This window comes from Dermatophilaceae bacterium Soc4.6 (genome assembly GCA_039889245.1).
Taxonomy (GTDB): domain Bacteria; phylum Actinomycetota; class Actinomycetes; order Actinomycetales; family Dermatophilaceae; genus Lapillicoccus.
Genome location: JAZGVH010000002.1, coordinates 2,459,062 through 2,515,854, shown reverse-complemented (window position 1 = coordinate 2,515,854; position 56,793 = coordinate 2,459,062). Strand labels below are relative to the sequence as shown.

The window sequence follows — 56,793 nt, the reverse complement described above, 5'->3', positions numbered from 1 at the left end:
GCCGAGGGTCGCGTCGATGTTCTCCCCGTCGACGAGGATGTAGGTGGAGCGCTCGGTGGTCGATCGCTCGCGGGTCTCGGCGTCCATGCCATGACTGTATGCCGCCGCAGGGGTGCTCCGGGCCCGCTGCGGCGGGGCTGTGGACGGCTCCGCCACCGGCCGGCTCGCGCGGCGGCTCACCCGCGAGCTTCGGGGCGGCGGCGCACAGCCGAGAGCTGGGGCATGGGTCGGAGCGTACCCCGGCCGTGACCGCCGCCCGCCCCCGCCAAGTGGACCGGGAGGCGGCGTCACGAGTGGTCTGGGCGCGCCGGACGGCCGGGGCCGAGTCTGGGGGGACCACCAGCCTTCCGTCAGGGCGGCGACCCTCCCTGACCCTCAACAGGAGTCCACCACCATGACATCCCACCCCAGCATGCCTGCCGCGGCACAGCGGCGTCGGCACGTGGTGATCGTCGGGTAGGCCCGGTAACCGATCGCAGCCGGCGGCTTCTTCGCGGCAGGCGGGACGGCCGTGAACACGGCCTCGACCAGACCGTGCGCGCGGGCGTGGCAGAGGACGACGCGGAGGACGACGAGGTGGTCGAGGGGGTGGCTGAGGAGACGTTCAGGTGCGTCGGGCCTGCCGACGCCTTCTCTCGCTCGCCATCGCAGCCCGGGCCCGGTCAGTGGTAGCGCCCAGGTGCTCGCCCACCCGGCGGGCCGCCACGCCGGTCGAGACCGGCACACCAGCAGTGCGCAGATCGATGCGCAGCTTGACCTCCAAGGCCTTCAGACAGCGTGCGTCGCACTCGATCGCGAGGACCACGAACTCGTCTGCCGCGAGCTGAGCCAGCACGTCGCCGGGCCGGCTGGTCGCGGCCAGCACCTCGGCGCACCGCTCACGCACGTCATCACCGGCCGGATCTGCGCCGACGTCGTCCACGTGTCGCGGCCGCTCGATCGTGGCGGCCAGGACACCGGCGTACGAGCCGTAGCGCTCCAGGCGCTGGTCCTCCCGCCGCACGGCGGCCTGCCACCCGCGAGGGTTCAGCAGTCCGGTGCGATGGTCGCGCTCGGCCAGCGCATAGGCCGTCGCCGCCTCTTCGGAACGCGTCAGAGCCACCTGCTCGTGAGCCAGGATCGTGCTGAGCATCTGAGCCACCAGCTCCGTCGCGCTCAACAGGTCGTCGGGGACCTCAGGTTGTGCGGTTCCGGCAATGGCGCACAACGTGCCGAAAAGGACACCGCAGTCTCCTTCCAAGGGGACCCCGACATAGGCCCGCACCCGAGCCAGCACCCCGGTCGCCGTCGCCGCATAGGCCGGGACCGCGAGGACATCCGGGGCCAGCATCGGGCCGCGTCGTTCGACCATGGACACGCAGAACGAGTCTGCCCAGCAGAACGCGGTGCCCGGTCTGGCCAGCTCCGCCCAGTGACCAGCCGAGGCCACCACGACCTGCTGATCGTCGACCACCTGGGTGACCATCCACAGATCCAGCCCGAAGCGGGCACTCAGATGCTGCACGGCCGCGTCCGCAGCCAGGGCGAAGCCCGGCCACGGCGCACGACGAGGACTGGGGTAGAACCCCGCACCACCATCATCTACCGACATGCACGCCCGCCCGTCACCCGTCGACCTGGTCGTCCTCATCGCCCCTGACGACTCTACGACGGCAGACGTCCTTTGGCGTCAGTCCATCCGCGATTGGTGACGGCCTCGGCCCCGAGGACATGGCGAGCCGGTCGTCGTGTCCCGCGTCGACCGTCCGGGGTGGGGTCGGGGTCAGGCCTCATACCGGGCAGGCATCGTCTGCAGGAACATGGGTCTATGACCAGCGTCGCATCGGACATACAAGGCGTCCTGGGCTCTGAGAGCAGCCGACGTGCCGACCCTGGTCGAACGACACCGGCAGTGCCGCCCCACGAGCGGGCCCGACGGCCAGCACGTAGCTGCGCCGGACCCCCTCGGGCAGTGCCAGCTGGGCCACGCTGGTCATACGCAAGCGGAACCTAGCGCTCGTTCGGTGGCGGAGCCAGGGTCGTGCGCGCCGGTGAGGGCCGGGTCACCGCGCCGAGACCGTACTCCGTGTCGCGAGTGTCGGGAAGGCCCCGGCGGCAGGCCGCCAGGAAGGAGCGGCCGAGGTGGTGACCGTGGACGAAGGGCAGGTGGGCAGACATGTGACTCAGTACTTTCTCGACGGTGTCCAGGAGGACACGTGGGTGGGAAGGGAAACGGACTCGGAGAGCTCCGGCGCCGGTTCGGGCGCGGCCGAGGTCATGGCGGTCGGCAGGACGCCGGCCCAGTAGGGGAGGTGGAGGTCAGCGTCGTCGTCGACCGGAGGCCCGGTCCTGACCTTGAGGGACACGTCCTGCAAGGGCAGTCGGAGGACCGTGGTCGCGACGAGCTCCTTGCGGGTCGGGCCGCGGACCTCGGCCGAGCGACCGGGGACGATGGCCTCCACGAGACGTGACAGCGCTGACTGCTTCTCGGCCTCGTCGGTCACCACCTCGGCTGCGCCCCGGATCACGACGGAGCGATAGTTGATCGAGTGGTTGAACGCCGAGCGGGCCAGGACGATTCCGTCCACGAGCGTCACGGTCACACACACCTCGAGTCCGCTGCCGCCGGCCTCACGCAGGGCCCGTGCGCCGCTGGATCCGTGCAGGTAGAGGATCTCGCCCACCCGGGCATGCAGCTGCGGGAGGACGACGGGCTGCCCGTCGACCACGTAGCCGACGTGGCAGGTCAGCCCCTCGTCGAGGACGGCGTGAACCGCCTCACGGTCATAGGTCACCCGGTCGGTGTGACGCGTGGCGGAGGTTCGCTGCGACCGGGTGTACTCCGACGGCATCGCTCTCCTATGTACTGGTACGATATTTTGATGACACCAATACAATACCCGATATCTGGCCAGTCGTCCAAAGGGATCTCCGAGAGCATCGAGTCCGCCATCCACACGGGCGCGACCCCACCTGGCGCGCGCCTTCCCAGCGTCCGGGGTCTGGCGACGGAGCTCGGCGTGGCTCCCGGGACCGTCGCCGCTGCGTACAGGACGCTGCGAGACCGAGGGATGATCGAGACCGGCGGGCGCAACGGCACCACCGTCAGGGCGCAGCCCCCGCGGCCGCTCCTGAGATCGCGCAGCTCGCCGCTGCCCCCGAACGTGATCGACCTCTCCGACGGGCAGCCCGATCCCGCGCTCCTGCCGAGCCTGCGGCTCGACGCGCTGGCCGCCCGCCCGGGGCCGGCTGCCGCACCGGGCGAGGCGGTGCTCCCCGAGCTGCTTGCCGTGGCCCGCCAGAGGCTGGGGGCCGACGGTGTCCCGTCGGACTTCGTCACGGTCGCCTCGGGTGGCCTCGATGCGATCGAGCGGGTCCTGTCGACCACCCTGCGCTCGGGCGAGCTGGTGGCCGTCGAGGATCCTGGCTGGCCCAACGTGCTCGACCTGCTCGCCGCGACGGGCCTGCGCACCCACCCCCTCGAGCTGGACTCGGAGGGACCGCTCCCCCAGTCCCTGTCGGAGGCACTCACCCGTGGCGCCCGCTCCGTGATCATCACCAGTCGAGCCCAGAACCCCACGGGCACCGACCTGACGCCCGACCGTGCGCGGCTGCTCCGACGTGTCCTGGCGGGGTTCCCACAGACCCTGGTGATCGAGGACGACCACGCGGCCGAGCTGGCCCGGGCGCCGCTCGCCTCCCTCGCCGAGAGCACCGCGTCCTGGGCTTTCGTCCGGTCCACCTCCAAGCCCTACGGTCCGGACCTCCGCCTGGCGGTCGTGGCCGGAGACGCCACGACGATCGCGCGGGTCGAGAGCCGCGTGCGCGTGGGGTCGGGGTGGATCAGCACGCTCCTGCAGAGGCTCGTCCTCGAGCTGTGGACCGACCCCGAGGCCGCCTCCACCGTCGCGGCCGCGGCAGACGAGTACACAGCCCGCCGGTGCTCCTTGCAGCAGGCTCTGGCCGAGCGTGGCGTCGCGACGGGCGGCACGAGCGGACTGAACGTCTGGGTTCCGGTCCACAACGAGACGACGAGCGTGCTGCGGCTGATGCAGGCCGGGTGGGCGGTGGCTCCCGGCTCGAGGTTCCGTCAGGAGTCAGCGCCAGGGATCAGGATCACTGTCAGCGCACTCGAGCCAGAGTCGATCCCGAAGCTGGCCGACGACGTCGCGGCCGCATTGGTCGACGACGTCGCCCAGCCTCTCTCTTCCTGATCCAGAGCACCCCGCCACGCCACATGGTCCGACCGTCTCGCCCAGCCAGCAGCGGAGGTCCGGTGCCCAGACTCGCGGTCGCGGACGCCACCCTGGACTTCGAGGTGTCCACCGTGCCCGGCCCACACGACGCTCCCGGTGGTCGGGGCCAGCACGACAGCGGGCCCATCGTGCAGCGTCGTGCAGGCGGACACACCAACAGGCAGAAGCCACAAGGCTGCCCGCTTCATACCGGTGGGGAGGCCCGTCCGCGCACCGCTGCCTGGTGGTGCGTCCGGGTGGCGCCGAGGGGGACAACACGACGGCCGGGCAGCCCGACTCTCGTCGGGCCAACCGGCCGGTGCTGTGTGGGGATGCCACACGAGGGTGCGCGAGGGGGGATTCGAACCCCCACGCCCTTTCGGACACTGGCACCTGAAGCCAGCGCGTCTACCATTCCGCCACTCGCGCGAGTGCGCCCCAAGTGTGCCCGGTCGGGGGCTCGATCACCAAACCAGACGGAGCGCGCGTCCGACCACGGCATGAGCCGCCGTCCGGGTCGATCCCGTTACGATGACGAGGACCGGGGGGACGACTGCGAGCCGCACCGGGCTCGACGTCGCGACGACGACCTGACAAGGAGGGCCACGTGGGACTGTTCGACCGGGTCGAGCGCGGCCTCGAGCGGGCCGTCAACGGCGCCTTCGCCAAGGCCTTCAAGTCGGAGGTGCAGCCCGTCGAGATCGCGTCGGCGATCCGCCGGGCGATGGACGACCGGGCGGCCGTGGTCAGCCACGGCCGCACGATGGTGCCCAACCTCTATTCCATCGAGCTCAGCGCGAGCGACTACGGCCGCCTCTCCGAGTACGAGGACGCGCTGGCCGACGAGCTCGTCGCCGCCGCGCAGGAGCACGCCGAGACCCAGCGCTACCAGCCGAGCGGTCCCTTCGCGGTCGACTTCTCGCAGGGCGACGACCTCGAGACCGGCGTCTTCCGCGTGCGTCCCGGCACGTCGCGGCGCACCGCCACGGATCCCGACGCACGCGCCGAGCCCCCCGCGCGGCCGCTCTCCCCGGCGCCGTCGTCAGCGCCCCCGCCGTCGCCCTCCGAGGCCTACGAGCGGCCGCAGGTGCCGCCGCCCGCGCGGGGTCCGGCGCAGCGACCGTGGCTGACCATCAACGGCGAGCGCTACCCCCTCATCGGTGCGCTGACCGTGCTCGGTCGCGACGAGGGCGCCGACATCATCCTCGACGACCCGGGCATCTCGCGGCGGCACTGCGAGGTGCGGGTCAGCACCGACGGGCCGCACCTCGTGACCTCGGTGCGCGACCTCCGGTCGACCAACGGCACCTACGTCAACGGTGAGCGCGTCACCAGCCGTCGCCTCGGCGACGGCGACCAGATCACCGTCGGTCGCACCCAGGCGGTCTTCCGTCCCGGGAAGCGGTGAGCCGGTGAGCGAACTGACCCTCACGCTCATCCGGCTGGGGCTGCTCGTGCTGCTGTGGGTCTTCATCTTCGGTGTGACGTCGGTGCTGCGCTCCGACCTCTACGGCACGCGCGTGTCCCGCCGGGTGCTGCCCGTACGCACCCCGAAGCCCGTCCCCGACGGTCGCGAGTCGGCCACGCCGCCGCGCAAGCAGAGCAGCGAGCAGGGCCGCCGCGCGCGCTCCAGCCCTCGACTGCCCACCACCGTGGTCGTCACCGAGGGCCAGCTCGCCGGCACCTCGCTGCCCCTGGGCCGTGGCGGCATCCTCATCGGCCGGGCGCCGGAGTGCACGCTCGTGCTCGACGACGAGTTCTCCTCCGGTCGTCACGCGCGCATCTTCGCCCGGCCTGAAGGCTGGTTCGTCGAGGACCTCGGCTCGCGCAACGGCACCTTCCTCGGGGGCTCGCGCCTGACCGGGCCGGTGCCCGTCACCATGGGCAGCGTTCTGCGCGTAGGCCGCACGACCCTCGAGCTGCGCGGCTGACCCATGGCGATCGCCCTGCGCTACGCGGCGCGCTCCGACCTCGGGCTCGGCCCGAAGTCTCGCAACGAGGACTCCGGCTATGCCGGGCCGCACCTGCTCGTGCTGGCCGACGGCATGGGGGGCCACGCCGCCGGCGACGTCGCCAGCTCGATGATCGTCGGGCACCTCGCGCCGCTCGACGACGAGGGCATCGGCGCCGACACGGCGCTGTCGCGGCTCGAGCGCTCGATCCGCGAGGCCAACGCGACCCTGCTCACGGCGATGCAGGCCGACCCCGAGCTGGCCGGCATGGGCTCGACGACGATCGCCATGCTGCGCTCGGGCAACAAGCTCGCCATGGCCCACATCGGCGACTCGCGCGCCTTCCTCCTGCGCGACGGCGTCTTCAGCCAGATCACCAAGGACCACTCCTTCGTGCAGCAGCTGGTCGACGACCAGCGGATCACCCCCGACGAGGCCCTCGACCACCCGCAGCGCTCGCTGGTCACCCGGGTGATGACGGGTCAGCCCGAGGACCAGCCCGACCTGTCGGTGCGCGAGCTCAAGGTCGGTGACCGCTACCTGCTGTGCTCCGACGGCCTCAGCGACTTCGTGCACGGCGACGTCATCGCCGAGATCCTCACCGAGGCCGCCACCGCAGCCGCCGCTGCCGACCGCTGCATCGACGTCGCGCTCAAGGCGAGCGCCCGCGACAACGTCACGGTCGTCGTCGCTGATGTCGTCGACCTCGACACCGGTATGGCGCCGCCCACCGTGCCGCAGGTGGTCGGCGCGGCCGCGAGCCGCGACCGCGAGGGGCTGCGCACGCGGGCGATGCCCGTCAGCCCGGCCGAGAAGGCCGCCGCCCTGACCCGCGACGTCACCGGCGCCGGCACGCGGGGCACCTCCGACGACGCGGACGACAGGGTCGAGCTCGCCGAGGCCGGCGGCAGCGGCGCCGCCCGCTGGCGCGCCACCGCGGTCGTGGCCGTCGTCGTGCTCGTGCTGGCCGGGGCTGGCTGGGCAGGATGGACCTGGAGCCAGCGGCAGCTGTTCATCGGGCCGAGCGACGGTCGGGTCGCGGTCTTCCGCGGGGTGACGCAGGACCTCGGGCCGCTCCACCTGTCGCACGTCGTCCAGGTCTCCGACATCCCGCTCACCGACCTGCCGGTGCACTACCGCGACCTCGTCAGCGGGCGCATCGTGCTGGCCGACGAGGCCCAGGTCAGCGAGCGGATGGCGGTCCTCGAGAGCGCGGCGACGAGCTGCCGGCTGCAGGCGGCGACCGGCACCCCGTGCGGAGAGCTGCCGGTCGCACCCCCGACGACCACCCCCTCGACGAGCACACCCTCGGCCAGCCCGACCAGCCCCACCAGCCCGGCGACGGCGGCCACACCGTGACCACCACCGTGCAGACGCTCGTGCCCCGCACCCGCCGCGGGGTCGAGCTGGCCCTGCTGCTGCTCGCCATCGGCATCGTGCTGCTGGCCTGGGTCGAGGTCGACCTCGGCGTGCGCGAGACCGTGCCCGCCCAGCTCGTCACCGTCGGTGGCGGCCTGCTGGCCCTGAGCATCGCCTTCCACCTGGTGCTGCGCTGGAAGGCGTCCTACGCCGACCCCGTGCTGCTGCCGATCGCGACGCTGCTCAACGGTTTCGGCCTCGTGATGATCCACCGCATCGACCTCGCGCAGGGCAACGACGGCATCTCGAGCAATGCCGGCCGGCAGCTGGTGTGGACCGGGCTGGCCGTCGTCATCGCCGCCGCGGTCATCATCGTGCTGCGCGACCACCGACTGCTGCAGCGCAAGACCTTCACCGCGATGGCCCTCGGTCTCGTGCTGGTGCTGCTGCCGCTCGTGCCCGGGCTCGGCACGACCGTCTTCGGCGCGCGGATCTGGATCCGGGTGGGGCCGCTGTCGTTCCAGCCGGGCGAGGTGGCGAAGCTCGCCCTCACCGTCTTCTTCGCCGGCTACCTCGTGCAGGCCCGCGACGTGCTCTCGCTGGCCGGGCGCAAGGTCGTCGGCTTCACCCTCCCCCGGGGGCGAGACCTCGGGCCCATCCTCGTGGCCTGGATGGTCTCCATCCTCGTGCTCGTCTTCGAGAAGGACCTCGGGTCGTCGCTGCTCTTCTTCGGCCTCTTCGTCGGCATGCTCTACGTCGCCACCGAGCGCACGAGCTGGATCGCGATCGGCCTGCTGCTCTTCGCGGGCGGGGCCTACGTGGCCTACCGGCTCTTCGGGCACGTGCAGGAGCGGGTGGGCCTGTGGCTCGACCCCTTCTCCGCCGCCTCGCTCGAGCAGTCCGACCAGCTGGCCAAGGGCCTGATGGGGATGGCCGCGGGGGGGCTCTTCGGCACCGGTCTGGGCCAGGGGCGGCCGTGGATGGTGGCCTTCGCCGACAGCGACTTCATCTTCTCGAGCTTCGGCGAGGAGATCGGGCTGGTCGGGGTCTTCGCCCTGCTCACCCTCTACGCCATCTTCGTCGAGCGGGGGCTGCGCACGGCCCTCGGCGTGCGTGACGGCTTCGGCAAGCTGCTCGCCTTCGGGCTGGCCTTCTCGGTCGCGCTGCAGGTCTTCGTCGTCATCGGTGGGGTCACCCGGGTCATCCCGCTGACCGGCCTCACCACGCCCTTCATGTCGCTCGGCGGCTCCTCGCTGCTGGCGAACTGGACCCTCATGGCCCTGCTCCTGCGCATCTCCGACCAGGCCCGCCGACCCGTGCCCGAGGCCCTGCCCGACGAGCCGCTCACCCCGCTGCGGGTGCCGGCCGGCTCCGGTCGCGAGGCCTCGTCGGCGACCGAGGTCGTGAGGCTGCCGTGAACACCCCTCTGCGGCGCATGAGCCGCATCGTCGCGCTGCTCTTCGCGGCGCTGCTCGTGTCGTCGACGCTCATCCAGTTCGTGCAGGCCCCGTCCCTCAACGCACGGGCCGACAACCGACGCACCCTGCTCGACAACTACTCGCGCGAGCGCGGCGCGATCATCGTCGGTGACACGCCCATCGCGCGGTCGGTGGCCACGCCCGACGAGGAGATCGGCTACCTGCGCACCTACCCGCAGGCGGCGCTCTACTCGCAGGTGACCGGCTACTTCTCCTACACGTACGGCGCCGGCGGCGGCCTCGAGGGCTCCGACGACGCCCTGCTGTCGGGGGCGGCCGACCAGCTCTTCTACCGCCGCGTCACCGACCTGCTCACCGGGAAGCAGGCGAGCGGCGCGAGCCTGCGCCTGACGATCGACGCCAAGGCGCAGGCTGCCGCCGACAAGGCCCTGGGTGACCAGCGCGGCGCCGTCGTCGCCCTCGACCCGACGACCGGTGCGATCCTCGCGATGGTGTCGCACCCGCAGTACGACCCCAACCAGCTGGCGCTGCACGACCAGCAGAAGGTCGTGAAGGCGTGGACGTCGCTCACCTCGACGACGTCGAACCAGCCGATCATCAACCGTGCGATCAGTGGCAACCTCTACCCGCCGGGGTCGGTCTTCAAGATCGTCACGGCGGCCGCCGCACTGGACGACAAGGTCGTCGACGCCACCACCGCGATCCCCGCCCCGGCCCGGCTCGACCTGCCGCAGACCAGCACGACGCTGCCCAACTACGACCTGGCCCCCTGCGGCCCCGGCAGCCGCACGACCCTCCAGCACGCGCTCGAGATCTCGTGCAACACCGCGATGGGCTACCTCGGGCTGCAGCTCGGCGCCGACCGGCTCGGCGAGGCGGCGGCGAGGTTCGGCTTCGGCGAGACGCTGCGGATCCCCACCCGGGTCGAGCCGAGCGTCTTCCCGACGGGGATCGACCAGGCGGCCACCGCGCGCTCGGCCATCGGCCAGGACAGCGTGCGGGTGACCCCGCTGCAGGTGGCGATGATCTCGGCGGCCGTGGCCAACAAGGGCGTCGTCATGCGGCCCTACCTCGTGCAGGACGTGCTGGGCTCCGACCTGCAGACCATCGACGAGGCCCAGCCCGAGCAGCTGTCGCAGGCGATGACCGCCGAGACGGCCGCGACCCTGACGACGATGCTCACGTCGGTCGTCGACAACGGCACGGGGCGGCCCGCCGCGATCTCCGGGGTCAAGGTCGCCGGCAAGACGGGGACGGCCGAGCAGGGCAACGGCAAGCCGCCGCACGCCTGGTTCACGTCGTTCGCCCCGGCGGACAACCCGAAGGTGGCCGTCGCCGTCGTGGTGGAGGACGGCGGCAACGCCGGCAACGAGGCGGCGGGTGGGCGCAACGCCGGCCCCGTCGCAAAAGCAGTCATGGAAGCGGTGCTGAGCAGATGATTCCCGTCGCAGGACTGACCCTCGGGTCGCGCTACACCCTCACCGAGCGGATCGCCGCCGGTGGCATGGGTGAGGTGTGGCGAGCCCGGGACTCCCGGCTCGAGCGGGTCGTCGCCGTCAAGGTCATGCGCCCGTCGGCCGCCGACGAGCAGGAGTTCGTCGACCGCTTCCGCGACGAGGCCCGGCACACCGCGGCCCTCAGCCACCCCAACATCGCCACGGTCTACGACTACGGCGAGGACGACGGCGCCGCATACCTCGTCATGGAGCTCGTCGAGGGCCTGCCCCTGAGCCAGCTGATCGCCCGCGGCCCGATGAGCCCCGACCGGGTGCGCTCGATCATGGGACAGGCCGCGCTGGCCCTCGCGGCCGCCCACGCGCAGGGCGTCGTCCACCGCGACGTCAAGCCGGCCAACATCCTGATCACCCCCGAGGGCCGGGTCAAGCTGACCGACTTCGGGATCGCCAGTGCGGGTGAGGGCTCGACCCACACCAAGACCGGCGAGGTGCTCGGCACGCCGCACTACCTCTCACCGGAGCAGGCGACCGGTCGCACGGCCACCGGGGCGAGCGACATCTACGCCCTCGGGGTCGTGGGCTACGAGATGCTCGTGGGTCGCAAGCCCTTCGACGGCACCTCGGCCGTCGTCACGGCACTCATGCAGGTCAACGACCCCCCACCGGCGCTGCCGCCGTCGGTGCCCGCCGACCTGCGGCTCGCCGTCGAGCGCTGCCTCGAGAAGGACCCCCAGCTGCGACCTGCGTCGGCGGCGGCCCTCGCCTCCGAGCTGGGGCTGGCGGTCGGCGCCCTCGCCGACGTCGACCCGGCCACGAGCGTCATCCCCACGGGCTGGACCGACCCGTCGGGCACGGCCGTCATCGTGGCGGCGCCCAGCCCGTCGGGCACGACGGCGCTGCCGCCCCCCGCTCGGGCCACGACACCGTACGACGCCCCGTACGACGAGCCCTACGACCCCGACGACGGCCTCGCCCCCGCCACCCGACGGCGCGACCCCCAGCAGGAGACCGCGCCCCGCTCGAAGGCCTGGCTGCTGTGGCTCATCCCCGTGGTGGTCGCCCTGGCCGCGATCGTCTTCTTCGTCGTCCAGCTGACGACCACCAGCAGCCCGACCCCTTCGCCGACCGTCACCGCGCCCCCGACCACGGTGACCAGCTCGAGCACCTCGAGCCCGCCGACGACCAGCACCACGACCACGACGACCACCACCAGCAGCACCTCGTCGACGACGACCCCGCTGCCGACGGCGGCAGTCATCGACGCGGCCGCCTACGTCGGGAAGCCCGTCGACTCGGTCATCGCGGCGCTCAACAAGCTGGGGTTCACCAACGTGTTCACCGAGCAGACACCCGACGGCACGGCCGCAGGCACCGTCATCGACGTGCAGCCCCGAGGCAACGTGCTCTTCGGCAACAAGGTGACGCTCACCGTCTCGAGCGGGCCGCCCCCGAGCTCCGATCCCACCACCGCCCCGACGGCGCCGCCGTCCGCCGCGGCCACCATCTCGACGAGCCCCACGAGCCCGACGAGCCAGACGAGCCCGACGAGCCCGACGAGCAACGCCACCAGGGCCAAGGCCGCCGACGTGACCCCCAACCCGGGGGGGCCGGCAGCAGGATGAGCGTGGTGTCTCGGGGGAGAGGACGGTGGGACCGGTGACGGCGCCCCGCCTGCTCGGCAACCGCTACGAGGTGGGTGAGCTCATCGGTCGCGGCGGGATGGCCGACGTCCACCGGGGGGTCGACACCCGGCTCGAGCGGCCCGTGGCGATCAAGATCCTGCGCACCGACCTGGCGCGCGACCCCACCTTCCTGGCCCGCTTCCGACGCGAGGCGCAGTCAGCCGCAGGGCTCAACCACCCCTCGATCGTGGCGATCTTCGACTCCGGCGAGGACGTCGGGTCGGCCGAGCAGGGCAACGACGGGGTGCCGCTGCCCTACATCGTCATGGAGGTCGTCGACGGCGAGACGCTGCGCGAGCGGCTCGAGCGAGACGGCCCGCTACCGGCCCGCGACGCCGGGAGCCTGGTCGAGGGGGTGCTGTCGGCGCTCGACTACAGCCACCGCATGGGCATCGTGCACCGCGACATCAAGCCGGCCAACGTGATGGTGACCAGGGCAGGCCAGGTCAAGGTCATGGACTACGGCATCGCCCGGGCGGTCGCCGACAGCCAGGCCACGATGACCCAGACGCAGGCGGTCATCGGCACCGCGCAGTATCTCTCTCCCGAGCAGGCGCAGGGCCAGCCGGTCGACGCCCGCACCGATCTCTACTCCACCGGCTGCCTGCTCTACGAGCTGGTCGCGGGGCGGCCCCCCTTCCTCGGTGACTCACCGGTGTCGGTGGCCTACCAGCACGTGCGCGAGCCGGCCCAGCCGCCGTCGATCCACGTGGCCGGCGTGCCCGCGGCCTACGACACGGTGACGCTGCACGCCCTGGTCAAGGACCGCGAGCGGCGCTACCAGAGCGCCACCGAGTTCCGCACCGACCTGATCGCCGTGCGGGCGGGCCGACCGGTCAGCGCCGCAGCGGCCGGGTCGGCCGCCGCCGCCCTCGCCTCGGGTGGGGAGACCTCGCTGATGGAGGTCCCCGTCATCGCCACCTCACAGACCAGCCCGGCGGGGGCGACCACCCGGGTGGTCGCCCGCACCGACCCGGGCGGTGCCGGCGGCCTCGGCGCAGACACGGCGCAGGGCCCGGCCGACCCCCGCTCGCTCGACACCTCAGGCCTGCCCACCGTCGGCCGCGAGCTGCCTCCTGGGCCACGCCGGCGTCGCGGTGGGGTCGCGCTGGTGCTCACCGTGGTCGGTGTCGTCGCGCTGCTGCTCTCGCTGCTCGCCGTCCGTGCCCTCATCCAGCAGAACGCGACCCCCGACCAGGTGGCCGTGCCCACCGTCACCGGGCAGAGCCTGGCTGCCGCCCAGTCGCTGCTGGTCGCGCGCAACCTGACCCCCGAGGTCAACAACGTCACCAACGAGACGGTGGCCTCGGGGCAGGTCATCGGGTCGAGCCCGGCAGCCGGCACGAAGGTCGAGGTGGGCTCACCGGTGCGGCTCGACGTCTCGACCGGGCCGGGTCAGGCGAGCGTGCCCGACGTCGCGGGCAAGACCCAGGAGGAGGCGACGGCAGCGCTGCAGACGGCGGGGCTGCGGGTGACCACGGTCCGGCCGGTCGACCTGCCCGACCAGGCGAAGGGCAAGGTCGTCGCGACCGAGCCCTCGGTCGGCACCGTCGTCAGCCGCACCCAGGGCATCACGCTCGACATCGCCACCGGCAAGGTCGTCGTGCCCGACCTCGCGGGCAAGCACTTCTCCGTCGCCCAGGCGACCCTGTCGGGATTCGGCCTCGTCATGACCATCACCGCGGCCGAGAGCGACCAGCTCGAGGGGACGGTGCTGTCGCAGACCCCCCCGAGCGGCTCGGTCGTCGACACCGGCACGAAGGTCGCCCTGACCGTCGCCAAGCGCCGGGCGCCGACGCCGTCGACGACGACCGTCACCGTCACGCCGACGACGCCACCCAGGACGGCGACGCCGACCACGACGCCGCCGACCACGACCCGCACCAAGAAGCCCAAGCCCTGAGCCGCGCCGTGCCCGTCAGCCAGTCCGCCCGCCTGCCCCTCAGCCGGCGACGAGCCGCGCGACCGCCTCGGCGTCGTGGACCAGCGGGCTGAGCCCCACAGAACGGCCGACGGCCTCGTCCGAGCCGCACATGGCCAGCCAGCCGGCGAGCAGGCGGTGACCGCCGACCGTGAGCACGCTCTCGGGGTGGAACTGCACCCCGTGCAGGGGCAGGGTCTCGTGGCGCACGGCCATGATGAGGCCGGAGTCGGTGTGGCCGTTGGCCAGCAGGGTGGCGGGCAGGGTCGGCGGGTCGATGGTCAGCGAGTGGTATCGGGTGGCGGTGAAGGGGCTGGCCAGGCCTTCGAGCACCCCGGTGCCGTCGTGGTGCACCTTCGAGGTCTTGCCGTGGAGCAGCTCCGGCGCCCGGCCGACGGTGGCGCCCATGACCACCCCGAGGGCCTGGTGGCCGAGACACACGCCGAGCATCGGCTGGGCCCGCCCGGCGCAGGCCTCGATCATGGCCATCGAGACGCCGGCCTCCTCGGGGGTGCCGGGGCCCGGCGAGACGAGCACGCCGTCGTAGTCGGCCCCGTCGGCGGGGGAGCAGGCGTCGTTGCGCACGACGTCGCACTCGGCGCCGAGCTGCTGCAGGTAGCCGACGATGGTGAAGACGAAGCTGTCGTAGTTGTCGACGACGAGGATGCGGGTCACCCGCCGAAGCCTACGACGCCGTCGGCCGTGGCCTCAGGGGGACGACGTCACCCTGGCCCGCTGCTGCTGCACCAGGCCCGAGTAGGCGGGGAAGGTCGCGTCCTGCTGGTCGGTGACGACGTAGCCGAGGCCGACCGCCGCCACCCACTCCCGCAGGATCTGCACCTGCGGGTCGTCGCCGAGGGCTGCGCGCATGCCGTCGAGCGGGCCGATCGCCGCCACGACGTAGGGAGGGGAGTAGACGCGGCCCTGCAGGATCAGGGTGTTGCCGACGCAGCGCACGGCCGAGGTCGCGACCACCCGCTGGCCCTGGATGGTCATCGCCTCGGCGCCCCCGCGCCACAGCGCGTTGACCACCCCCTGCACGTCCTGCTGGTGCACGACGATGTCGTCGGGCCCGTAGGGCTTCGGCAGGGTGTCGGCTCTGCGGTGCGCGTCATCGAGGCTGACCGTGAGGGCCGGGCCGTGCACCGGCTGCGTGCCGGCCCGCGACCCCGCGGCGTCGGCGGCCAGGGTGAGCTGGCGCACCTGCGCCGAGCCCGGCGACGCGGCCCGGGTCAGCTGGTCGACCTGCGCCTGCAGCTGGGCCGAGGTCGCCTCCTTCAGCTCGACCGCCCGGTTGCCGGAGCGCACGAGGTCGGGCAGGTTGCGACCGGCCGAGCGCAGGTCGGTGCCCTGGGCGGTCTGGAAGCTGGTGGCGAAGAGCAGGCCGGCCGCAAGGGCCACGAGGGGCACGACGAGGGCCCAGCCCGTGCGACGGGGCAACCGGATCGAGGGCGACGAACCCAATGACTCTCCTCGTGGCTGGTGTGATCCTTCGAGCAACTACGCTAACCCCAACAGCCCACCTGCCCCGCACCACCGATGAGACCGCGAGGAGCACGTCCCGTGCCCGAGTCCAAAGGCCGCGCCAAGCCGTCGTCCCCCGCCCCCACCCGGGCCACCAAGGCCCCGGCCCCCAACCCCGACTGGTGGGTGCCGGTCATGGTGACGCTCCTGCTCCTGGGGCTCGCGTGGATCGTGACGTTCTACATCTCGCAGGGCGCCTGGCCGGTTGCGAAGTTCGGCTACTACAACCTCGTCGCCGGCTTCGCCCTGCTCATCGGTGGCTTCAGCATGGCCATGCGATGGCGCTGAGCGTCATCCACAGGGGATTGTCCACAGGGATCTCCACAGCCTGGGGAGAATGACACGCGTGTAAGACGTTCGGCCGATGGCCCGTCGGGCGAACGGGTGATGGCCGATGGTGCCCGCATCAGCTCGGGATGGCCGGCACCGACGCGATCTTGACGACGCTGAGCACCACCAGCACAACGGCCACGACAGCGAAGGCCGGCCACTGGAGTCGGCGCCGGGCGGGCGACCGCAGCGCGGTGACCGCCGCGGCGAGGGCCGCCCCGGTGAGCAGGCCACCGAGGTGGGCCTGCCAGGCGATGCCCGGCACCACAAAGCCGAGGACACCGTTGGCGACGATGGTGAAGCCGATGCCCGCGGTCGAGCGGCCGAGGTGGCGGTTGAGCACCAGGAGCGCGGCGAAGAGGCCGAAGACGGCACCCGACGCGCCGACCGCGCCCCCCCACCACGAGGCCGCCCACCATGGCAGCCCGTCAGCGGTGGGCACGAACGCGAGCAGGAGGTAGCCGGCCGAGCCACCGACCGCGCTCAGTAGATAGAGCGCGATGAAGCGCGCCCGCCCCAGCAGGCCCTCGAGGTAGGGCCCGACCTGCCACAGCAACAGCATGTTGAAGGCGATGTGCAGGAAGCTCGTCGGGCTGTGCAGGAAGGCCGACGTGACGAAGCGCCACGGCTCGCTGGCCGCGCGGCGGGGCACGAAGGCGAAGTCGTTGGTCACTGACGGCACGGTCAGCTGGAACACGTAGACCGCCACGCAGATCCCGATGATCGCCTTGGTGACGACTCCGGGGTTGCTGCCCGCGCGGCCCCCGAAGACGGTCGCCACGGTCGGGGTGGCGCGCGCCGCCTCGCGCACGCAGTCGACGCACTGGATGCCGACCGCCGCGGGCCGCTGGCACTCGGGGCAGGCAGGGCGGCCGCACCGCTGGCACCGCACGTAAGCCTCGCGGTCGGGGTGACGCGGGCACACCGACGTCGGGATCGTCGTCTGCTCGGGCGACGGGGGCTGGCTCATCGGTACGGTGTCTCCGGTCCGGGGGTCGGGGCGTGCTTCAGGGAAACGTCCGGCGCGGCGCCGGTGTGCCCGCAGGTGCGCAGATGCCGTGGTGCCCCTGACCTGGCAGGGGCACCACGGCATCCGAAGAGGGTGGTGCGGGGGTTGAGGTCAGTCCTTCTCGACGGTGACGCGCTCGATGACGACGTCGTCGAGGGGCTTGTCGCTGCGGTCGGTCGGCACCTGGCCGATCGCGTCGACGACCGCGCGGCTCTCGGCGTCGGCCACCTCACCGAAGATGGTGTGCTTGCCCTGGAGGTGGGTCGGGGTCGAGGTGGTGATGAAGAACTGCGAGCCGTTGGTGCCCTTGCCGCCGCGCTTGCCGGCGTTGGCCATGGCGAGCAGGTAGGGGACGGTGAAGGTCTTGTCGGGGTGGGGCTCGTCGTCGAACGCGAAGCCCGGGCCGCCGGTCCCCCGGCCGAGCGGGTCGCCGCCCTGGATCATGAAGCCCTCGATGATGCGGTGGAAGATCAGACCGTCGAAGAACGGGGTCGGGTTGGTGCGACCGGCGTCGTCCTTGTAGTCCTTCTCGCCCGTGGCGAGACCGACGAAGGTGGCGACCGTGGTGGGCGCCTCGTTGGGGAAGAGGACGACGTTGATGTCGCCGTGGTTGGTGTGCAGTGTGGCCTTCATGGCGACCATCCTCCCACGCAGCACGATCGGGCGGGGAGTGCGGGCGTGGCCGACACCACGCACGGACGTGGTGGACCGAAGTGTGATCGTGGGGCGAAACCGTGCAGGATGGGTAGGAGAGACCCTGCACCGGTCTATTGCCTAGGAGGACATGTGTTCCGTATGAAGAGCGAGCCCACCGCCGCCGACCGTCTTGCCGCCCTGCGCGACAAGGTCGACTCGGCCACCCAGATCGGGTCTGACGCGGCCCTCGCCGCGAAGGCCTACGGTCCGGTCGCCCGCGAGCGGGCCACCGCGGCCGCAGAGTGGGCCCAGCCCCGCCTCGAGCACGCCCGCGACGCGGCCGAACCCTACGCCAAGAGGGCCCGCAAGGCGGCCCAGCCCTACGTCGACAACGCCGTGAACGCCGCAGCGCCCCGGGTGCAGGACGCCGTCGACGGCCTCACCCCCCGCGTCGAGGCCACGCGCGACCACCTGGTCGACGACCTCCTGCCCAAGCTCTCGGCCGCCGTCGCCGCCGTGGTCGCCGCCTCGGAGACCGCCCGCGACAAGGCCGAGTCGGCCCTCGAGAAGGGCCACGACGCCTACACCAGTGCTGCTGAGGTCGGTGGTCGGGCCCCCGCTGCCGTCGCCGTGCTCAAGGGCGACAAGGTCGCCACGACCGCCGGTCGCCGACGCAAGGTCACGCTCGTGATCGCCCTGATCGCCGGGGTCGGTGGCGCCGTCGCCTACTTCCTGAACCGCAAGCCCAAGGACGACCCCTGGGCGACGCCGATCTCGACGCCGTCTCGTGCGACCTCCAGCACCACGAGCAGCAACGGCTCGGTCTCCGACCTCAAGGCCAACGTCGCGGGTGTCGCCGACGCGGCGAAGGACAAGGCGTCAGACGTCGCCGACGACGCGAAGGACGCAGCGGGCGAGGCTGCCGACGACGCCAAGAAGACGGTCGACGACGCGACCTCCTGACGCGACGCACGACGTCAGTCGGCCCCGGTGCTCACCGCACCGGGGCCGCACGTGTGTCGAGGTACGTGTCTCTAGGCTGGAGCCCCACTGGCGAGCGACCCCGCCACGCGGGCCCAGTCGTCGGCCAGGCTCGGGTGCAGCCGGGGCACGTCGTCGATGTCGAACCACCGGTGCCCGTCGGCCTCCCACGACTCGTGCCGCGGCAGCACCTCGTGCGGCACCTGCGCGAGGACGTAGGTGTAGGACCAGCTCGGGTGCGTCAGACCGGGGCGGGTGCCGAGCAGGGTGAGGGTCGACCTGTCGATGCCGACCTCCTCCTCGGACTCGCGCACGGCGGCCTCCTGCACGCTCTCGCCCCGCTCGAGCGCACCACCGGGCAGGGCCCACACCCCGGGGCTGAGCACGTAGGCCGAGCGCAGCTGCAGGAGCACCCGCCGGTGGTCGGGGGTGGTGAGGAAGAGCCCGGCCGCGCCGTAGGGTCCCCAGTGCGTGTGGTCGCCGCAGCGGATGAACGTCATGGTGCCTCCAGCATCTCCCGGGTCGGGGTCGCACCGCACTGTCGGTGCCCTTTGCCATGATGGTCACGACGCGTCGAGCCGTCTCCCGTCGCCCCATCCGCCCTCCCGACAGGAGACCCTCCATGGACCTGCGCAGCGCCCAGCTGCTGGCCCGCCAGCTGCTCGACGAGCACGGACTGACCCGGTGGCGGGTCGAGCTCGACTCGGCCGTCACCCGCGCCGGCGTCTGCCGGTACGCCGATCGCACGATCGGCCTCAGCGGCCCCCTCACCCGCCTGCACGACGAGACCGAGGTGCGCGAGACGATCCTGCACGAGGTCGCGCACGCGCTGGCCGGGCCGCGCGCCCAGCACGGCCCGCGCTGGCGGGCGATCGCCCACTCCATCGGCAGCAGCGGCGAGCGCTGCCTGGGCGACGAGGCACCGCGCATCGAGGGCGCCTGGGTGGGCACCTGCCCGGCGGGCCACCGCACGACCCGTCACCGACGGCCCACCCGGGTCGTCGCCTGCGGCCGGTGCAGCCGACGCTTCGACCTACGGCACCTGCTCACCTGGACGCACCGGGGCCGGCCAGGGGTCATGCACGTCAGCTACCGCGCTGAGCTCGAGGCCCTGCGGTCCGGCACGACCCCGGCGGTCGCCCTGGCGGTCGGCACGCCGGTGCGCATCACCGTCCCCGGCCGGTATGCCGGTCGCTCCGGTCGCATCGTCCGGCGGGGCCGGACGCGCTTCCACGTGGCGTGCGGCGACCTCGTGCTCGAGGTGCCCTTCGCCGGGGTGGCTGCGGTGGGAACACCGGAGCCGCTACGGTGATTGAACAGGCAACTACTATGTCAGGAGAGCCCGTGGAGATCGGCATCGACAGCTTCGTGTCCGAGGTCACCGACCCCGTGAGCGGACGGGCCTTTCCGCAAGCGGAGCGGATGAGGCAGTTCCTGGCCGAGGTCGTCGCCGCCGACGTGGCCGGGGTCGATACCTTCGGGGTGGGTGAGCACCACCGGGAGAACTACCTCGACTCCGCACCCGTCGTCATCCTGGCCGCGGCGGCCGCCCTCACGAGCCGGATCCGACTGCGCAGCGCCGTCACGGTCCTCAGCGCCGACGACCCGGTGCGGGTCTTCGAGGCCTTCGCGACCCTCGACCTGATCTCGGGCGGGCGGGCCGAGATGGTGGTGGGCCGCGGCTCCTTCACCGAGGCCTTCCCCCTCTTCGGGCTCGACCTGGCCGACTACGACTCGCTCTTCGAGGAGAAGCTCGACCTGCTCCTGCAGCTGCAGCAGACGGCCCACCCGCACTGGTCGGGGCGGCACCGCGCCCCCCTGACGGGGCAGGGCGTCTTCCCGCGGCCCGTCCAGGCGCGGCTGCCGATGTGGCTCGGCGTGGGCGGCACCCCCGCCTCGTTCGTGCGGGCCGGGCTGCTGGGCATGCCACTGATGATCGCGATCATCGGTGGCGACCCGCGTCGTTTTCGCCCGCTGGTCGACCTCTACCGGCGAGCGGGGGCCGAGGCCGGGCACGCGCCCGAGGCGCTCACCGTGGGCGTGCACTGCTTCGGCTTCGTCGGCGACAGCGACCAGCAGGCGGCCGACGACTTCTGGCCCGGCTACGAGCAGGCGTTCACCACGATCGGTCGCGAGCGGGGGTTCGCACCACCCACCCGCGGTGGATACGACGCCTCCCTCGGCGCACACGGCCCCTTCTTCATCGGCAGCCCGCAGACGGTGGCCGACAAGATCGTCGCCCTGTCGCCCGCGCTGGGGGGTCTCGACCGCTTCACCGTGCAGATGACGAACGGCATCATGGCGCCCGAGACGATGTTGCGCAGCATCGACCTGCTGGGCCGCCAGGTGATTCCCCGGGTGCGCGCAGCTGGGAGCTGACGGGGCTGACAGGGCCCACGATCAGCGCGTCCGCCGGCCGACGCCGGCGGAGTACCGCTCCAGCACATCCAGCACGTCCTGGGCTCGGATCCTGCTGGCCTGGGTCGACGAGTACGTGGCGATGCGGGCGGTCGAGGCGGAGGCGGGTGGCCATGAGCCGAACGTCGAACGGTGAGGGGTCGATCTACCCCTCCCGCAAGGCATCGGCGGCGCAGCCCGTTGACCCAGGTCTGGATGTCACGGACGGTCAGCTTCTCCAGCTTGCGGTCCCCGAGGTCGGGGACGATGTAGAGCCGGACGAACAGCTCGTAGGTGCTCGCGGTGGCCGGCGAGACCGGCACCATGGGCCCGCGCCGCGCCTGCTCATGCGGCTGCAGCCACTTCGCGTGCACCTCCGGCCGGGTCTTCCCGTACACGGACTTGCGCTGGCGCCGGCCCGCCGGCGTCGTGATCCACACGTGGGCGGCGAAGCCGTATCTCCCGACTCATTCTTCGAACCGCTGGGTTGTGCGGCAACTGGACCGAAACGCTGGGGGTTGCATTCGCATAGCGGTAACCGGCGACCGGCAGGGGGCTCACCGCATCGACGACCTCGACGTGAGCGGTGAGGAGCAGGTCCGGCGGTGGACCTCCCTGCTGCTCAGGCCAAGGTGGAATCGGACATCGCCGGAGCCGGCATCTCCAGCACCCGAGAGTGCCTGATGCGCCAGACGAGGTAAGCCGTGCCCAGCCGCGGCTTCCCGAAGCCGTCAAAGGGGTTGAACCCCATCACCTGCACGATCGTGTCGACTCGGGTCTGCATCGTGCTGTGGTGCACGCCCGCGTGCCGGGCGGCCTGCCGGACCGACTGCGACCTGATCACCGCATCGACGGTGACCAGTCCCCACGGGTGACACGCGATCACGTCGAGGGTGGCCACGTCAGGCTGCTGGATGTCGTCGGGGGCGTCGGCGAGCAGCGCGACCAGTCCACCGAAGTCGTCTGCGTGGACCACCGGCGTGTGGGGAGGGTCGCACAGGCGCAGCGCGACCAGCGCTGTCCGGTAGGAGTGGTGGAGGTTCTCCGGCTCGGCCGCCACCCCGACACCGGCGGGGCAGGCGTCGACCGTGGCGCCGTGCTCCGGGACGACGAGCACGTGGATGGGACCATGGACGCTCGGGACCACGTCTTCCGGACCCAGGGGGTGCTGGGTCCAGACCGCGAAGAGCGGGGCGGCGAGGACGCGGTAGCGGTGCCCCACCAGCAGGCCCAGCGAGCCGCCGGCGGCGAGCCGCTCGGCACTGGGCACGTCGGCGTCGACGAGCAGCCCGAGATCACGCCGGTGATCCGAGCCCGACCGTCACCCGAGTGCGCGTAGACGACGCCGGGCCGAGGGCCCGAGCGGCCGGCGGGGCTGAGGACCGAGACGGTGATCGGCGCGCCCTCATAGCCGTCGATGACGAGGTCACGGCGCTCGATGCCCCGGGTCTGCAGAACCCCGTCGATCGGCGCCGACGCGTAGGAGGTGCGCATGAAGGGGACGAGATCGGGGGTGATCGTCGGGGGGAACATTCCCCCCACGACGGCCAGCCCGCCCTTGAGCTCGGGGTCGAAGCGGGGTCGCGCCACTGCACTCATGCACCGCTCCTTCGCACCCGGGTAGGCCGTCGGGGAGAGGCGCTGCGCCTGCGACGGTGAGGGCACGGTAACCCGTCGACGCGTGAGTTGGCGAGGGGCCTGGCGGGTGCGACGGTGCGGACCCGCCGGATGGCGGGTCCGGCGACGTGAACTGCGCTGGTCTGCCGGTGGTGCGCCGCCGACCCCTGGGGCACCGTGGGTGCCAGAGGCCACGCAACGGTGCGGGCCCGCGCTCGAGGAGGATCACATGACCCGGACCATCGACGGCAGCGCCATCGACGCGGTGCTGAGCAAGGCGGTCGAGCGGGGAGCGGTGCCGCACATCGCTGCCATCGCGGCCGACGCGGACGGCGTCTTCTACGAGGGCGGCGCCGGGGTGCGCATCGCGGGGGAGTCCGACGACCCGGTCGGCACCTCGACGCAGTTCCGGATCATGTCGATGACCAAGATGGTCTGCACGGCGGCCGCGCTCCAGCAGAAGGAGAGGGGCGAGCTCGACTTCGATGCCCCGGTCGAGCAGTACTGCCCGGAGTTCGCCGACGTCATGGTGCTCGACGGCTTCGACGGTGACACCCCGATCTTGCGGGCTCCCGCGAGCAAGGCCACGGTCCACCAGCTCGTCACCCACACCAGCGGCCTCGGCTACTGGTTCTGGAACGCCGAGCTCGTAAAGTACGAGGCCGCGACGGGAATCCCCAACGTCGTGCCCGGCTCGGCTGAGGCCTTCAAGGCGCCGATGCTCTGCGACCCCGGCACGCGGTTCAACTACGGCATCAACACCGACTGGCTGGGCAAGGTCGTCGAGGCGGTCGCCGGGACGACCCTCGACGAGGTCATCCGCACCGGCATCACGGATCCGCTCGGCATGCCCGACACCGCGTTCCGTCTCGACGACGCGCGCCGGGCCAACGCCGTCACGGTCCACGTCAAGGGCGAGGACGGGGCGTGGGTGTCGGCCGGCGGCATCCTCAACGAGAGCCCCGACTGGTGGCCCGGAGGCCACGGCCTCTACTCCACGCCGAGGGACTACATCCGCTTCGAGCGGGCGCTGCTGCGCGGCGGCGAGCTCGACGGCGTGCGCATCCTCGAGGCGGCCACGGTCGACGCCGCCTTCTCGAACCAGATCGGAGACCTCGACTTCCCCGCCGAGATCCCCACGGCCGACCCGCCCATCACCGACACGTTGTATGCCGGGCCCGGCCAGAAGTGGGGCTACGGCCTCCTGCTCAACACTGCTGACGCCCCCGGCGGTCGGCGGGCAGGCACCGGCGCCTGGGCTGGGCTCTTCAACACCCACTTCTTCATCGACCGCGCCACCGGGGTGTGCGCCTCCATCTACACGAACTCGCTGCCCTTCATCACCCACGACGACGCCTGGAAGACCTACGTCGAGTTCGAGGAGGCGCTGTACGCGGCGCTGTAGTGCCAGTCCCCCACGACGGCTTCGTCAGCGCTGTAGGAACACACCCGGCCAGGCGGCGTGTTCCTGTGGCACTGCCGTACCGTCGTGGGGACGGGGACGGCCCTCCCGCCGGAGCGGAGAGGGCCGGTGACCTGCGGTTCCTGATGGTGGAGCCAAGGGGACTCGAACCCCTGACCCCCTGCTTGCAAAGTCTGGGGATGGCCGGCGGTCAGGCTCGCGTAAGCGCAGGTCAGGGCGTTACAGGGCGCTCGACGACGGTGATCGCGTACCCCACTGCCGTACTTCTCTGGGGTACGGCGGTGAGGCCCAAGCGGGACAGGCCGGAAGAGGAGCACTGGTGGCACCACCGCGGTCAGCCGGGCGGCGCGCAGGGGCTTCCTTCGAATCGTCTCAGACCCACCGGTCCAGGACCCCCGAGGGTGTCCGGCAGTACAGGTCCTCCCGAGCAGGCCCGAGCCGAAGTCTCACACGGCATCTCATGAGCAATTTTGGCCGGTGGCTCTGTTGTCACGGACGACCCGTGGCCCGCAGTTTCGCCGCCGGCGCCCTGTTTGCGGCGCGCCAGATCGCCAAGTCGCCACGGTATACGGGAAGACCCGGCCGGAGGTGCACGCGAAGTGGCTGAAGCTGCACGAGCAGGCTCGGCGCGGCCCCATGGTGCCGGTCTCGCCCCGGCTGGGGGACTTCCTCGAGCGGTGGCTGGCCGAGACGGTCCGCCCGGGCCTCTCGCCGGCCACCGCCAGTAACTACGAGCTGTTCGTCCGGCTCTACATCGTCCCCGACCTCGGTGACCGCAAGCTCGAGAAGCTGGCCGTGCGTGACATCCAGCCTGGGTCGACGAGCTGCGCATGCGGTGCCAGTGCTGCTTCCAGGGCAAGGACGCGGCTCGCCCTACGCCTCAGTGCTGCGCCATCGGTCGCTGCTGCCACGAGGTCGCCTCGGAGTGGACGGTCCACCAGGCGTGGCGGGTGCTGCGGAGCGCCCTGACCCAGGCCATGCGCGAGGAGGTCGCCTTACGCAACGTCGCCGCGTTGGTGCGGGTCCCGGTGCCTCGGGCGAAGAAGTCGACCGTGTGGTCGGTCGACGCCTCAGACGCCCCGCTGCCGCTGCCGACGATCGCAGCGCAGGCCCTCGAGCGGCACCGCGTCGACGAGAGCCGTCGGCGCCTGGCCGCCGGCGACATGTAGGGGACTGCGGGCTCGTCCTCACGACGCGCCTCGGTGAGCCGATCGATCCTCGCCACTTCCACCGCGCGTTCAAGACCCGAGCCGAGAAGGCCGGCGTCCCGGTCGTCCCCGTGCACGCCACGAGGCGGACCTGCGCGAGCCTGCTCTTCGCCCTCGACGTCCACCCGCGGGTGGCCATGGCGGTGCTGCGCCACAGCCGCATCGCCATCACGATGGAGATCTACATCCAGGTCTCCTCGACCTCCACGCGGGAAGCGCTGAGGCTGCTCGGCGGCGAACTGACCGGGACCCCGTGAGCGTCAGTCGCCTCGGCGGGCCTGTCGAGATCAACCGATCACCATGCACCTGACGCTCGTGGTGTTGGCTATCGCGGTCGCCTTCTTCGACAACCCACGCTGCAGCCGACCGAGCGCAGGAACGATGCGGGTCGCGACCCGATGTGGCCCACGACGACGGACCGCAGAACGGGAGACGGACCTCGAGTGGGTCCGTCTCCCGTCCGTCCCCGGTGCGCCGCTAGGCGACCATCCCGTGCGGGTCGAGGATGTACTTCTTGGCCGCGCCGCTGTCGAAGTCGGCGTACCCCTGCGGTGCCTCATCCAGCGGGATGACGGTGGCGTTGACCGCCTTGGCGATCTGCACCTTGTCGTTGAGGATCGCCATCATCAACCCGTGGTTGTACTTCATGACCGGGCACTGGCCCGTGGTGAAGGACAGCGACTTCGCCCAGCCGGTGCCGAGGCTGAGGGATAGCGCGCCGACCTTTGCGGCCTCGTCGATACCGCCGGGGTCACCTGTGACGTACAGGCCGGGAATACCGAGCGCCCCGCCCGCGGCGGTGACCTGCATCAGCGAGTTGAGCACAGTGGCCGGGGCCTCCTTACCGGCCCCCTCACCGTGGCCGCGGGCCTCAAAGCCGACGGCGTCGATGCCGCAGTCGACCTCAGGAACGCCGAGCAGCTGCTCGATCTGGGCGCTCGGGTCTCCCTTGGACACGTCGACGGTCTCGCAACCAAAGCTGCGGGCCTGAGCAAGCCGATCGGCGTTGAGGTCGGCCACGATGACGACGGCCGCCCCCAGCAGCTGCGCTCCGACAGCGGCGGCCAGGCCGACCGGACCGGCGCCTGCGACGTACACGGTGGAACCGGCCTTGACGCCTGCCGTGACGGCGCCGTGGAAACCAGTGGGGAAGATGTCCGACAGCATGGTCAGGTCCTTGATCTTCTCCAGGGCCTGGTCGCGGTCCGGGAACTTCAGCAGGTTCCAGTCGGCGTAGGGGATCATCACGTACTCCGCCTGACCGCCGACCCAACCACCCATGTCGACGTAGCCGTATGCCGCGCCGGGGCGCGCCGGGTTGACGTTGAGGCAGATCCCGGTCTTTCCCTCCTTGCAGTTGCGGCACCGTCCGCAGGCGATGTTGAACGGGACTGAGCAGATGTCGCCCTTCTTGATGAACTCCACGTCCGGTCCGACCTCGATGACCTCGCCGGTGATCTCGTGCCCGAGGACGAGGTTCTCCGGCGCCGTGGTGCGGCCGCGGACCATGTGTTGGTCGCTGCCGCAGATGTTGGTCGAGACCACCTTCAAGATCACCCCGTGGTTGCACTTGCGGCCGATGTTGGCCGGGTTCACCCCAGGTCCGTCCTGCAGCTCAAGCTTGGGGTACGGGATCTCCTGGACCTCGACCTTGCCGGGTCCGATGTACGCGACCGCCTTGTTTCCTGACATGTGCTGGTTCCCTTCTAGGACAAACGTGTGTTCGGCCGCTCCTGCGACCGGGGAGATTCGCTTCGGGTTTTCGTCCCGGTCTACACCTCCTTCAATCCCGGGCTGCGCCGGGAGCCGCGGCCTCGTACAAAGCCTCAGACGCGAGTCCCGACGACCTCGCCGTGGGTCCCTTGTGCCTCCGGCCGTTCCGTCTCATCCGCCTCCGCAGCGAGACGCGGACGCGCGACCAGGTCGTGGGAGACGGCCGCAGCCAGTCCGCCGAGCAGCGAACCGATGACGTACGCCGGGTACTGGCTCCAGACGACGTGACCGCCGAACAGGGCCGCGGCCACGTTGGGCCCCAGGGCACGCGCAGGGTTGACGGCCGCACCGGTCAAAGGTCCGAAGACCAGCACCAGCGTGGTGACAGACAGCCCGAGCATCCAGCCTGCCCAGCCGGCGGGAGCCCGGCGATCGAGCGCCAGCGCGAAGATCGTCAGGACCAGGAGAAAGGTAGCCACCGCCTCGCAGGCAATTACCTGCGTGTAGCTGACGCTGGGTCCGAACGCGACGCCGCCGACGTTACCGCGGTCCACTGCGGCTCTACCGAACGTCGCCACGATCAGCAGCCCGACCAAAACGGATCCGACCAGCTGTGCGACGACGGATGGGGCGACGTCACGCCAAGGGAAGCGCTTGGTCACAGCAAGCACCACCGTCACGGAAGGATTGATGTGGGCCCCCGACGTCGACCCGAACGCGTAGATCACCCACGCCACGACGAGCCCGAACGACACCGAGATCATGCCCAGGCCGGCATAGTCCAGGGACCCCATGCCGACCGTCAGAGCGGCGACCACCGAGCCCGGACCGAAGACCATCAGCAAAGCGGTGCCGATCAGGTCAGCCGAGCAACGACGTGTCAACGAGCTGTCCATCAGCGCCTCCAGGGGATGGCGGTTGCGCAGGACATCGTCCGACGACCACCTTGTCGTTCACGTGATGCAGAAGGAGAAGAGACTCGAGCGGGGAGTGTCGCCTGCATGCGACTGCGCTTCGTCGAGAGTGTTGCCTGTGGGCCAAGACCTTGTCAAGGCCCTCCGGATCAGCGTCTCCAGCCGTCACTCACTTTCACGTCGGTAGGTGTACAACGCCGACGTCGGGGGATTCAGGAGAATCGGTGACCTCTCACCAACCAAGGTCAGTCGTGCAACGACCGGGGGCGGGTGCGGCATTTCATTCTCCGAGAACGTGTCCCGCAGAGAGCCCTTGGGGTGATGTATCGACCGGCAGGTGGAGGTCTCGCGGGAGTCGGTCGGGCGGTCGTCATGGGGTCGTCGGCCGGATGCACCGGGGAACCCATGGGTCTAGGCAGACCACCACCGTTGGTGGACGGCTGGCTGGCGCTGGTACGCGCCGGAACGGGGCGACCCCGAGGGGGTAGGTGATGATCTCCGCGTCGCCGCGGGCATGGTCAACGAGTGGCAGCGGCAGTACTTCAGTGGGGTACGGACACGGCGAAGGCCCTCCCGCCTGAGCGGAGAGGGCCTGTGACCTGCGGTTTCTCTGGTGGAGCCAAGGGGACTCGAACCCCTAACCCCCTGCTTGCAAAGCAGGTGCGCTACCAATTGCGCCATGGCCCCGTGCCCGCGAGCGGGCGGTGTGATCGACGGTCAGCCGGTGGACCGCACGTCATCGGTCGCCTCAGCCCAGAGGTCCTGCTCGGCCTTCTGGTCGCGCAGCTTCTTCTGGATCACCACAGCGCCGACCGCGGTGGCGGCCACGGCCAGGAGCTTCTTGAGCATGCGTGCCTCCTGGGTGCTGGCGTGGCGATGGTGGGCCTAGGAGGACTTGAACCTCCGGCCTCTTCCTTATCAGGGAAGCGCTCTAACCGTCTGAGCTATAGGCCCTCATCGAACGGGATCGGACCGCAAGCGCGGTGCCGATCCGGAGCGCCAGACTACCTCACCGTGCCGGGCCCAGCCAAAACGCTGGCGGCCACGGGGCGCGTGACTGCGACACGCAAGCGCGCTGCATACGGCTTCAGGTGACGTCGTATGCGCGCGTGTGGCGACGTGAGGGCCGCATACGGCTTCACGTGACGACGTATGCGCGCAGCCGGCCCGCGCCGCCCGCGCTGGTCAGTCGTCGGTCAGCGTGAGCTGCAGGCCACCGACGAGGGCCGACGAGATGTTGTAGAGGAACGCCGCGAGCGTGGAGATCGCCGTCAGGAGCACGATGTTGATGACCCCGAAGACCACCGACAGCGAGATGACCCGGCCGAAGCCGATGTAGTCCATGATCTCGAAGCTGGTCGTGCTGCTCGAGAGCAGCTCCTTGATGATTCGGTCGATGTCGGCGAAGACGCCCATGCCCGAGAGCACGAGCCAGAGCACCATGGTCACCACGACGCCCGCGATGCCGGCGGCGACGGCCAGCAGGAACGACAGCTTCATCACCGACCACGGGTCGACGCGGGCCACCGCGAGCCTGACCCGGCGGGCGGCCTGCGGCCTCCGGGGCCGGGCCCCCACCGGTCGGGTGCCCGGCTTGGCACCGGGACGAGAGGGCGGGGTGCCGTTGCGGGGAGTCTGACCTCCGGCGGGGCGGGCCGTCTGGCCCGACACCGGCCGGGCGCCGGGCACGGTCGACGTGGAGCCGGTGGCGCCCGACGTCGGGCGTGCGGTGCTACCCGCGGGGCGACGGGGGTTGTTGCCCTGGCCTGTCGTGCTCACTCGGTGCCTCCATCGCTGTCGTCCGGCTCACCGGACGCGTCGTCGGTCGCGGGCGGCGTCTCAGACGGTACGCCATCGACGTGTGGCTCCGCTGGGACTCCGTCGTCCTCGACCTCGACGACCCGCTCCGTGTTGCGGGCGACGGCGACGATCGAGTCGCCCGGGTCGGGGGCCGCGAACTTCACACCCATGGTGTTGCGACCGGTGCGGCGCACCTCGTCGACGCGCGAGCGCACGATCTTGCCCTTCTCCATCACGACCATGACCTCGTCGTCCTCCGAGACGATGAGCGCGCCGACGATGTCGCCGCCGCGGTCGGAGACCTGGGCGACCCGCACCCCCAGGCCGGCCCGGCCCCTGACGGGGTAGTCGCTCGAGGCAGTGCGCTTGGCGAGGCCGTTCTCGAAGACGACGAACAGGTCAGGGTCCTCACCCGACGTCACGACCGACATCGACAGCAGGCGGTCGTCCTCACGGAACTTCATGCCCGTGACGCCGCTCGTCGCCCGGCCCATCGGCCGCAGCGACTCGTCGGTGGCGTGGAAGCGCACCGACTGGCCCTTGCGCGAGACCAGGATGAGGTCGTCGTCGCCCGACGCGAGGCCGGCGCCGATCAGCTCGTCGCCGTCGCGCAGGTTGACCGCGATGAGCCCGCCCGTGCGGGGTGAGTCGTACTCCTCGAGCTTGGTCTTCTTGACCAGCCCCCGCTTGGTCGCGAGCACGAGGTAGGGAGCGTCGTCGTACCGCGTGATGTCGAGCACCTGCGCGATCTGCTCGCCCGGCTGGAAGGCCAGCAGGTTGGCCACGTGGGAGCCCTTCGCGTCGCGCCCGGCGTCGGGCAGCTCGTAGGACTTCGCCCGGTAGACCCGGCCGTGGTTGGTGAAGAACAGGAGCCACGAGTGGCTCGAGGTCGTGAAGAAGTGCTCGACGACGTCTTCCCCACGCAGCTGCGCGCCCTTGACGCCCTTGCCGCCGCGACGCTGCGAGCGGTAGAGGTCGACCTTGGTGCGCTTGGCATAGCCGCCCCGGGTGATCGTCACGACGACGTCCTCCTCGGGGATCAGGTCCTCCATCGACATGTCGCCGTCGCTGAACTCGATCTTCGTGCGCCGGTCGTCGCCGTACTTCTCCACGATCTCGGCCAGCTCGCTCGAGACGATGTCGCGCTGACGCAGCGGCTTGGACAGGATGTCGCGGTAGTCGTCGATGTCGGCCTGGAGCTTGTCGTGCTCCTCGATGATCTTCTGCCGCTCGAGGGCCGCGAGCCGGCGCAGCTGCATGTCGAGGATCGCGCGGGCCTGGATCTCGTCGATCTCGAGCAGCGCCATCAGTCCCTCGCGGGCGATCTCGACGGTGTCGGAGGCCCGGATGAGGGCGATGACCTCGTCGAGCGCGTCGAGCGCCTTGAGGTAGCCGCGCAGGATGTGGATCTGGTCCTCGGCCTTGCGCAGGCGGAACTCCGTACGGCGGCGGATGACCTCGATCTGGTGCTCGACCCACAGCCGGATGAAGGCATCCAGCGGCAGGGTGCGCGGCACCTCGTCGACCAGGGCGAGCATGTTCGCGCCGAAGTTGGTCTGCAGCTGGGTGTGCTTGTAGAGGTTGTTGAGCACGACCTTGGCGATGGCGTCGCGCTTGAGCACGATCACCAGGCGCTGACCGGTGCGGCCACTGGTCTCGTCGCGGATGTCGGCGATGCCGGCGAGCTTGCCGTCCTTGACCAGCTCCGCGATCTTCTGCGCGAGCGCGTCGGGGTTGACCTGGTAGGGCAGCTCGGTGACGACCAGGCACTGCCGGCCCTGGATCTCCTCGACCGAGACGACCGCCCGCATGCTGATCGAGCCGCGGCCCGTCCGGTAGGCGTCCTCGATGCCCTGGCGGCCCATGATGAGCGCGCCGGTGGGGAAGTCGGGGCCCTTGATGATGCCGAGGAGCGCCTCGAGCAACTCTTCGCGGGGCGCGTCGGGGTGGGCCAGCGACCACTGCGCCCCGGCGGCGACCTCGCGCAGGTTGTGCGGAGGGATCTGCGTGGCCATGCCGACGGCGATGCCGGAGCTGCCGTTGACCAGCAGGTTGGGGAAGCGGGCGGGCAGGACCGTCGGCTCCTGCGTCTTGCCGTCGTAGTTGTCGCGGAAGTCGACGGTGTCCTCGTGGATGTCGCGGACCATCTCCATGGCCAGCTGCGCCATCCGGCACTCGGTGTAGCGCGGGGCCGCGGCGCCGTCGTTGCCGCGCGAGCCGAAGTTGCCCTGGCCGTCGACGAGCGGGTAGCGCATCGTCCAGTCCTGCACCAGGCGCACGAGGGTGTCGTAGATCGCCGTGTCACCGTGCGGGTGGTACTGCCCCATCACGTCGCCGACGACGCGCGAGCACTTGTTGTAGCCGCGGTCGGGTCGGTAGCCCCCGTCGTACATCGCGTAGATCACGCGACGGTGCACCGGCTTGAGACCGTCGCGCACGTCGGGCAGGGCCCGGCTGACGATGACCGCCATCGCGTAGTCGATGTAGGAGCGCTGCATCTCGGTGTTGAGGTCGATCGGCTCGACCCGGTCACCGGTGGTCAGCTGCTGCGACGCCTCGAGGTCCTGCGGGCTGATGCCGTCCGGCGCGTCCATGGTGCCGTCGTCGGGCTCCTCAGGCGTGTCCGGCGCCTCGGGCGCCTCGAGCGTCTCGGGCGTCTCGTCGTCGATGGGGGGCTGCTCGTCGCTCACTGAAAAGTCCTTGGCCTAGGTCTAGATGTCGAGGAAGCGCACGTCGCGCGCGTTGCGCTGGATGAAGCCACGACGCGACTCGACGTCCTCACCCATGAGGATCGAGAAGATCTCGTCGGCCGAGGCGGCGTCGGCGAGGGTCACCTGCAGCAGCGTGCGGGTGTCGGGATCCATCGTCGTGTCCCACAGCTCGTGGTAGTTCATCTCGCCGAGACCCTTGTAGCGCTGGGTCGAGTTGTCCTTCGGCAGCCGCCAGCCGCGGGCGCGACCGTCGGCGATGAGGGCGTCGCGCTCGCGGTCGGAGTAGGCGAACTGGTGCTCGACGTTGCTCCACTTGATGCGGTAGAGCGGTGGCTGCGCGAGGTAGACGTAGCCGGCCTCGATCAGCGGGCGCATGAAGCGGAAGAGCAGGGTCAGCAGCAGGGTGCGGATGTGCATGCCGTCGACGTCGGCGTCGGCCATCAGCACGATCTTGTGGTACCTCGCCTTGGCGATGTTGAAGTCCTCGCCGATGCCGGTGCCGAAGGCGGTGATGAGCGCCTGCACCTCGTTGTTGGCGAGCACCTTGTCGATGCGCGCCTTCTCGACGTTGAGGATCTTGCCGCGGATGGGCAGGATCGCCTGCGTGTGCGGGTTGCGGCCCTGCACCGCCGAGCCGCCGGCCGAGTCGCCCTCGACGATGAAGACCTCCGACAGGGACGGGTCCTTGCTCTGGCAGTCCTTGAGCTTGCCCGGTAGGCCGCCCGACTCGAGCAGACCCTTGCGGCGGGTCGACTCGCGGGCCTTGCGGGCCGCGATGCGCGCGGCGGAGGCCTGGATCGCCTTGCTGACGATGTCCTTGCCCTCGCGCGGGTGCGCCTCGAGCCAGTGACCGAACGCGTCGGTCATCGCCCGCTGGACGAAGCCCTTGACCTCGGAGTTGCCGAGCTTGGTCTTGGTCTGGCCCTCGAACTGCGGCTCACCGAGCTTGACGCTAATGACGGCGACCAGGCCCTCGCGGATGTCGTCGCCCGTGAGGTTCTCGTCCTTGTCCTTGAGGTAGCGCCCGGCGCGGGCGAAGTCGTTGACCTGCTTGGTCATCGCCGCGCGGAAGCCCTCCTCGTGGGTGCCGCCCTCGTGGGTGTTGATGGTGTTGGCGTAGGTGTGGACCGACTCGGAGTAGGCCGTCGTCCACTGCATCGCCAGCTCGAGCGAGAGCGACCGGGCCACGTCCTCGACCTCGAACGCGATGATGTCGGGGTGGATCGGCTCGGAGCGCTTCGAGCCCACGAGGTGGGTCACGTAGTCGACCAGGCCGTTGTCGTAGCGGTAGGAGATCTTGCGCTTGCGGGTGCTCCGGGCGGGGGTCGTCGACCCGGCGGCCGTGCCCGTCTCCGGCTCCTCGACCGTCTCGACGCCATCGGCCTGGGGGGTGCCGAAGTCGTCGAGGCCGCCCAGGTCGTCGACCGGCGCCTCGTCGACCCGCTCGTCGACGAGGTTGATGCGCAAGCCCTTGTTGAGGAAGGCCATCTGCTGGAAGCGGGCCCGGATGGTCTCGAAGTCGTAGTCGACCGTGTCGAAGATGGCGGCGTCGGCCCAGTAGGTGATCGTCGTGCCGGTCTCGTCGCTGTCGCCGACGACCTTGAGCGGCTCGACCGCGGCGCCGTAGTCGAAGGCCATCTCGTAGACGTGGCCCTTCTGGCGCACCGCCACCTCGAGCCGGGTCGAGAGGGCGTTGACGACCGACGACCCGACGCCGTGCAGACCGCCGGAGACCTTGTAGCCGCCACCGCCGAACTTGCCGCCGGCGTGCAGCTGGGTGAGCACGAGCTCGACCGCGGAGATCTTCTCGATCGGGTGGATGTCGGTCGGGATGCCGCGGCCGTTGTCCGCCACCGTCACGCCGCCGTCGGAGCGCAGCGTCACGTCGATGGTGTCGGCGTAGCCGGCGAGCGCCTCGTCGACGGCGTTGTCGACGATCTCCCAGATCAGGTGGTGCAGGCCCCGGGGACCCGTCGACCCGATGTACATCCCCGGGCGCTTGCGCACGGCCTCGAGACCCTCGAGGACCTGGATGGCGGTGGCGTCGTAGGCAGGAGCAGCCGTCTCGGGGGCCGGGGAGCCGCTAGCAGCCAAGGCATCGACGGCAGCATCGACGGCAGCATCGACGGCAGGGGTGGGGTCGGGCTGCGGGTCGGCCTCGGTCACGGTGCTCCTAGATCGGGTGGGCGTTGCGCATGCGCTCTGCGCAACAGGCGGCCGTCACGCGAGTGATCCCGCGTCGCAGCCGTCGTCACCCCCCAGTCTAGTGGTCGGGGACGGCGGAGACGGCATCAGGAGGCCCCCGTATGCCGTCCTGCCGCGAAATGAGGGCCTCTGCCGTGTCGGGGGTCGCACCAGCCGCCCTGCGAGCGGCTGTGAGGCTGCGCGTCGGCCGCTCCCTACCGTGCAGAGGATGAATCAGTCCCGAGATGTCCACAGGCTGTGGATGAGTGTGGACAACGACCGGTCAGGGTGTGGACAACGAGGCGCGCAGAAGGAGTCAGCCCGGGTCGGCACCGGTCGCGACCGGGCGGGCCGGGTCCTGCGACCAGGCCGAGAACGAGCCGGGGTATAGCGGCGCGTCGACGCCGAGGGTCGCCAGGGCGAGGAGCTGGCGGGCGGCGGAGACGCCCGACCCGCAGGAGGCCGCGACGTCGGTCGGGTGGTCGCCGTGGTCGCCGACGTCGACGCCGACCGCCGCGAGGGCCGAGCGCAGGGAGGCCTCGTCGGGGAGGGTGCCGTCGGCGGCATACAGGGTCGTGGCGGGCAGGTTGACGGCGCCGGGGAGGTGCCCGGCGCGGGGGTCGAGCGGCTCGGTCTCGCCGCGGTAGCGCGGCGCCGGGCGTGCGTCGAGCAGGACCCCGGTGCGGGCCCAGGCGGCGGCCTCGTCGGTGGTCAGGGTTGGCAGCAGGCCCACGGTGACCCGGGGCGAGGTGGCCGGGGGCGTCGGCCCGGCGCCGGGCTGCAGGTCTCCACCCGCCGTGACCCACGCGGTGACTCCCCCGTCGAGGACTCGGACGGAGAGCCCGGCCCAGCGCAGCACCCACCACGCCCGCTCGGCGGCGTAGCTGCCGGGCTCGTCGACCACGACGAGCCGGTCGGCAGGCTCGACCCCGAGCGCCCCGAGCCCGCCCGACAGGGTGGAGGCCTCGGGCAGCGGATGGCGGCCGTCGAGCGGGTCGCCGGTGTGCCGGGTGAGGACCGACTCGAGGTCGAGGAAACGGGCGCCTGGGAGGTGGCCCTCGGCATACCGCTGCCGGCCGGCCCCGGCGGGGTCCATCAGGTGCCAGCGCACGTCGAGCACGACCGGCGGGTGGTCGGCCCCCAGCTCGGCCATCAGCTCGGCGGCGGTGACGAGGACCTGCTGGCGGGGTGTGGGGCTCATGCGGCCCATCTCACCACCACGGGGTAGACGACGGCCGCACTCGCCGCGCCGATCGCCAGACCGAGCCAGACCTGCCCGGGCGTATGCCGCCCTCCGCGCACCCGCGCCCAGCCCGCAGCCGCGACCAGCGGCGACAGACCCACCCCCCAGGGCCAGCCGAGCACCAGGCCGAGCACGACGACCGACCCGGCCGCGACCCCGACGTGGAACGACGCCTTGACCTGGGCGGACACACCCGTCATCAGCACGAGACCGACGACCATGGACGCCACGAGGGCCACGAGCGGCGCGGGCGCACCGGCGAGCAGGAGGACGACGGACCCCGTCACGAAGCTGGCGAGCGCCCCCAGCAGCGGCAGTCGTCGCTGCTCGCGGACCACGACATGGCGGTCGAGCACCAGGCCACGGCGCAGCAGGGCCGAGAGGATGACCATCGGCGCCCCGACGTAGAAGAGGGCGGCCACGAGCACCCAGAGCAGGCCGCCGAGCCTCGTGGTGGTCGACGTCAGGGACACCACGGTCACCGTCGCCAGCACGCACCAGGCGGGGTCGAGCACGACGGAGACGAGGTCGGCGGCTCGCGAGCGCCCGGCATCGGCGAGCCGGATCAGGTCGGGGTGGTCGGCCGGCGGCTGGAGGGGGTTGCCGGCCGTCGAGGTCACCTCCTCATCCTCCCAGCACGGGGCATAGACCGGCATAACGTGGAGTTGTGCCGTGGAGAACGTTGCGTTACCCGACTTTCCCGGAAGGCCCCATGAGCACCGCGACACCCCCCGCTCCCCACCCCGTCTCGACGCGGCCCCTCCGCGGCGGTGCCGGCCTGGCCCTGCTCGAGGAGGGACCCACCTGCGCTCCCCGGCCGGCGGCCGAGCCGGAGGGACGCCCGCAGGCCGGGCTCCTCATTGGTTTCGGCGTGCTCGCCGTGGGCCTGGTCTGGCTGGTCGGCGCGCAGCACGGCGCCCAGAAGGCGATCCTGCTCGCGCTCGGTCTCGGGCTCGGCGTGGCCCTGTTCCACGCGCGCTTCGGCTTCACCTCGGGGTGGCGCCAGCTGGTCGCGGTGGGCAACGGTGCCGGGGTCCGCGCGCACGCGGTGCTGCTCGGCACGACGACCACGATCGCCGCGCTGCTGCTCGGCACGGGCACCGGGTTCTTCGGCTCGACCCCCACGCCGGCGGCCGGCTCGCTCGGGGTGGCGCTCGTGGTGGGCGCGTTCCTCTTCGGCTTCGGGATGCAGCTGGGCGGGGCCTGCGCGTCGGGCACGCTCTTCGCCGTCGGGTCCGGCCAGTCCGGCATCCTGCTCACCCTCGGCGGCTTCGTCACCGGGTCGGTGCTCTACGCCTGGGCCTTCCCCGTGCTCGGTGACCTGCCGGCCTTCGCGCCGATCGTCCTCGGTGAGCGCATCGGGTGGTTCGGCTCGTGGCTGGTCACGATCGCCCTGCTCGCCCTCATCGTGTGGGGCAGCCGCGTCCTGCAGGCCCGACGCAACCCGCCGCCCACCGCGCCTGCTCCCACCGCCCGCGGTCTCGCCCGGGTCTGGCGCGGCTCCTGGCCGATGCTGGTCGGCGCCGTCGTCATCGGCGTTCTCGCCGGGGCGGTCATCCTCGTCTCGGGGGGCATCTGGGGCATCACCAGCGCCTTCACGCTCTGGGGCACGCGCCTGCTGCAGCTGGCCGGGCTGCACCCCGAGACGTGGGACTACTGGCGGCAGCCGGCGCAGGCCCGCACCCTCGCCGCCCCGGTGCTCTCCGACAAGACGACCCTGACCGACATCGGCATCATGATTGGCGCCGCGCTCGCGAGCACCGCCGCCGGCACGTGGACGCTGCGGCACCGGGTGCCGCTGCGCACTGCCGTCGGTGCCGTGCTCGGGGGCATCCTGCTCGGCGTCGGGGCGCGCCTGGCGAACGGCTGCAACATCGGCGCCTACCTCGGCGGCATCTCGACCGGCAGCGTCTCGGGCTGGGTCTGGGGCGTGGCCGCCCTGGCCGGCACGTGGCTCGGCGTCAAGGCCCGCCCGCTCTTCGGCCTCGGCGTGCCGAAGGCAACCGACAGCGTGTGCTGAGCGCGGCGGGGCTTCATCCGTGGTGGACCTGACGCAGTGTCGGGTTGAGTCCCCCTCAGGTCGAGCCGGTATGGAGCGCCGTCAGCCGTAGGTGTCGCGCGGCCCGCGACCCGGCGCCCGACGCAGGCCCTTGGCCCAGCTGGGAGCACTCGGGCCGTGCACCTTGACCTCCACGACGGTGCCGGCACCGACCTCCTGCTCGAGGCGGCCGAGCAGGTGCGAGGCGAGCAGGCGCATCTGGGTGGCCCAGGCCGTCGAGTCGGCGCGCAGCACCAGCACCCCGTCGTCGAACTGCACCGGGGTCACGTGGGCCGCCACCTCGGGGCCGACGATCACGGGCCAGCGCCCCAGCACCGCACCCACCGCGACGTCGACCTGCCAGCCCCGGTCGGAGACAAGCCGGTCGAGCTGCTCGGCGATGAGGGCCGGGTCGCGTCCGTCGCGGCCGGAGCCCGACCGCTGCTGGTCGGGTCGACCGGGGCGGTACTTCTTCAGCGGCCGCAGACCCGGGCGCAGGCCCTTGTCACGGGCGGCCTTGCGGGCGCGGGCCAGCGCCGCAGCAGCGGCGGCAGCGGCATCGGGTGCCGGGTCGATGGCGTCGGCCCCGCCCTGTGCCGCGAGGTCCGCGTCGTCATCACCCTCGCCGACGTCACCGCCGACGCCGACCTCGTCGCCCTCGTTCCTGCCCACTCGCCGCCACCTCTCGCTGCCGCGCCCACACCCGAGCCGTCTCGCCACCACTCTCCCACCCGCACGCGCCCCGGACCGGCCGGAGGCGTGCGGGAGCCGACACCCGACGACTGACGAAGGCCCACGAGCTGCTGGCTCGGACAGCTGCTGCGTGCCATGGGCCGGCGCGGCCCCACCCCACCGGTCAGGTGATGTCGGCGACCTCGCCGAGGGTGACGGCATACGTGCGACCGACGGTGCGAAGCGCCTGCGGCACGTCGGCGCCCACCGCGGCCGTGATGAGCACCTGCTCGCAGTCGACGACGAGCTCGGCCAGTCGCTCGCGCCGGCCGGTGTCGAGCTCGGCGAAGACGTCGTCGAGCACGAGGACGGGGTCCTCACCGAGGTCGACCCGCAGCAGCTGGTAGGCCGCGAGCTTGAGTCCCAGCGCGAAGGACCAGGACTCGCCGTGGCTGGCGTAGCCCTTGGCGGGCAGCTCGCCGAGGGTGAGGACGACGTCGTCGCGGTGGGGCCCGACGAGCGAGATCCCACGCTCGACCTCCTGCCCGCGCACGTCGGCGAACGCCTCCAGGAGCAGCTCGCGCAGCCTCGGCTGGTCGGGCACCTCACCCGCCGCGACCGCCTCAGCGGCTGCGGTGGGCAGGCTCGCGCGGTAGTGGAAGGTCGCGCTCGACTGTCCTGCGCTGACCGCGTCGTAGGCGTGGGTGAGGTGGGGCCGCAGGTCGCGCAGGAGACGCAGCCGCGCATACAGCAGCTGGGAGCCGACCTCGCTGAGGTGGCTGTCCCAGACCTCGAGGGTCTGCAGGGCGGTCTCGCGGGCGTCGTCGACCGGCTCACCGGGCGCGAGGGTGCGGCTGGGCCGTCGGGCACCGCGTCGCAGCACGGGGGCCGCCGACTTGAGCAGGGCGTTGCGCTGACGCAGGATCTTGTCGTAGTCGGCGCGCACGCCGGCCCACCGCGGTTGACGCTGCACGAGCAGGTCGTCGACGAAGGCGCGCCGCCCGGCCGGGTCGCCCTTGACCAGCGCCAGGTCCTCCGGCGCGAAGAGCACCGTGCGCAGTGAGCCCAGCACGTCACGAGGGCGGGTGACCGGCGAGCGGTTGAGCTTGGCCCGGTTGGCCCGCCCCGGCGTGATCTCGAGCTCGACCAGCACCTCGCGGCCGTCACGGTCGATCAGGCCGCGGATGACGGCTGAGTCGGAGCCGAACCGCACGAGCGGCTGGTCGGTGGCCACCCGGTGGCTCGAGAGCGTGGCGAGGTAGCCGATGGCCTCGACGAGGTTGGTCTTGCCCTGGCCGTTGCGGCCGACGAAGGTGGTGACCCCCCGCTCGAGCGCGAGCTCGGCCGCGGGATAGCTGCGGAAGTCGCCGACGCTCAGGTGGCGGACGTGCACGACACGACGGGCCCCGGGGCCAGGGCGTCGCGACGACCCGACCCCGTCACGAGACGGAGCCGGTGCCCGACGACGGACCGGCGCTGGTGACCTTCTTGGCCTTGGTGGCGGTGCGACGTGGGGTGGCCTTCTTCACGCTCGTCGCCTCGGCGGCCCGGGCGATGTCACCGTCACCGGTCACCGCGGCATCGCGCAGCTTCTCGCCCTCGGCGACGGTCATGACCTCGTGGCCACCGAACTGGCCCCGTAGGGCGGCGACCATCTGCATGGTGGGGGAGAACTTCTGCCGCGAGGCGAAGCGGGCGAAGAGCGACGCCGAGATGACGGGCATCGGCACGTCGAGGGCGATGGCCTCCTGGACGGTCCACTTGCCCTCACCGGAGTCGACGGTGTAGTCGGAGACGCCCTCGAGGTGCGGCTCGTCCTCGAGCGCGGCGACGGCGAGGTCGAGCAGCCAGGAGCGCACCACGGTGCCCCGGCTCCAGGCCTTGAACGCGCCGGGCACGTCCTTGACGATGTCCTTCTTCTCGAGCAGCTCGTAGCCCTCGGCATACGCTGCCATCAGGCCGTACTCGATGCCGTTGTGCACCATCTTGGTGTAGTGGCCGGCGCCGACCTCGCCGGCGTGCACGAAGCCCTCCTCGCGCGGGCCCTCGGGGCGCAGCGCGTCGAAGAGAGGCATCGCCTTGGTGAGCCAGCGCTTCTCGCCGCCGACCATGAGGCCGTAGCCGTTCTGCAGCCCCCAGATGCCACCGGAGACGCCGCAGTCGAGGTAGCCGATCCCCTTGGCCTTGAGGGTCTTGGCGTTCTCGATGTCGTCGGTGAAACGCGAGTTGCCGCCGTCGATGACGAGGTCACCCTTGTCGAGCAGCTCGCCGAGCTTGGCCACCGTGTCGCGCGTCGGGGCGCCCGACGGCACCATGACCCACACGACCCGCGGGGCCTCGAGCGCCTTGACGAGGGCCGCCATCGTCTTGACGTCGGCGACGTCGGGGTTGCGGTCGAAGCCGATGACCTCGTGACCGGCGCGGCGCAGACGCTCGCGCATGTTGCCGCCCATCTTGCCGAGACCGATGAGACCGAGCTGCATGGGGTGACCTTTCGGGGGCGGGGGAGTCGCGTGGAGTTCAGCTGGCGAAGCGCACAGGCATGAGCACGTAGCGGTAGGACTGGTCGGAGTCGGACTCCTGGTCGACCTGTCCCGTGAGCACGGCGGGCCGGCTCGGCTGGGTGAACGACAGCCGAGCGTATGCCGTGCCGAGGGCTCCGAGCCCGTCGAGCAGGAACTGCGGGTTGAACGCGATCTCGATCTCGGGGCCGGTGAGCACGGCCTCGACCGCCTCGGAGGCCTGGGCGTCGTCACCGGTGCCGGCCTCGATCGCCACCTGGCCCGACGAGAAGCGCAGCCGCACCGGGGTGTTGCGCTCGGCGACGAGGGCGACCCGCTTGACCGCCTCGACGAGGTCGGAGGTCTTCATGACCGACTCGGTGTCGACGTTGGTCGGGAAGATCGAGGTGACCTTGGGGTACTCCCCGTCGAGCAGGCGGGTCGTCGACCGACGCTGCCCGGCCTGGAAGCCGATGAGCCCGTCGCCCCCGGCGGAGCTGCCGAGGGCCAGCTGCACGGAGCCGCTCGCGCCGAGGGCCTTGGCCGTGTCGGAGAGCGTGCGAGCGGGGATGAGGGCGACGTGGGCGGCCGAGGCCGAGCCGGGGTGCCACGTCAGCTCGCGCATGGCCAGTCGGTAGCGGTCGGTGGCGAGCAGGGTGACCTTGTCGCCGTCGATCTCCATCCGCACCCCCGTCAGGATCGGGAGGGTGTCGCCGCGGTCGGCCGCGATCGCCACCTGGGCCACGGCCTGGGTGAAGACGTCACCGTCGATCGTGCCGCTGCCGTCCGGGGCGACGGGCAGGGACGGGTAGTCGTCGCTCGGCATCAGCAGCAGGCTGAACCGGGAGCTGCCGCAGGTGAGCTGGAGCTTGTTGCCCTCGGAGGAGACCTCGATCGGTCGGGCCGGCAGGTTGCGCGAGATGTCGGACAGCAGCCGCCCGAGCACGAGGACCTTGCCACCGGTCGCGACCTCGGCCGGCACGGTGATGCGGGCAGACACCTCGTAGTCGAAGGCCGAAAGCGTCAGCGTCCCCTCCTCGGAGGCCTCGAGCAGCACTCCGGCCAGGACGGGGACGGGGGGCCGCGCGGGGAGGCCACGGGCGACCCAGGCCACCGCTTCGGCCAGCACGTCGCGCTCAACCTTGAACTTCACGTGGCTCCTGCCTTGTCTCTTGCCGATGACTCGTCGCTGAGGGGTCGATGGGCCGGTGTCGACCGCTATCCATGCGGACTCGAACCCTAGTGCCCGGACGGGGTGAGGACCAGCACGGGGTGGCAATGCGACCGCAGGAGTCGGCAGGAGATCGCCACAGGTCGGCAGGAGTCGTTGTCGGGGCAGGACAGGACATTGAGGGTCTCGTCGTGGTCATAGGGGTTGTGGATCCTGGGGACAAGTGGTCGTTCGCGCAGGTCAGTCGGTGCGCGGCGGGTGTGGGCGGCTGGTGCACGAGGCGGTGGACAACAGGCCCTCCCTGTGGGGGACGATCGGGTGTCCACAGGCCCCGCCGTCCGGGGCGGTCGTCATCCACCGTCCAGACCGGGGTTTTCCCCAGTTGTCCACAGGTGCTGGTGGACAACGACGAGGAGCGGTGAGCGGTTGCAGCCATTGAGCCCCCCTATGTCCGATGAGAGCACCCCAGGTTGTCCACCGAGTGTGGACAACCCTGGGGACACACGACCACTCTGCGCTCACCCGCCTGGGGAGAACGTGGGGTTCACCGTGCTCGATCCGTCGGTCAGCGGGCCTGTTGCTTGATGCGGTTCGTGATCTCGGTGACCTGGTTGTAGATCGCGCGGCGCTCACCCATCAGCTCGCGGATCTTGCGGTCGGCGTGCATCACCGTCGTGTGGTCGCGCCCACCGAAGTGCTGACCGATCTTGGGCAGCGACAGCTCGGTGAGCTCGCGGCAGAGGTACATGGCGATCTGCCGGGCCGTGACGAGCTGGCGCGAGCGGGAGGCACTGCAGAGGTCCTCGATGGTGAAGCCGTAGTACTGCGCCGTCTGGGCCATGATGGCGCCCGGGGTGATCTGGTTGGCCGACTCGCTCGGGATCAGGTCCCGCAGCACGATCTCGGCCAGGTCGAGGCTCACCGGCTGCCGGTTGAGGTTGGCGAACGCGGTGACCCTGATCAGGGCGCCCTCGAGCTCGCGGATGTTGGTCGAGATGCGGCTGGCGATGAACTCCAGCACGTCGTCGGGCGCCGACATCTTCTCGTGGATCGCCTTCTTGCGCAGGATGGCGATCCGGGTCTCGAGGTCGGGGGGCTGCACGTCGGTGATCAGGCCCCACTCGAAGCGGGAGCGCAGCCGGCTCTCGAAGCCGGAGAGCTGCTTCGGTGGCAGGTCCGAGGTGATGACCACCTGCTTGCTGGCGTTGTGCAGCGCGTTGAAGGTGTGGAAGAACTCCTCCTGGGTCTGGACCTTGCCCTGGAGGAACTGGATGTCGTCGATCAGCAGCACGTCGACGTCGCGGTAGAGGCTCTGGAAGCGGCTCGTGCGGTCGTCGCGGATGCTGTTGATGAAGTCGTTGGTGAACTCCTCCGAGTTGACGTACCTCACCCTCAGGTGCGGGATCAGCGTGCGGGCGTACTCACCGATGGCGTGCAGGAGGTGGGTCTTGCCCAGCCCGGAGTCGCCGTAGATGAACAGCGGGTTGTAAGCCTTGGCCGGCGCCTCGGCCACGGCGATCGCGGCCGCGTGGGCGAAGCGGTTGCTGGCCCCGATGACGAAGGTGTCGAAGACGTACTTCGGGTTGAGCCGGGTCTTGGGCTCCGGCCCGCCGGTGGGCGCGGCGACCGGCGGGCGCTCGTGGTCGGCGCCCGGGTGGAGGTCAGCGCGCGGCGCGTCGCGGAAGTCGGGCGGTCGGGGGTCGCTGGGGTCGTCGAACTCACCCAGGCCCCCGAGGTCGCCGAGGTCGCTCAGGTGCTCCAGCCGGTCGGGATCCAGGGGAGCGCCCGGGGCCGGGGGGTCAGCCGAGGCGTCGGCGTCCTGGAGGGTGTCGTCGACCGAGACCGACAGCTGCAGGTCCTGTCGCAGGTGGTGGCCGAGGGCCTGGCGCACGGGGTCACGCAGGTCCTGCTCGACGAACTGCTTGGTGAAGGAGTTCGGGGCCTTGATGATGGCCAGGCCCTCGAGCAGCCCCACGAGCTGGCACAGCTGTAGGTGGGAGCGCTGGCGGGGCGGCATACCCTGCGCGCCAAGGAGCTCGAGGGTGTCGCGCCAGACCGCCGCGTAGTCGAGGTCGCCGTCTGCCATGTACTCGTTCCCTCGTTGTCGTCCTCGGCCGCGCGACCGGTGGGCCCATCGCGGCCGAGACCCTCCAGGCGCTCCGTCGGAGACGACGTCACCCTCCACGCGCGCCTCGTCCACACACTTTTCCACATGCTGTGCGTAACGAGACGTGAGGCGAGACGCTAACAACTTCATGGCCCGGATCACAAGCCGGAGCGTGTGACGGGACCCTTCACGCGGGTGTCGGTCGGCGTGTCGCGCCACGCCACGAGGACGGGAGTGGGACTCTTGGCGGTTGGATCGGGCTCTGGCCCCGTCCCGGCCGGTTTGACCGGTCGGCGCAGCCTCACGTATCGTCGGCAGGGCCTGTTTCTCGGCTGTTTTCGCCTGCCCGCCACACGCACGACACACCGGGTCCGTCCCGTCCGTGGAGTGCTCGTCCGGGTCCTCGATGACGGCCGAGCCACGGCCTGCAGTCGTCCCGGTCCCGGGCGCCACCGTTGCCGGTGGTGCGGGCGGCCCGGGCGAACCGGACCACCAGATCAATCGGAGCACCTCGTGAGCAAGCGCACCTTCCAGCCGAACAACCGCCGCCGGGCCAAGACCCACGGCTTCCGTCTGCGTATGCGGACGCGTGCCGGCCGCGCCATCCTGGCCGCGCGTCGCAGCAAGGGCCGCACCGAGCTGTCCGCCTGAGGCCGCAGACGTGCTGCCGGCACGTCATCGTCTGCGCTTGTCGGCAGACTTCTCGTCGGCAGTGCGGGGCCCCGGCGGCAGCCGATCGGGCGGACGTCTCATCGTCATCCACGCCCACCGGACCGACACGCGGACGGACCAACCGCCGCGGGTCGGTCTTGTCGTCTCCAAGGACGTTGGCTCGGCGGTGGTGCGCACCCGCACCAAGCGGATGCTGCGCCACCAGCTCGCAGCGCGGTTGGCGGGGGTGCCAGCCGGTTGGGACCTCGTCGTGCGGGCCAACCCGGCGGCATCCGGCGCCTCCAGCGCCGAGCTCGGGCTCGAGCTCGACCGTCTCCTGCCCCGGGTCCTGCGGGAGCGGCGATGAGCCCGGTGGTCGAGGCCCGCACGTGGCGACGGACCGCGGCGCTGCCGCTGATCTGGCTGCTGCGGGGCTACCAGTACCTCATCTCCCCCCTCACGCCGCCGACCTGCCGCTTCTACCCCAGCTGCTCGTCGTACGCGGTCACGGCCCTCGAGCGGCACGGTCCGCTGCGAGGGTCCTGGCTGGCCGTCCGACGGCTGCTGCGGTGCCACCCGTGGAACCCCGGGGGGGTCGACCTCGTTCCGCAGAGGCCGCAGGGTGCGGGATCCGGGTCGGTCGGGTCCACGCCGCCACCGGGCAGGGCCCGACCATGACCGGCCAGCTCACGACCTCGCCTTCGCGGCGCCCGCTCCAGCCCACCCTAGGACGACCGTGTACGACTTCTTCGTAAACCTCCTCTCGCCGATCATGTGGGGTGAGGCCTGGATCATGTCGACCTGGCACCAGCTCTTCACCATCCTGGGGATCCCCGCGGACTCGGGCTGGGGCTGGGCTCTGTCGATCGTCGGTCTGACCATGGTCATCCGGCTCATCCTGATCCCGCTCTTCGTCAAGCAGATCCACAGCTCGCGCCGGATGCAGCTGATCCAGCCCGAGATGCAGAAGATCCAGGCGAAGTACAAGGGCAAGACCGACCCGGACTCCCGTCAGGCCATGACCCAGGAGACGATGGCGCTCTACAAGGACACGGGCACCAACCCCTTCGCGTCGTGCCTGCCGATCCTGCTGCAGTCGCCGTTCTTCTTCGGCCTGTTCCAGCTGCTCAACAACCTGCCGCACATCGCGGCCGGGCAGCACGCCGAGATCGGCCCGATCACCCAGTCCGTCGCCTCGGTGATCGAGAAGTCCAGCCTGTTCGGTGCACCCCTGTCGAGCCACTTCCTCGGCTCGTCGGACGTGAACACGAAGGTGCTCACCGGCGTGCTCATCATCCTGATGTCCTTGACGACCTTCACGACGCAGCGTCAGCTGATGCGCAAGAACATGCCGGAGAGCGCACTCACCGGCCAGTTCGCCATGCAGCAGAAGGTGATCCTCTACCTGATGCCGTTCTTCTTCATGATCTCCGGCATCAACTTCCCCATCGGTGTCCTGCTCTACTGGCTGACCACCAACCTGTGGTCGATGGGGCAGCAGTTCTACGTGATCCGCCGGATGCCGGCTCCTGGGTCGGCCGCTGAGCGCGAGTTCGAGGACCGGCAGCGCCGCAAGGGCAAAGAGGTCAAGAAGCTGACGCTCAAGGGGCTCGACACGGCTCCGGCGGTCGTCGTGGCCGACGCTGAGGCGGAGCTCACGCCACGCCAGCGTCCGCAGCCGAAGAGCAAGAAGCGCGCCAAGCAGTCCGGGGCATCCCGTCGACCGACGGACGCCCCCTCCGGGACCGACGCAGCCGGTCGCCCCGGCACCTGACCCTGCCTCCTCGCGCGCGCTGACGCAGCCGCACACGGGAGCACCGTATGACCGGCTGTGGTGCCGGATCGAGCCAGCCCAGGAGCACACCCCACATGAGCGACACCCAGTACGACACGCACGACGACCAGACCCAGCAGGCTGAGCAGGCCGAGCCCGTTGACGATCTCGAGCAGGCCGAGCAGGCCGAGCAAGCGGACCAGGCCGGCGACGCGTGGGTGAGCCCGGCGCAGGCCGAGGACGCCTCAGGCGGCCAGGATTCCGAGCCCACCGACGAGCCCACCGGTGAGCCCACCGTGGGGGCCACCGACGAGTCATCGGACGACGAGTCGACCGGTCCCCGGCGGAGCGCCAACCGCGTGTCGCACCTCGAGCGCGAAGGGGAGGTCGCGGCCGACTTCCTCGAGACCCTCCTCGACATCGCGGACCTCGACGGTGACATCGAGGTGGACATCGAGGGTGACCGGGCCGCGCTCTCCATCGTCGACTCGGACGAGGGTCGGGTGCCCCGCCGACTGGTGGGTCAGCAGGGCAAGGTCCTCGAGGCCCTGCAGGAGCTGACTCGGCTCGCGGTGCAGACCGCGACCGGTGAGCGCAGCCGTCTCATGCTGGATGTCGCCGGCCACCGAGCCGAGCGTCGTGTCGTCCTCGTCGCCATCGCTCAGGCTGCCATCGCCACCGTCAAGCAGACGGGTGAGAGGGCCGCGCTCGACGACATGACCGCCTTCGAGCGCAAGGTCGTGCACGACGAGGTGGCGTCTGCGGGCCTCGACTCCGAGTCTGAGGGTGTCGAGCCGCACCGCCACATCGTCATCCTCCCCGCCTGAGGGGCGTCTGCTCCTCCTGCGACATCGCTCACGGCCCCGGTTGATCCGGGGCCGTTGGCGTCGGTGCCGTCGGCCGACTGCACCATCAAGGTCTGGCGCTGCGGTCACCAGGGTGGTGTTTCACGTGAAACGCTGACGCCATGGACTCTTCAGCAGACAAGCAGGCGTCGCCGGTCCCGCCTGCGGCCGGCACCAGCCCGCCGACCGACGCGGCTGCGGCTGTCCCTCCATCCACCCCCGAGATCGCGCTCACCCTCTTCGGGGAGCGCCTGCACCTGGCCGAGCGCTACGTGGCTCTCCTCGCCGACACCGGGATCTCCCACGGGTTGATGGGGCCTCGAGAGCGACCTCGCCTCTGGGACCGCCATGTGCTGGGGTGTGCGGTCCTGACCGACGTCATCGGCGAGGGCCACCGGGTGGCCGACATCGGCTCCGGGGCCGGTCTGCCTGGGCTGGTCATCGCGATTCGTCGGCCCGACCTGCACGTGGTGCTCGTCGAACCCCTGCACCGGCGGGTCGTCTGGCTGGAGCACGCGGTGGCCGTCCTCGGGCTGGACAATGTCACGGTCCACGAAGGACGGGCCGACAGCCGGTGGGGTGAGGGGCGGGTCGAGGTCGTCACCGCTCGGGCAGTGGCCCGCATCGGCGTGCTCGCGCAGTGGAGCCTGCCCCTCCTCGAGGGTGGTGGCCACCTGCAAGCCCTCAAGGGATCAACGGCTGCGGCAGAGCTCCTCGAGGACGAGCGGGTCCTGCGATCCGCTGGAGCCGTCAGCTGGGAGGTCAGTCAGCTCGGGCTGGGTGTGCTGGACCCGCCAGCCACGCTGGTGACGGTGGGCATCGGAGACCGGCCGGTGGTGGTGAAGGGCAGACGACCACGGCCGGCCACGTCGGCCATGCCAGCAACCGCCCGACGGAAGCGGCGCTAGCCGTCAGCGATCTCGAGAGCGCCCTCACCGGACGTCGTACACGGAGTTGTTTCACGTGAAACACCGGGTGCACCACTGATGTTTCACGTGAAACGACCGTCGACTCGGATGGTCCGATCAGCCTCGCGCGCTGTGATTGGATGATGACGTGAACCTCAGCCCCACGTCGACCACTGACACCATGCGGGCACCGGCCTCACAGGGCGGCCTCGGGTGGCCCCACCAGACCACGCGGGCCAGCCGCGGGCTGGGCTGGGGCTCGCCGCATGCCGAAGAACTGTCGTCGGCGAGCCCCGCCCGGCCGTCGCTGCCCGTCGCGGAGGCCACGACCCCCACCAAGGCCCCAGACGTCGCGACCCCACCACCGGCGGCCTCCACCGGGGGTGATCCCCAGATCAGCACGATGACGAGTGACGCCGCAGACCGGGCGGCGGCCGAGCTCGTCGACTCCATCCCCCTCGCTGGTGCCGACACCCCGCTGGCTCAGACGCTGGCCACCGACACCCGTCGACGGCTGACGCTGACCGGCAAGCCGTTCCCCCGACCCGCGCACACCCGCATCATGACGGTGGCGAACCAGAAGGGCGGGGTGGGCAAGACGACCACGACCGTCAACATCGCCGCGGCCCTGGCCCAGTCGGGCCTCTCCGTGCTGGTGCTCGACCTCGACCCGCAGGGCAACGCGAGCACCGCACTCGGCATCGACCACCACTCGGACGTGCCGAGCATCTACGACGTGCTCGTCGACGACCAGCCGCTGGCGCAGGTCGTGGCCCCGTGCGCCTCGGTGCCCGGCCTCACCTGCGCGCCGGCGACCATCGACCTGGCGGGTGCCGAGATCGAGCTGGTGTCCCTCGTGGCCCGCGAACAGCGGCTCACCCGTGCGCTGACCGTCTACCTCGAGACGGCTGACGTCGACTACGTCCTGATCGACTGCCCGCCCAGCCTGGGCCTGCTGACCATCAACGCCTTCGTGGCAGCCACGGAGGTCTTCATCCCGATCCAGTGCGAGTACTACGCGCTGGAGGGCCTCTCGCAGCTGCTCAAGAACGTCGAGCTGGTGCGCAAGCACCTCAACCCGCAGCTGTGGGTCTCGACGATCTTGCTGACGATGTACGACGGGCGCACCCGCCTGTCGTCCCAGGTGGCGGACGAGGTGCGCGAGCACTTCCCGCAGGAGGTGCTGCCGACGACGATCCCACGGTCGGTGCGGGTGTCGGAGGCGCCCAGCTTCGGCGAGACCGTGATGACCTACGACCCGGTCAGCAGCGGCGCCCTGGCCTATCTCGAGGCCGCCAGCTCGATCGCCGCCCGTGGGGCCGCCCCCCCGGCCGGTGCCACCCACACCACGCACTCCGCAGGAGCGACCCCGTGAGCGAGAAGCGCCGTGCCCTCGGCCGAGGGCTCGGCGCCCTCATCCCGAGCAGTCCGAGTGAGGGCGTTCGTCCGGTTGACGTCTTCTTCCCTGACCGCCCGGGACGCGACGCCCGCGATGGAGTGACCAGCACGGAGCGCACCGAGGGCACGGAGGGCACGGACGAGACGGCCGCTCGTCACGACACCCCCGCATCCGACCACAGCGGGCAGGCCACCCACCCCTCGACGCCCGGCGGGGAGGGTGGGTCCGTCCAGGAGGGGCACGAGCAGCAGGCGACGCTGACGCCCGTGCCGGGGGCCTACTTCGCGGAGCTGCCGGTCACCTCCATCCGCCCGAACCCCCGCCAGCCCCGGACCGTCTTCGACGAGGACGACATGGCCGAGCTGGTGCACTCGATCCGTGAGATCGGGGTGCTGCAGCCTGTGGTGGTGCGTCGCATCCCCGACGCCGACCGCACCGATGTGCCGGCGGGGGTGGACTTCGAGCTGATCATGGGTGAGCGCCGCTGGCGGGCCAGCCAGCTCGCGGGGATGGAGACCGTCCCCGCCATCGTCAAGGAGACCAAGGACGACGCCCTGCTGCGGGACGCCCTCCTTGAGAACCTGCACCGCAGCCAGCTCAACCCACTCGAGGAGGCGGCGGCCTACCAGCAGCTGCTCGACGACTTCGGGTGCTCGCAGGAAGAGCTGGCCACCCGCATCGGGCGGTCCCGCCCCCAGATCTCCAACACACTGCGCCTGCTGCGCCTGCCCCCTGTGGTGGCTCGGCGGCTCGCAGCCGGGGTGCTGAGCGCCGGACACGCCCGGGCCCTGCTGGGTCTCGACGACGGGGCGGCCATGGAGCGTCTGGCGCAGCGTATCGTCGCCGAGGGGCTGTCGGTGCGCAGCGTCGAGGAGATCGTCTCGCTGGGGGGCGACGGCTCCGGAGCCCCCTCGCCCCGCAGGCCCCGCGCCGGGTCACGTCGCCCGCAGCTCGATGAGGTCGCTGCCCGCCTCTCCGACCACTTCGACACCCGGGTGACCCTGGCCCTCGGCCAACGGAAGGGACGGCTCACGGTGGAGTTCGCGTCGGTGGACGACCTGCATCGCATCATGGCGGTGATGGGACTGCCGACCGAAGCCGTCTGAGCAGGGACGAGAAACGTTGCGCCGCAACGGTTTTCGTCGCTCAGCAGGGTGAGCTGAACCCTAGGCCAGCAGAGCCAGGGCGGCGTTGTGCTCGGGCTGGACCTGCTCACCCGCACGCACGGGCCCGGGTGCCGTTCCGGTACCGAAGGGCCGGCCACCGAGTCGCTCACGGTCGTGGGGCTCGGCCCACGGCTCGACCAGCGGGCCTGCCGGCACCACCCCGGTCGGGTTGATGCCGGTGTGGACCACGTAGTAGTGCTGCTTGATGTCGTGGAAGTCGGTCGTGTCACCGAAACCCGGGGTCTGGAAGAGGTCTCGGGCGTAGGCCCACAGCACCGGCATCTCGGTCAGCTTCTGCCGGTTGCACTTGAAGTGGCCGTGATAGACCGCGTCGAAACGGGCCAGGGTGGTGAAGAGGCGGACGTCGGCCTCGGTGATGGTGTCGCCCACCAGATACCGCTGGGTGGTCAGCCGCGTGGTCAGCCGGTCCAGTGCGGCGAAGAGGGCGTCGTAGGCCTGCTCGTAGGCCGCCTGGGTGCCGGCGAAGCCGGCGCGGTAGACGCTGTTGTTGACGTGGCGGTAGACGTCGGCGTTGACCTCGTCCATCTCCTGGCGTCGGCCCGCGGGCCACAGGTCGGGGGCACCCTCGCGATGGAAGTCGGTCCACTCGGCACTCAGGTCGAGGGTGATCTGCGGGAAGTCGTTGGTGACGACCTGCCCGGACCGCAGGTCGACGAGGCAGGGCACCGTGATCCCCTTCGGGTAGTCGGGGAAGCGCGCCAGGTAGGCGTCCCTGATGCGCGGGATCTGCAGCACCGGGTCGACGCCTCCCGGGTCGAGGTCGAAGGTCCACGACCGCTCGTCGTGGGTGGGGCCGCACACCCCCATCGAGATGGCGTCCTCGAGGCCGAGCAGGCGGCGCACGATGATCGCCCGGTTGGCCCAGGGGCAGGCACGGGCCACGACGAGCCGGTAGCGCCCGGCCTCGACCGGCCACCGTTCGGAGCCGCGGGTGACCCGGTCCTCGATGTAGGCCGTGTCCCGCTGGTAGGACTGCTCGACGGGCTCACTGGTCTGCTCGGCTGCCATGCCTCCACCCTGTCACCTCGGGTGTCCGATCCGTCACCCGGCGGCTGTTCCCTCACCGCGTCGGGTCAGCCACAATCAGTCATGGGCCGTGACATCCTCCCCCTCACCCTCGACCGCCTGGCCGACCTCCCCGGACGGTGCGCGAGGTGCGTCTTCTGGGAGCTGAACGCCTCGCTCGGGCCCCGGGTCGCCGATCCGGCCGAGGCCAAGGAGGGCTGGTTGACCACGACGCTCCTCGACTGGGGCAGCCCGGGACGGGTCGCCTACGTCGATGGTGAGCCTGCTGGCTACCTCACCTTCGCCCCCGCGCACCTCGTGCCGCGGGCCGAGGCGTTCGCCACCTCGCCGGTCAGCCAGGACGCCATCGTGCTCATGACCGCCCGCATCGAGCCGAGGTTCGCCGGCCAGGGGATCGGTCGGGTGCTGGTGCAGGCCGCCGCCAAGGACGCTCTGCGACGCGGGGTGAGGGCGATGGAGGCCTACGGCTCCACCGCCCTCACGCCACCCGGTGGGTGCGTCCTGCCCAGCGACTTCCTGCGCGCGGTGGGTTTCCGCACGGCGCGCGAGCACCTCGCCTACCCTCGGATGCGCCTCGACCTGCGCACGGCGCTGCGGTGGCGCTCCGAGGTCGAGCAGGCGGTCGAGCGTCTCTTCGCACCCGTGCGGGGGCTCGGGGCCCCCCAGCCGGTGGGCGCGGCCCACCGCGAGGAGCCCGGCCCCCTCTGAGCCGGACTCGACCCGATGAGCCGGCTCAGCCTGGATCAGCCCAGGTAGTCGGCGAGCTCGCGCAGCAGCTTCGGCTTGGGCAGGGCACCGACGAGGGTCTTGACGACCTCGCCGTTGACGTAGACGTTCATCGTCGGGATGCTCGTCACGCCGTACTTCGTGGTGATGCCGGGGTTGGCGTCGGTGTCGAGCTTGTAGACCTCGATCTTGTCGGCGTGGGCGCCGGCGATCTCCTCGAGGACGGGCGCGACGGCCTTGCAGGGGCCGCACCAGTCGGCCCAGAAGTCGACGAGCACGGGCTTGTCGCTCTTGAGCACGTCAGCCTCGAAGGTGGCGTCGGTCGTGTCCTTGGTGTGGATTCCCATGAGGGGTCCTTCCGGTGGTGGGTGGGTCGCAGGGGGTGAGGAAAGGGGGTCGTGACGCGGGTGCGTCAGCGGCTGGCAGCGCTGAGGCTGGCTTCGTCGTCGAGCGCCGTGCCCTCCGAGGCACCGTCCGGGTGACCGGCGTAGTCGAGGTCGGGGGAGTCGCCCAGCACGGCGAGGAAGCGCTCGGCGTCGAGGGCGGCCTGGCAACCGGACCCAGCGGCGGTGATGGCCTGCCGGTAGGTGTGGTCGACGAGGTCGCCGCAGGCGAAGACGCCCGGGATGGCCGTCGCGGTGGCAGCGTGCGACCCCGGCGCGACCGAGGCCCCGGTCACGACGTAGCCCTCGGTGTCGAGGTCGACGAGCTCACGCACGAGCTCGTTGCGCGGCTCGTGACCGATGGCGACGAACAGGCCGGTGACGGCCAGCTCACGGGTCTCACCGGTGACGGTGTCCTCGAGGGTGACGCCGCTCAGCTTGGCGTCACCGTGGATGGCGCTGACCGCGGAGTTCCACGCGAAGCGGATCTTGTCGTTGCCGTGGGCGCGGGCAGCCATGATCTTGGACGCCCGCAGCTCGCCGCGGCGGTGCACGATGGTCACGGTGCGGGCGAACTTCGTCAGGAAGGTCGCCTCCTCGATGGCGGAGTCGCCACCGCCGACCACCGCGATGTCCTGGTCGCGGAAGAAGAAGCCGTCGCACGTCGCGCACCACGAGACACCGTGGCCGGAGAGCCGCTTCTCGTCGGGCAGGCCCAGCTCGCGGTAGGCCGAGCCCATGGCGAGGATGACGGCGCGAGCCCGGTGCACGTTGCCCTCGCCGTCGGTGACGGTCTTGATGTCACCAGCGAGGTCGACCGCGGTGACGTCGTCGGTGACGATCTCGGCGCCGAAGCGCGCCGCCTGGGCACGCATCTCCTCCATCAGCGCCGGCCCCATGATGCCGTCGCGGAAGCCGGGGAAGTTCTCGACCTCGGTGGTGTTCATCAGGGCGCCACCGGCGGTGACGCTGCCCTCGAGCAGCAGCGGGGAGAGGTCGGCCCGAGCGGCGTAGACCGCTGCGGTGTAGCCCGCGGGTCCGGAGCCGATGATGATGACGTCACGCACGTCGCTGGTCACGAAGAAGTCCTAACCGAAAAGGGTGTTTCCGCCGAGTCGGGCCGGCGAGGCATACGACCTCACGACCATACCGACCTCGGGTGGGCCAACTGCCGTGACCGGGGCTTTGTTCCCCGTCACGCTGCGGTCGGCGGCTCAGCCGCTGACCCGCACCTCGGCCACCTGGGCCCGGAAACCACCCTCACCGTCGGGCGCGAGCCTGGTGAACCACAAGATGACGAGCTGACCCTTGGCGCCACCGGCCGGTGCCGTGAAGGTCACGGTGCCGTCGACCCCGCTGGACGTGCCGATCGACGTGGCGCCGTCGAGGGACTCGCGGCTCGCGACGTAGGCGGTGAGGTCGGAGCCACCGCGCAGGTCGACCTGCACCTGCCGGACCGCGGTCTGCTGGCCGAGGTCGAGGATCAGGCCGATGCCGGTCTTGGCGAGCCCACCGAACGGGGCCGTGCGGTAGGTCTGAGAGCGCCACAGCGTCGTGCCGTCGCCGTCGAACGACCGGGGAGCCGACGCGTTGCCCTCCTGGTTGTCGCCCTGCGGGTCCCACGCCTGGGCCTGCACGATGCCGACGGGCGTGAGCGCGGCCGCGGTGGTGGTCGCGCTCGGGGTGGGGGTGGGGGACGCGGTGGGGGTGGGCTTCGCCGCGACGACGGCTGTGCTCGTCGTGGCCGCAGGGGCCGGCGTCTCGGAGCGGCCGATGCGAGACACCCCGACGATCCCGAGCACCGCAGCGACCACGACCAGTGCGGCCACGGCGGCGAGCGCGGTGCCCGCGTGGTCGCCGGGGGGCGCCGCAACCGTGCGCCGGCCCCCGAGGGGGAGCGGCGGCTCGAGGTCGTCGTCGCTCTCCTCGAGGGTGTCGCTCAGCCGGACGTGGGCGGTCATCCGCAGCCGGTCGGGTGCCGGCAAGGCGAGGCTGTGCAGGTCGAGGGAGTCCGTGTCCGTGTCCGGGCCCGATCGGGCGCGGTCCGACGCACCGGCGACGGGGGCCGGGCCACCGCCGAGCGGCATCCCCAGCACGGTGGGACGCGGCGGCGGGCCGCTCGCGGCCGGCGGACCGGAAGCCGCGACGGGCTCGTGGGCTGGTTCCGCGAGCGGCTCGGAGGTCGGCTCGGAGGTCGGCTGGCTGGGACGCCGGGGGGCCGGCTCGGCGGTGAGCGTGGTCACCGCGGAGACGGCGGCGGTCACGGCGGGGGCCGTGACGGTGACCGGGGTGCGCGGCACGAGGTGAGCGGGGTCGGCCGTGCTCGCCCACGGGGCGATCTGCCCGGCCAGGTCACCGGGGGTGAGGGGTCCCCGGGGCTCGCGGGTCGAGCCCGAGCCGTCCTTCTGCAGCGTCGCCCCGGTGGAGCCCAGCGTCAGGCGGGTGATGGTGTCGAGGTCGGCCGGCACGCCGGCCGAGATCTCGGAGGCCGAGGCGATCCCGCCGACCACGCGGGGGGCGGCCGGCAGCCCGTCGTGCGGGCCCACGGGGCCGGTGAGGGGCCAGTGACCGGTGAGCGCGGCATACGCGAGGGCGGCGAGGGCGACGGTGTCGTCGCGGCTGGCCTGCGCGCCGTCGACGTCGTCGACCCCGAGCAGGGCACCCTCGACGGCGAGGCCGCGCACCTTGACCCCCCCGTCGTCGAGGCGCAGCAGCGAGCGGGGACCGAGCACCCCGTGGTGCAGACCCCGCACCCGGGCCTGCTCGAGGCCGGTGGCGGCCTCCCCGACGAGCCGGCGCGCCTCGCCCGCCGGGAGGGGGCCGCCGTCGAGCAGCCCGACGAGGTCGACGGCCCGCGTCAGCGGCTCCTCCACGACGAAGGCCGTCTCACCGTCACGACCGACGTCGAGCACCCTGACCAGCCGCGGGTCGTCGATGCCGGCGGCCCGGCGAGCGGCATCGAGCGCAGCCGCGGCGGTCGCGCCGAGCCCCGGGAAGCACAGGAGCACGACGTCGCGCTGCAGGGTCTGGTCCTGGGCGAGCCACCGCTCGTAGCGCGGATGCTCCTGCCGTCGCTGGGCCAGCACATAGCGACCGCCGAGGGTCGACCCGGGGCCCACGCCGTGCACTGCTGCTCCCTCGTTCGTCGTCGGGTGCCCACCCGTCACGGTCCGTCGCGCAGCACCACCACGCGGCAGGGGGCTGCCCGCATCCTACGGGGCCGACACCGGACGGCGACGCCGACGCACGGAGCGCAGCACCCCGACGACCAGCAGCAGGACGAGGACGGCACCCGACGCGAGGTAGAACGTGCGCCCCGGGGGATTGGCGCGGATGTTGAGCTGCGCCGACGTGCCGACCGGCAGCCCGTCGCTCGACCGGAGCGAGACGGTGACGGGCACCAGTCCGGCGGCCACCGCCTGCACCCGCACCCGCACGGTCGCCCGGCTGCGGGCCGCGATGGGGAAGGCCTCGGGCTGCTGGAGCACCCGCAGCCGGGGGTTGCTCGGGCTGAGGCGCAGCACCAGACCGGCCACCGGCTCGCTCAGGTCGTTGACCACCGTGACCTGCAGGATGCCCTCGTCGGCCAGGAAGTTGGTGTCCTGGCTCAGGACCCTGATCCCGGTCGTGGCCGTGCGGGCCCACCGGGCCGCAGCGCCCACCAGGGACGCCGGGCCGGCCGGTTGGCCCC

General features: G+C 71.4%; 53 protein-coding genes, 3 tRNA genes and 1 pseudogene (2 of these 57 cut by a window edge). 25 read left to right on the top strand and 32 right to left on the bottom strand.

All coding sequences use genetic code 11. The features are described 5' to 3' along the window. From V3N99_11620 to V3N99_11605, 4 genes are all read right to left on the bottom strand, one after another. Nucleotides 1–87 carry the 5' portion of an NYN domain-containing protein gene (locus V3N99_11620; protein MEO3937391.1) on the bottom strand. Its footprint begins 495 nt before the window's first position, so 87 of the gene's 582 nt are visible here — the first part of the coding sequence; it begins with the start codon at nucleotides 85–87; the stop codon falls past the left edge of the window. A 517-nt stretch (nucleotides 88–604) separates the two neighbouring features. Then, nucleotides 605–1,465 (bottom strand): diguanylate cyclase, encoded by an 861-nt coding sequence (locus V3N99_11615; GenBank protein ID MEO3937390.1) that lies wholly within the window; start codon nucleotides 1,463–1,465, stop codon nucleotides 605–607. Nucleotides 1,466–1,989: 524 nt separating this feature from the next. Then, the gene (locus V3N99_11610; GenBank protein ID MEO3937389.1) at nucleotides 1,990–2,157 is read right to left on the bottom strand and encodes a hypothetical protein; all 168 of its coding nucleotides are present in this window, start codon (nucleotides 2,155–2,157) and stop codon (nucleotides 1,990–1,992) included. Between the two features lie 5 nt (nucleotides 2,158–2,162). After that, nucleotides 2,163–2,774: a pyridoxamine 5'-phosphate oxidase family protein gene (locus V3N99_11605; GenBank protein ID MEO3937388.1), complete on the bottom strand. Its 612-nt coding sequence runs from the start codon at nucleotides 2,772–2,774 to the stop codon at nucleotides 2,163–2,165. Here V3N99_11605 and V3N99_11600 point away from each other — a divergent pair. Then, nucleotides 2,670–4,193: an aminotransferase class I/II-fold pyridoxal phosphate-dependent enzyme gene (locus V3N99_11600; GenBank protein MEO3937387.1), complete on the top strand. Its 1,524-nt coding sequence runs from the start codon at nucleotides 2,670–2,672 to the stop codon at nucleotides 4,191–4,193. The two genes, V3N99_11605 and V3N99_11600, sit on opposite strands and share 105 nt — an antisense overlap. Before the next feature lie 367 nt (nucleotides 4,194–4,560). Here V3N99_11600 and V3N99_11595 read toward each other — a convergent pair. Next, nucleotides 4,561–4,643 (bottom strand) — tRNA-Leu (locus V3N99_11595). Between the two features lie 178 nt (nucleotides 4,644–4,821). On the opposite strand from V3N99_11595, the gene V3N99_11590 reads away from it, so the two are divergent. Genes V3N99_11590 through pknB form a run of 7 tightly spaced genes read left to right on the top strand, consistent with a single transcriptional unit; the run spans nucleotide 4,822 to nucleotide 14,006 of the window. Further along, nucleotides 4,822–5,622: a DUF3662 and FHA domain-containing protein gene (locus tag V3N99_11590; GenBank protein MEO3937386.1), complete on the top strand. Its 801-nt coding sequence runs from the start codon at nucleotides 4,822–4,824 to the stop codon at nucleotides 5,620–5,622. A 4-nt stretch (nucleotides 5,623–5,626) separates the two neighbouring features. Further along, nucleotides 5,627–6,145, top strand: a complete 519-nt coding sequence (locus V3N99_11585) for an FHA domain-containing protein (protein MEO3937385.1) — start codon at nucleotides 5,627–5,629, stop codon at nucleotides 6,143–6,145. 3 nt (nucleotides 6,146–6,148) lie between these two features. Beyond that, on the top strand, nucleotides 6,149–7,525 hold the full coding sequence (locus V3N99_11580; GenBank protein ID MEO3937384.1) for a protein phosphatase 2C domain-containing protein: 1,377 nt from the start codon (nucleotides 6,149–6,151) through the stop codon (nucleotides 7,523–7,525). After that, nucleotides 7,522–8,943: an FtsW/RodA/SpoVE family cell cycle protein gene (locus V3N99_11575; GenBank protein ID MEO3937383.1), complete on the top strand. Its 1,422-nt coding sequence runs from the start codon at nucleotides 7,522–7,524 to the stop codon at nucleotides 8,941–8,943. The genes V3N99_11580 and V3N99_11575 overlap by 4 nt, the downstream gene beginning before the upstream one ends. A 17-nt stretch (nucleotides 8,944–8,960) precedes the next feature. Further along, nucleotides 8,961–10,403, top strand: coding sequence for a penicillin-binding transpeptidase domain-containing protein (locus tag V3N99_11570; protein MEO3937382.1), 1,443 nt, complete (start codon nucleotides 8,961–8,963; stop codon nucleotides 10,401–10,403). Next, entirely contained in the window at nucleotides 10,400–12,043 is a 1,644-nt protein-coding gene (locus V3N99_11565; protein MEO3937381.1) for a serine/threonine protein kinase, read from the top strand. Before V3N99_11570 ends, V3N99_11565 begins: the two co-directional genes overlap by 4 nt. 34 nt (nucleotides 12,044–12,077) lie before the next feature. Beyond that, nucleotides 12,078–14,006 carry a Stk1 family PASTA domain-containing Ser/Thr kinase gene (pknB, locus tag V3N99_11560; protein MEO3937380.1) on the top strand — a complete coding sequence of 643 codons (1,929 nt, stop codon included), beginning with the start codon at nucleotides 12,078–12,080 and terminating at the stop codon, nucleotides 14,004–14,006. A 39-nt stretch (nucleotides 14,007–14,045) separates the two neighbouring features. On the opposite strand, the gene V3N99_11555 is transcribed toward pknB, so the two are convergent. Together V3N99_11555 and V3N99_11550 are read right to left on the bottom strand one after the other, a co-directional pair. After that, entirely contained in the window at nucleotides 14,046–14,699 is a 654-nt protein-coding gene (locus V3N99_11555; protein MEO3937379.1) for an aminodeoxychorismate/anthranilate synthase component II, read from the bottom strand. A 33-nt stretch (nucleotides 14,700–14,732) separates the two neighbouring features. Continuing rightward, nucleotides 14,733–15,488, bottom strand: coding sequence for a DUF881 domain-containing protein (locus V3N99_11550; GenBank protein MEO3937378.1), 756 nt, complete (start codon nucleotides 15,486–15,488; stop codon nucleotides 14,733–14,735). 99 nt (nucleotides 15,489–15,587) lie between these two features. Between V3N99_11550 and V3N99_11545 the strand changes: the two genes are divergently transcribed. After that, nucleotides 15,588–15,836, top strand: a complete 249-nt coding sequence (locus V3N99_11545) for a cell division protein CrgA (protein MEO3937377.1) — start codon at nucleotides 15,588–15,590, stop codon at nucleotides 15,834–15,836. A 118-nt stretch (nucleotides 15,837–15,954) separates the two neighbouring features. Here the strand turns inward: V3N99_11545 and V3N99_11540 are convergent, their stop codons facing one another. Both V3N99_11540 and V3N99_11535 read right to left on the bottom strand, forming a co-directional pair. Continuing rightward, entirely contained in the window at nucleotides 15,955–16,848 is an 894-nt protein-coding gene (locus tag V3N99_11540) for a rhomboid family intramembrane serine protease (protein ID MEO3937376.1), read from the bottom strand. 150 nt (nucleotides 16,849–16,998) lie between these two features. After that, entirely contained in the window at nucleotides 16,999–17,520 is a 522-nt protein-coding gene (locus tag V3N99_11535) for a peptidylprolyl isomerase (GenBank protein MEO3937375.1), read from the bottom strand. A gap of 162 nt (nucleotides 17,521–17,682) precedes the next feature. On the opposite strand from V3N99_11535, the gene V3N99_11530 reads away from it, so the two are divergent. Next, nucleotides 17,683–18,486, top strand: coding sequence for a hypothetical protein (locus tag V3N99_11530; GenBank protein ID MEO3937374.1), 804 nt, complete (start codon nucleotides 17,683–17,685; stop codon nucleotides 18,484–18,486). Between the two features lie 71 nt (nucleotides 18,487–18,557). Here V3N99_11530 and V3N99_11525 read toward each other — a convergent pair whose 3' ends face one another. After that, nucleotides 18,558–19,004 (bottom strand): NUDIX hydrolase, encoded by a 447-nt coding sequence (locus V3N99_11525; protein MEO3937373.1) that lies wholly within the window; start codon nucleotides 19,002–19,004, stop codon nucleotides 18,558–18,560. Between the two features lie 122 nt (nucleotides 19,005–19,126). Here V3N99_11525 and V3N99_11520 point away from each other — a divergent pair, with 122 nt between their 5' ends. Both V3N99_11520 and V3N99_11515 read left to right on the top strand, forming a co-directional pair. After that, nucleotides 19,127–19,816: a SprT-like domain-containing protein gene (locus V3N99_11520; GenBank protein ID MEO3937372.1), complete on the top strand. Its 690-nt coding sequence runs from the start codon at nucleotides 19,127–19,129 to the stop codon at nucleotides 19,814–19,816. Between the two features lie 32 nt (nucleotides 19,817–19,848). Further along, nucleotides 19,849–20,883: an Atu2307/SP_0267 family LLM class monooxygenase gene (locus V3N99_11515; GenBank protein MEO3937371.1), complete on the top strand. Its 1,035-nt coding sequence runs from the start codon at nucleotides 19,849–19,851 to the stop codon at nucleotides 20,881–20,883. A gap of 224 nt (nucleotides 20,884–21,107) precedes the next feature. On the opposite strand, the pseudogene V3N99_11510 reads toward V3N99_11515, so the two are convergent. Continuing rightward, a pseudogene (locus tag V3N99_11510) lies at nucleotides 21,108–21,227 on the bottom strand (hypothetical protein). A gap of 296 nt (nucleotides 21,228–21,523) precedes the next feature. After that, nucleotides 21,524–22,171 carry a hypothetical protein gene (locus V3N99_11505; protein ID MEO3937370.1) on the bottom strand — a complete coding sequence of 216 codons (648 nt, stop codon included), beginning with the start codon at nucleotides 22,169–22,171 and terminating at the stop codon, nucleotides 21,524–21,526. A 576-nt stretch (nucleotides 22,172–22,747) separates the two neighbouring features. Between V3N99_11505 and V3N99_11500 the strand changes: the two genes are divergently transcribed. The 3 genes from V3N99_11500 to V3N99_11490 all read left to right on the top strand — a co-directional run bounded on the left by V3N99_11500 (nucleotide 22,748) and on the right by V3N99_11490 (nucleotide 25,406). Then, a complete protein-coding gene (locus V3N99_11500) occupies nucleotides 22,748–23,923 on the top strand; it encodes a serine hydrolase domain-containing protein (protein ID MEO3937369.1) in 1,176 nt (391 codons plus the stop codon). An 848-nt stretch (nucleotides 23,924–24,771) separates the two neighbouring features. After that, on the top strand, nucleotides 24,772–25,110 hold the full coding sequence (locus tag V3N99_11495; protein MEO3937368.1) for a hypothetical protein: 339 nt from the start codon (nucleotides 24,772–24,774) through the stop codon (nucleotides 25,108–25,110). Continuing rightward, on the top strand, nucleotides 24,996–25,406 hold the full coding sequence (locus V3N99_11490; protein ID MEO3937367.1) for a tyrosine-type recombinase/integrase: 411 nt from the start codon (nucleotides 24,996–24,998) through the stop codon (nucleotides 25,404–25,406). The genes V3N99_11495 and V3N99_11490 overlap by 115 nt, the downstream gene beginning before the upstream one ends. 220 nt (nucleotides 25,407–25,626) lie before the next feature. Here the strand turns inward: V3N99_11490 and fdhA are convergent, their stop codons facing one another. The 10 genes from fdhA to V3N99_11440 all read right to left on the bottom strand — a co-directional run bounded on the left by fdhA (nucleotide 25,627) and on the right by V3N99_11440 (nucleotide 36,334). Then, nucleotides 25,627–26,841, bottom strand: coding sequence for a formaldehyde dehydrogenase, glutathione-independent (fdhA, locus tag V3N99_11485; GenBank protein ID MEO3937366.1), 1,215 nt, complete (start codon nucleotides 26,839–26,841; stop codon nucleotides 25,627–25,629). 134 nt (nucleotides 26,842–26,975) lie between these two features. Further along, nucleotides 26,976–27,758 (bottom strand): MIP/aquaporin family protein, encoded by a 783-nt coding sequence (locus tag V3N99_11480; protein ID MEO3937365.1) that lies wholly within the window; start codon nucleotides 27,756–27,758, stop codon nucleotides 26,976–26,978. Nucleotides 27,759–28,387: 629 nt separating this feature from the next. Beyond that, a tRNA-Ala gene (locus tag V3N99_11475) sits at nucleotides 28,388–28,463 on the bottom strand. Nucleotides 28,464–28,493: 30 nt separating this feature from the next. Further along, a complete protein-coding gene (locus V3N99_11470) occupies nucleotides 28,494–28,625 on the bottom strand; it encodes a DLW-39 family protein (protein ID MEO3937364.1) in 132 nt (43 codons plus the stop codon). A gap of 28 nt (nucleotides 28,626–28,653) precedes the next feature. Then, nucleotides 28,654–28,730, bottom strand: a tRNA-Ile gene (locus tag V3N99_11465). A gap of 231 nt (nucleotides 28,731–28,961) precedes the next feature. Next, nucleotides 28,962–29,555, bottom strand: coding sequence for a DUF3566 domain-containing protein (locus V3N99_11460; protein ID MEO3937363.1), 594 nt, complete (start codon nucleotides 29,553–29,555; stop codon nucleotides 28,962–28,964). Beyond that, nucleotides 29,552–32,245 carry a DNA gyrase subunit A gene (gyrA, locus tag V3N99_11455; protein ID MEO3937362.1) on the bottom strand — a complete coding sequence of 898 codons (2,694 nt, stop codon included), beginning with the start codon at nucleotides 32,243–32,245 and terminating at the stop codon, nucleotides 29,552–29,554. Before gyrA ends, V3N99_11460 begins: the two co-directional genes overlap by 4 nt. 42 nt (nucleotides 32,246–32,287) lie before the next feature. After that, the gene (gyrB, locus tag V3N99_11450) at nucleotides 32,288–34,381 is read right to left on the bottom strand and encodes a DNA topoisomerase (ATP-hydrolyzing) subunit B (protein MEO3937361.1); all 2,094 of its coding nucleotides are present in this window, start codon (nucleotides 34,379–34,381) and stop codon (nucleotides 32,288–32,290) included. 406 nt (nucleotides 34,382–34,787) lie between these two features. Next, nucleotides 34,788–35,672: a sulfurtransferase gene (locus V3N99_11445; GenBank protein ID MEO3937360.1), complete on the bottom strand. Its 885-nt coding sequence runs from the start codon at nucleotides 35,670–35,672 to the stop codon at nucleotides 34,788–34,790. Continuing rightward, complete coding sequence (locus V3N99_11440; GenBank protein MEO3937359.1) at nucleotides 35,669–36,334, bottom strand: hypothetical protein; 666 nt, start codon at nucleotides 36,332–36,334, stop codon at nucleotides 35,669–35,671. Before V3N99_11440 ends, V3N99_11445 begins: the two co-directional genes overlap by 4 nt. A 92-nt stretch (nucleotides 36,335–36,426) precedes the next feature. Here V3N99_11440 and V3N99_11435 point away from each other — a divergent pair, with 92 nt between their 5' ends. After that, complete coding sequence (locus V3N99_11435) at nucleotides 36,427–37,734, top strand: YeeE/YedE family protein (protein MEO3937358.1); 1,308 nt, start codon at nucleotides 36,427–36,429, stop codon at nucleotides 37,732–37,734. 81 nt (nucleotides 37,735–37,815) lie between these two features. On the opposite strand, the gene V3N99_11430 is transcribed toward V3N99_11435, so the two are convergent. The 5 genes from V3N99_11430 to dnaA all read right to left on the bottom strand — a co-directional run bounded on the left by V3N99_11430 (nucleotide 37,816) and on the right by dnaA (nucleotide 44,182). Then, complete coding sequence (locus tag V3N99_11430; GenBank protein MEO3937357.1) at nucleotides 37,816–38,424, bottom strand: DciA family protein; 609 nt, start codon at nucleotides 38,422–38,424, stop codon at nucleotides 37,816–37,818. A 184-nt stretch (nucleotides 38,425–38,608) separates the two neighbouring features. After that, the gene (gene recF / locus V3N99_11425; GenBank protein MEO3937356.1) at nucleotides 38,609–39,817 is read right to left on the bottom strand and encodes a DNA replication/repair protein RecF; all 1,209 of its coding nucleotides are present in this window, start codon (nucleotides 39,815–39,817) and stop codon (nucleotides 38,609–38,611) included. 46 nt (nucleotides 39,818–39,863) lie between these two features. Then, nucleotides 39,864–40,907 (bottom strand): decarboxylating 6-phosphogluconate dehydrogenase, encoded by a 1,044-nt coding sequence (gene gnd, locus V3N99_11420; protein MEO3937355.1) that lies wholly within the window; start codon nucleotides 40,905–40,907, stop codon nucleotides 39,864–39,866. Between the two features lie 37 nt (nucleotides 40,908–40,944). After that, the gene (gene dnaN, locus V3N99_11415) at nucleotides 40,945–42,078 is read right to left on the bottom strand and encodes a DNA polymerase III subunit beta (GenBank protein ID MEO3937354.1); all 1,134 of its coding nucleotides are present in this window, start codon (nucleotides 42,076–42,078) and stop codon (nucleotides 40,945–40,947) included. A gap of 583 nt (nucleotides 42,079–42,661) precedes the next feature. Further along, nucleotides 42,662–44,182 (bottom strand): chromosomal replication initiator protein DnaA, encoded by a 1,521-nt coding sequence (dnaA, locus tag V3N99_11410; GenBank protein ID MEO3937353.1) that lies wholly within the window; start codon nucleotides 44,180–44,182, stop codon nucleotides 42,662–42,664. Nucleotides 44,183–44,716: 534 nt separating this feature from the next. Here dnaA and rpmH point away from each other — a divergent pair. From rpmH to V3N99_11370, 8 genes are all read left to right on the top strand, one after another. Further along, nucleotides 44,717–44,854, top strand: a complete 138-nt coding sequence (rpmH, locus tag V3N99_11405) for a 50S ribosomal protein L34 (protein ID MEO3937352.1) — start codon at nucleotides 44,717–44,719, stop codon at nucleotides 44,852–44,854. A gap of 10 nt (nucleotides 44,855–44,864) precedes the next feature. Next, nucleotides 44,865–45,221 (top strand): ribonuclease P protein component, encoded by a 357-nt coding sequence (gene rnpA / locus V3N99_11400; protein ID MEO3937351.1) that lies wholly within the window; start codon nucleotides 44,865–44,867, stop codon nucleotides 45,219–45,221. Continuing rightward, nucleotides 45,218–45,532, top strand: coding sequence for a membrane protein insertion efficiency factor YidD (yidD, locus tag V3N99_11395; protein MEO3937350.1), 315 nt, complete (start codon nucleotides 45,218–45,220; stop codon nucleotides 45,530–45,532). Before rnpA ends, yidD begins: the two co-directional genes overlap by 4 nt. Nucleotides 45,533–45,590: 58 nt before the next feature. Beyond that, a complete protein-coding gene (gene yidC, locus V3N99_11390; GenBank protein MEO3937349.1) occupies nucleotides 45,591–46,628 on the top strand; it encodes a membrane protein insertase YidC in 1,038 nt (345 codons plus the stop codon). Nucleotides 46,629–46,723: 95 nt separating this feature from the next. Further along, complete coding sequence (locus V3N99_11385; GenBank protein ID MEO3937348.1) at nucleotides 46,724–47,455, top strand: R3H domain-containing nucleic acid-binding protein; 732 nt, start codon at nucleotides 46,724–46,726, stop codon at nucleotides 47,453–47,455. Nucleotides 47,456–47,595: 140 nt separating this feature from the next. Then, entirely contained in the window at nucleotides 47,596–48,381 is a 786-nt protein-coding gene (gene rsmG, locus V3N99_11380; GenBank protein ID MEO3937347.1) for a 16S rRNA (guanine(527)-N(7))-methyltransferase RsmG, read from the top strand. A 148-nt stretch (nucleotides 48,382–48,529) separates the two neighbouring features. Beyond that, nucleotides 48,530–49,756, top strand: a complete 1,227-nt coding sequence (locus V3N99_11375) for a ParA family protein (GenBank protein MEO3937346.1) — start codon at nucleotides 48,530–48,532, stop codon at nucleotides 49,754–49,756. Continuing rightward, entirely contained in the window at nucleotides 49,753–50,886 is a 1,134-nt protein-coding gene (locus V3N99_11370; protein MEO3937345.1) for a ParB/RepB/Spo0J family partition protein, read from the top strand. Before V3N99_11375 ends, V3N99_11370 begins: the two co-directional genes overlap by 4 nt. A 60-nt stretch (nucleotides 50,887–50,946) precedes the next feature. Here the strand turns inward: V3N99_11370 and V3N99_11365 are convergent, their stop codons facing one another. Then, nucleotides 50,947–51,975, bottom strand: a complete 1,029-nt coding sequence (locus V3N99_11365; protein MEO3937344.1) for a glutathione S-transferase C-terminal domain-containing protein — start codon at nucleotides 51,973–51,975, stop codon at nucleotides 50,947–50,949. A gap of 81 nt (nucleotides 51,976–52,056) precedes the next feature. On the opposite strand from V3N99_11365, the gene V3N99_11360 reads away from it, so the two are divergent. Then, on the top strand, nucleotides 52,057–52,701 hold the full coding sequence (locus V3N99_11360) for a GNAT family N-acetyltransferase (protein ID MEO3937343.1): 645 nt from the start codon (nucleotides 52,057–52,059) through the stop codon (nucleotides 52,699–52,701). A 35-nt stretch (nucleotides 52,702–52,736) separates the two neighbouring features. Here V3N99_11360 and trxA read toward each other — a convergent pair whose 3' ends face one another. From trxA to V3N99_11340, 4 genes are all read right to left on the bottom strand, one after another. Further along, a complete protein-coding gene (trxA, locus tag V3N99_11355; GenBank protein ID MEO3937342.1) occupies nucleotides 52,737–53,066 on the bottom strand; it encodes a thioredoxin in 330 nt (109 codons plus the stop codon). A gap of 65 nt (nucleotides 53,067–53,131) precedes the next feature. Then, complete coding sequence (gene trxB, locus V3N99_11350) at nucleotides 53,132–54,181, bottom strand: thioredoxin-disulfide reductase (GenBank protein MEO3937341.1); 1,050 nt, start codon at nucleotides 54,179–54,181, stop codon at nucleotides 53,132–53,134. 135 nt (nucleotides 54,182–54,316) lie between these two features. After that, nucleotides 54,317–56,221 (bottom strand): hypothetical protein, encoded by a 1,905-nt coding sequence (locus V3N99_11345; GenBank protein MEO3937340.1) that lies wholly within the window; start codon nucleotides 56,219–56,221, stop codon nucleotides 54,317–54,319. A gap of 93 nt (nucleotides 56,222–56,314) precedes the next feature. After that, nucleotides 56,315–56,793: the final stretch of a DUF6049 family protein gene (locus V3N99_11340; protein MEO3937339.1), read on the bottom strand. 1,726 nt of this gene lie beyond the right edge of the window; only the last 479 of its 2,205 coding nucleotides appear in the window; its start codon lies beyond the right edge, outside the window — the gene reads right to left on this strand; the stop codon is at nucleotides 56,315–56,317.

Bases quoted from the DNA above. Each gene is read 5' to 3' on its own strand.
- V3N99_11615 (MEO3937390.1), bottom strand. From the start codon at position 1,465: ATGGTCACCCAGGTGGTCGACGATCAGCAGGTCGTGGTGGCCTCGGCT.
- V3N99_11610 (MEO3937389.1), bottom strand. From the start codon at position 2,157: ATGTCTGCCCACCTGCCCTTCGTCCACGGTCACCACCTCGGCCGCTCC.
- V3N99_11600 (MEO3937387.1), top strand. From the start codon at position 2,670: ATGCAGCTGCGGGAGGACGACGGGCTGCCCGTCGACCACGTAGCCGAC.
- V3N99_11580 (MEO3937384.1), top strand. From the start codon at position 6,149: ATGGCGATCGCCCTGCGCTACGCGGCGCGCTCCGACCTCGGGCTCGGC.
- V3N99_11570 (MEO3937382.1), top strand. From the start codon at position 8,961: ATGAGCCGCATCGTCGCGCTGCTCTTCGCGGCGCTGCTCGTGTCGTCG.
- V3N99_11565 (MEO3937381.1), top strand. From the start codon at position 10,400: ATGATTCCCGTCGCAGGACTGACCCTCGGGTCGCGCTACACCCTCACC.
- V3N99_11540 (MEO3937376.1), bottom strand. From the start codon at position 16,848: ATGAGCCAGCCCCCGTCGCCCGAGCAGACGACGATCCCGACGTCGGTG.
- V3N99_11535 (MEO3937375.1), bottom strand. From the start codon at position 17,520: ATGAAGGCCACACTGCACACCAACCACGGCGACATCAACGTCGTCCTC.
- V3N99_11530 (MEO3937374.1), top strand. From the start codon at position 17,683: ATGAAGAGCGAGCCCACCGCCGCCGACCGTCTTGCCGCCCTGCGCGAC.
- V3N99_11525 (MEO3937373.1), bottom strand. From the start codon at position 19,004: ATGACGTTCATCCGCTGCGGCGACCACACGCACTGGGGACCCTACGGC.
- V3N99_11520 (MEO3937372.1), top strand. From the start codon at position 19,127: ATGGACCTGCGCAGCGCCCAGCTGCTGGCCCGCCAGCTGCTCGACGAG.
- V3N99_11500 (MEO3937369.1), top strand. From the start codon at position 22,748: ATGACCCGGACCATCGACGGCAGCGCCATCGACGCGGTGCTGAGCAAG.
- V3N99_11495 (MEO3937368.1), top strand. From the start codon at position 24,772: ATGCGGTGCCAGTGCTGCTTCCAGGGCAAGGACGCGGCTCGCCCTACG.
- fdhA (MEO3937366.1), bottom strand. From the start codon at position 26,841: ATGTCAGGAAACAAGGCGGTCGCGTACATCGGACCCGGCAAGGTCGAG.
- V3N99_11480 (MEO3937365.1), bottom strand. From the start codon at position 27,758: ATGGACAGCTCGTTGACACGTCGTTGCTCGGCTGACCTGATCGGCACC.
- V3N99_11470 (MEO3937364.1), bottom strand. From the start codon at position 28,625: ATGCTCAAGAAGCTCCTGGCCGTGGCCGCCACCGCGGTCGGCGCTGTG.
- V3N99_11445 (MEO3937360.1), bottom strand. From the start codon at position 35,672: ATGAGCCCCACACCCCGCCAGCAGGTCCTCGTCACCGCCGCCGAGCTG.
- V3N99_11435 (MEO3937358.1), top strand. From the start codon at position 36,427: ATGAGCACCGCGACACCCCCCGCTCCCCACCCCGTCTCGACGCGGCCC.
- gnd (MEO3937355.1), bottom strand. From the start codon at position 40,907: ATGCAGCTCGGTCTCATCGGTCTCGGCAAGATGGGCGGCAACATGCGC.
- dnaA (MEO3937353.1), bottom strand. From the start codon at position 44,182: ATGGCAGACGGCGACCTCGACTACGCGGCGGTCTGGCGCGACACCCTC.
- yidD (MEO3937350.1), top strand. From the start codon at position 45,218: ATGAGCCCGGTGGTCGAGGCCCGCACGTGGCGACGGACCGCGGCGCTG.
- V3N99_11385 (MEO3937348.1), top strand. From the start codon at position 46,724: ATGAGCGACACCCAGTACGACACGCACGACGACCAGACCCAGCAGGCT.
- rsmG (MEO3937347.1), top strand. From the start codon at position 47,596: ATGGACTCTTCAGCAGACAAGCAGGCGTCGCCGGTCCCGCCTGCGGCC.
- V3N99_11365 (MEO3937344.1), bottom strand. From the start codon at position 51,975: ATGGCAGCCGAGCAGACCAGTGAGCCCGTCGAGCAGTCCTACCAGCGG.
- V3N99_11360 (MEO3937343.1), top strand. From the start codon at position 52,057: ATGGGCCGTGACATCCTCCCCCTCACCCTCGACCGCCTGGCCGACCTC.
- trxA (MEO3937342.1), bottom strand. From the start codon at position 53,066: ATGGGAATCCACACCAAGGACACGACCGACGCCACCTTCGAGGCTGAC.